This window comes from Streptomyces xylophagus (assembly GCF_000716435.1).
In the GTDB taxonomy this organism is placed as follows: Bacteria; Actinomycetota; Actinomycetes; order Streptomycetales; family Streptomycetaceae; genus Streptomyces; species Streptomyces xylophagus.
The window spans coordinates 630,696-688,366 of sequence record NZ_JNWO01000001.1 but is presented as its reverse complement, the minus strand read 5'-3'; the positions used below and the strand labels follow the sequence as shown (position 1 = coordinate 688,366).

The window sequence follows — 57,671 nt, the reverse complement described above, 5'->3', positions numbered from 1 at the left end:
GCACGGAGAAAGCGGAGTTGGCCAAGCGGCTCGGCGCCGACCACTACATCGACAGCTCCGCCGAGGACGCGGGCGCGCGGTTGCGGGAGTTGGGCGGTGCCGCCGCTGTCGTCGCGACCGCTGCCAGCGGTGCCTCGATGTCACCCCTCGTCTCCGGGCTGGCGCCACGCGGCCGCATGGTGGTCGTCGGTGCCACCGTCGACCCGATCCAGGTGCAGACCATCGACCTGATCTTCGGCACCCGCACCGTGGCCGGAAGCCTGACCGGCAGTTCCATCGACAACGAGGACAGCCTTCGGTTCGCCAAGGCCCGGGACGTCCGCCCGATGACCGAAGTCATGCCGCTCGCCCAGGCGCCCCACGCGTACGAGCGCATGATGTCCGGCGAGGCCCGCTTCCGTATCGTCCTGAATATGGCGGTCTGACAATGAATGAGAACAGCAGCCTCCAGGATCAGACCATCGCCGCGCACGGCGGCCTCGACCGGTGGAACGAGTTCACATCCCTCACCGCGCACCTCCGCAACGGTGGACCGCTGTGGGGGCTCAAGGGGCAGGAAGGTGTCCTCGCCGATACCCACGTCCGCGTCGATCTGCACCGCCAGTTCGCAAGCCACTTCCCGATCAAGGAGGAGGGCCGACGTACTGCCCTCACCTCCAAGCGCGTCGCGATCGAGACCGATACGGGTGAGGTGCTGGCCGAACGGGACAATCCGCGGGACTCCTTCGCCGGGCACGTCCTCGAAACCCCGTGGGACGAACTGCAGTTGGCGTACTTCGCCGGAACCGCCATGTGGACGTATCTGACCGCGCCCTTCTCCTTCACCATGCCCGGCTTCACAACCGAGGAGCTGACACCCTGGGAAGAAGACGGGCAGACGTGGCGGCGGCTGAAGGTGACGTTCCCCGACAGCATCGCGACCCACTCCAAGGAGCAGACCTTCTACATCGGCAGCGACGGGCTGTTCAAGCGGCACGACTACAACGCCGAGATCGTCGCGGGCGGACCGACCGCCCACTACCCCTCGGAATACCGGGAGTTCGACGGGATCAAGGTCCCGACCAAGCGGCGGGTCTACGCCCTCGACGAGGACGGAACGCCCAACCTGGATCTGCTGCTCGTCACCATCGACCTCGACAAGATCACGCTCGAATGACATGCGGTGCACCATGTGCCCCGTCGAGCCCCCTGCTGTCGGCGGCAGGGGGCTCGGTGGCAGCGCCCTCGGGCCGTGGAACTGTGGCGGCGCCCCTGCGCACTCAGGCGAGCAGTGTGCCGAACACGGTGTCGAAGAAGACCTCGTAGGAGGCTTCCGAATGCTCGGAGCGGGCGGAGATGAGCGTTCCCTCCCAGGCATTGAGGATGAACCGGGCCAGCGCCTCCGCGTTCATGGCAGCCGTAATCCGGCCCGACTCCTGCGCCTGGGCGATCGGAGCCGCGAGAGCCTGTGCCCAGCGCTCCAGGCTGACCCGTACCGCCTCACGGATCACATCGCTGTGGTCGGCCATTTCCGTGCCGAAGCCGCCGATGAGGCAGCCACGCGAGTAGTCCCGGCCGGTGTTCTCGTCACGGAGGAATTCGAAGTGCTGCCGCAGGCGCAACAGCGGATCGACCGACGCGTCGCCGAGCTCCGGGAGCCGGCGGCTCTCGCCATACCGTCCCAGGGCCACCACGGCCAGCGCCTCCTTGCTCACGAAGTGGTTGTAGAACGACCCCTTCGGGACACCTGCGCTGTCGGTGATGTCCTTGACCCCCGCCGCGTTGAACCCGCGCGCGTGGAACTGCTCGACCGCCGCGTCGACGATCTCTTCTCGCATACTCCTTCTGCTCACCAGGAGTACCCCTTCGCGGCAATATGACCAACCATCTTAAAACTTTACCATGTGCCCCGACATCGAGGAGATGGGCTCGTCGGGATGGATGTCGGCGATCACGCCGGTTGGGAAGGACTCCAGAGTGTCGATCATGATGTCGAACGGCTCAACGCCCGCGAGCCCCTTCCCCAGCCCATTCACGGGGGCCAACCGGTGTTACAGAGGAGTCCTTCAGCGTGTCGTGCGCGCGTGACGAGCGCGATCAGCTCACGGTCTTGCCTTCGAAGGACAGATGTAGACGACCTCGCCGCCGAGGCTACCCGCCTGTCCAACCGCTTGCGGGGCCTGTTCACGCAGATCCACCCGCACCTAGAACGAGTCTTCGGCCCGCGCATGCAGCACCCCGCCGTGCTCAGGCTGCTGGACCAGTTCAGCTCGCCGACCCGGCTCCGCAAGGCCGGACGCCGACGGCTCATCACCCTGATCCGTCCAAAGGCGCCCAGGATGGCAGCGAGGCTGATCGACGACATCTTCACCGCACCCGACGAACAGACCGTCGTCGTCCTGGGCACGGACGCCGCCGCACTGATCGTCCCCAGTCTTGCCAACTCCCTGCAGTCCGTCCCCGACCAGCGCGAACTGCTGGCCCACCGAATCGAGAAACTGCTGGAGGCCCACCCTTTTTCCAAGGTCCTGATGTCCATGCCCGGCATAGACATCAGCACCGGCGCCCACATCCTCATCGACGTCGGCGACGGCACCGTGTTCTCGCTCACCGCTGACGGAACCATGTCCAAGGTCGCGAGGAGAAGTTCACCGAGGTCCAGGGCACTGCGGCGCGGACGGACATGTGGGCCCCAATGCCGCCCGGCGATGGGGCCCACGCAGCGCGCTCGGTTGTCAGCAGCTGGATGCCGTCTGGATCTCGATGCCGGTCACCGTGAAAGAAGAGGAGAAGTAGACCCCTTCGTTCGGCGCCAGGCAGGTGTAGTACGTGTCGCCGCCGTACAGGTACCTCAGGTACGCCCGGTCGTCATTGCGGGTGTTCCACACGTAGTTGGCGCCCTTGCTCTTCGAGCCGAGGGTTTGGTAGTAGCTGGTCACGTCCTGATACGCGGCGGTGGGCGAGCCCGCGTCCCAGTCGCTGTCGGTGAGATAGAAGCAGACGCGGGGATACACGCATCCGTTGTAGGTACTGGCGCTGGCGGGTGTTGCGGAGAAGACGGCCGCACCGGCAGCCATGGCGAACGCCATGGCGAGAGTCCGTTTGAGGAACGGCATGCGCATGTCTGCCTCTTTCTGTCGAGGAGATGTCACGGTGGGCTGGGGCAAGCACTGGGCCGGAGGCCCGACTCGTCCCGCGTTGCGGACGCCGATCTCGCTGATGACTCCGTTCAGCGGCGTTCCGCGTTGCACACCAAAAGATGCGCCAGGGACCTTGTGAAAATCTTGCGCCCTAGTGCTCTCACTGGATCCGCGCATTTCTCCTGGTCAACGGATTGGCCGTAGGGAGTGCAGGGGGAGTTGGGCATGCGTGGGACGGCCTCGGACAGACAGTCCCGCCAGCGTGTGCCCACGCCTTATGCATGACAGCCCGGCGAGCAGTCCCGTCGTCGTAATTCACGATGTACCGACAAACACCTGGGAACTTGAACTCGAAGAACCCTTCCGGCGGACCGGAGTGCGTTCCGCCCAGGTGGAGACTCGGCAGCGGATGCGCGACTGCATCCGCGGACTGCCCGGACTGCCCGGACCGGTCAGCCGAAAGTACAACTGCCATCCGCCCAACACGCTGGCCACGCCGCCCCACACGACCTGTAGCACCTGCTCTCGCTCTCCCGCAGCCGCTGGGACGGCGACGGCCTCCGTGACGACCTCCAGGCATACGCGGCCGGACAACTCGGCGAGGCAGACGGTGTGTTGATCCTCGACGACATCGGCTTCGTGAAGAAGGGCACTGTCGGACGGACCGAGAACTGCCGGATCAGTGTCTTCGCCGCCTTCACCGCCGCCTGCGGCCACACCCGGATCGACCACGAGCTCTACCTGCCCAAGTACCGGACCGACGACCGGGAACGCTGCCAAGCGGCCCGCATCCCCGACGAGCAGACCTGCGCCGCCAAGGGCAACCCCGCCCGAGACATGATCCTGCGCGTCCTGGGCTTCCGGCTTCCCCCCATCCCATCGCGTGGGTTACCGCAGACTCCGCCTACGGACAGGACTCGCACTTCAGGCCCTTCACCGAAGAGCGCGGCCTCTCCTACGTGGCCGTAGTGCACAAGTAGCAGCACAGGTCCGCGGTCCGCGCACTGGCCATCCCCTCGCCCAGGCTCCGCCTGCGGCGCGGCAGCGTCTGTCGGCGGGGCCGGGAGCCAAGGGTGAACGGCTCTACGACTCGGCCGCCGCCCGCCTGCCTTCAGTGTGGGAATTCGACGGCAACGAGCCTATCCAGCAGGGGTGGATGGTGGTCCGCCGGTCGCCTCACGCTATCGACGTCATGGTCGAGAGGCCACCTCGGTGTCGGGCGGCGACACTCGATCCATGTCGCTGCCTCCGTGTCGGCCGCGGGACGGGTGGCGAGTGCCACAGAGCGGCGCTGGAGATGACCGGTCGGGAATCCAGCGAGCTGAACTCCCGTATGAATGCCCTCACTTCGCGCGGCCGTGCCAGTGCCCGGTGAGCGAAGGGCACCAGTCATCCAGTCATCGGCAAGGGCACACGCGATCAGAAGCGGCTCTTGACTGATGAGTACAGGGTTTCCACGCTGCGCCGGGTTCCGTCGCCCCCGCCGATGAAGTTCGTTCGGGGGTTCGGGGGTTCAAGGGGAGGGTACTGCCGTCCGCGCGAGGTACACGAACGTACGCGTTGCCGGTGTGCATGCCGACCATATGCAACTCATGAGCCCGCCGACCAGGGCTACTTGCCCAGGAGCACCCGGCGGTCGATCACAACCTCGCACAGGCCCCAGCCCCGGTAGCCGTGGCCGGGAGGGTGGCCACTCTCCCGGTACGGATCGTCATCGCTCCCACCGCCAGACACGAGCAGCGTCCCGCGCCCCTGCCCTCGTCGCTTCCCGTCGGCCCCGGCTGTCCCCCGTACAGCCGGGGCCTTCTCATCGCACCGACCCAGCACCCTGCCGCAAGCCGCGGAGCAGGCGCTCCCCCACCTGTTCCCCGTCGTCGGCGCGAGGGTCAACCCCGCCCTCAAGGCGGCCCTGTTCGCTACGTGCGGGAGGTCAGTAGGAGCCGGTGGAGCCCTGCCAGATCTGCGCGCCGCCGTCGTACATGCCCTTCGCGAACGACTTCACGTTGATGTCGTTGACCATCTTGGTGTAGCAGCCCGTGGCGCCCTGAGGCACGGAGCAGGTGTACTCCTTGCCGTCGCTGGTGCGGTGGACGGTGGCCCACGGTGTGGACTGGTCCTGCGGGACATAGGGAGCGTGCGATATGCGGGCCCAGGCCGCACGGCAGCTGGGGCTGTAGCGCAGTTCCACGTAGGCCGGGCCGAGCCACACGGCGCCGTTGGAGGGTGTGATGGCGTCGCTCTGACAGTAGGCGGCGGGATCCTTGCCCTCGCACGAGGATCCGTAACAGCCGGCGGCGCTCGCCGGAGTGGCGATCGCGGTTCCCGCCGCGGCGAGGACGAGGACCGTCACCGATGCGCCCCAGTTGCGAACTTTCATGACCTGTCTCCTCGTCAACGTCCCTTATGCGTACGGCAGTTGGGTTGGCCGTCCGCCTGACGACCACTCATGTGAGGATCTAGGATGCATCTTGCGAAAATCTTGCGATGGAGGGTTGTTGAAGCTCCTTCTGCTCGGCCAGATGCACTTGCTCGCCGCGCACAGCGAGTGGGATCTGGGGCAGCCACGCAGGCGGGCGGTCCTGGCCGCGCTGGCGGCGGACGCCGGACGGCCCGTGGCCGTGGAGACGCTCATCGATCGGCTCTGGGACGGCGATCCGCCCGACGGCGCGCGCTCGGTGGTCTACTCCCACGTCAGCCGCTTGCGACGGCTGTTGGACGAAGCTGCGGCCCAGGAGAGCGGCGCGGGGGCCGAAAGCCCCTCACTCCGTCTGGGGAAGGTGTCCGGCGGATACGTGGTGAAGGCGGACGACGATGCTGTCGATCTGACGCGGTTCCGTGTTCTCGTCGCGCGCGGTCGCAAGCCCACGTACTCCGACTCGGAGCGTGCCGAGTTCCTCGAACAGGCGCTGCGTCTATGGCGCGGCGCCGCGCTGGAGGGACTGCCCGGAGGCTGGGCCGAACGGATGCGGGCGGCCTGGGCTCAGGAACGGATCGAGGCGGCGTGTGCCTGGGCACAGGTCTGTCTGCGCCAGGCCGGCTCGGACAAGGTGCCCGAACTGCTGCGGCCCCTGCTGGCCGACCACCCTCTGTCCGAGCAGCTGGCCGCGGCCTTGATGCGCTCGCTCGCGGCCGCCGGCTCCAGCGCGGACGCGCTGCACGTCTACACCGGAATCCGCGAACAGCTGGCCGACGAGCTGGGTCTCGCGCCCGGGCCCGAACTGCGGTCGGTGTACGAGGAGTTGTCCAGCAGAACGCCGGTGCCGCAAAGGCCGGCCGTCACGCCTGCCGCACTGCCCGTTCCGGCCCAACTGCCCATGGACGTCCGTCCCTTCACCGGGCGTGACGAGCAACTCGCCGACCTGACCCGGGTCCTGCTCGGCGAGGGCGTCGTCGAGGGCGCCACCACGGCGATCGTCTCCGCGGTCCTGGGCACCGCGGGTGTCGGCAAGACCGCGCTCGCGGTGCACTGGGCACACCGGTCACGGGAGGCCTTCCCCGACGGACAGTTGTACGTCGACCTCAGGGGCTACGACCCGCACCAACCGGTCTCCGCGGCCCAGGCGTTGACCGGCTTCCTGGCCGCCCTCGGCGTGCCCCGGCCGGAGATCCCGCTGCGCCTGGAGGAGCGGGCGGCACGCTACCGCCCGGCCCTCGACGGACGCCGACTGCTGGTGGTCCTGGACAACGCCGCCTCCGCCGCCCAGGTCAGGCATCTGTTACCGGGCAGCCCCGACTGCCGGGTGCTGATCACCAGCCGGGACTCACTGAGTTCACTCGCGGCGGTACACGGGGCGCACCGCGTGGTGCTCGACGCGCTCTCCCGCGCCGAAGCCGTTCAGTTGCTGCGGGTGCTGATCGGTGAACAGGTCGACGCGGAGCGCATCGCCGCCACGGAGCTGGCGGAGCAGTGCGCGCGGCTGCCGCTGGCCCTCAGAGTGGCGGCGCAGTTGGTGCTGTCCAGGCCCACCGAGGCACTCCCCCGGCTGGTGGCCGAACTCCGGGACCATCAGCGGCGGTTGGACCTGCTGGACCTGGGCGACGATCCCCGGGTCGCCGTCCGTGCCGTCTTCTCATGGTCGTGCGCCCGCCTCGCCGACCTGCCCGCCCGCCTCTTCAGACTCGTCAGTCTGCACCCCGGACCCGACATCGACGCCCACTCGGCCGCCGCGCTGGCCGACGAGCCCGTGGACACGGTGCGGCAGGCCCTCGACGTGCTGGTCCGCGCGCACCTGCTCAACCGGACCCCGGCCGGCTGGTACGCCATGCACGATCTGCTGCGGGCCTACGCCGCGGAGCTGACCGCCCGGCACGAGACGCCGGCCGAGCACCATGCCGCGCTCACCCGGCTGCTCGACCACTGCCTTGCCACCTCCGCGGCGGCCATGGACGTCCTCTACCCCGCCGAACGCCACCTGCGCCCCGCCGTCGAGTACTCCGGCGCCGGACTGCCACCACTGCGCACGGCGGAGGAGGCGCGCGCCTGGCTCACCGCCGCGCAACCCACCCTGGTGGCGCTGTGCTCGCGCACCACCGAGCCCGGCCCGTCCGGACACACGGTGCGCATCGCCACCACGTTGCACCGCCACTACGAGCGCTCAGGGCACTACACGGACGCCCTGACCATCCACACGCACGCCCTGCTGGCCACCCGGTCGGCGGGCGACACGCGCGGCGAGGTGGACGTCCTCGCCTGCCTCGGCGCCGTCCACCGGCGGCTCGGCGACTACGACAGCGCGCGCCAGCTCCACGACACCGCTCTCGCTCTGTGCCGCGACACCGTCCATCCGGTCGGCGAGGCCCGGCACCTCACGAACCTGGGTGTCCTGTTCGAGTTGCGCGGGCGCTACCGGCAGGCCGCCGAACACCACGAGCGAGCGGTGGCGCTCTTTCGCTCGGCCGGCGACGCACCCGGCGAAGCGGATGTCCTCAACAACCTCGGCATCGTGTTGGAACTACTGGAGGACTTCACGGCATCGGCCGAACGCTACGAACGAGCCCTTGAGTTGTACCGTGCCGCACACCACCCCTTCGGGGAGGCCAGTGCCCTCGGCAACCTCGGCATCCTCACGGCACGGCAGGGCGACCACGCGGCGGCAGCAGGCTACTTCGAACGGGCACTGACACTGTTCCGGCGGCTCGACAACGCCGCCGGAACCGGACACGCGCTGTCCAACCTGGGCAACGCACTCAGCGCTCTGGGCCGCCACCAAGAAGCGGCCGAACACCAGCGCGAAGCCCTGAGACTGTTCCGCGACACCGGCGAGCGCTACGGCGAGACCGGCGCCCTCAACGGCCTCGGCGAAGCCCTGCACGGCCTCGGACAGGCCACCGAGGCGCTCCAAGCACACGCCGAGGCGCTCGACGTCGCCCGTGAGATCGAGGAACAGGAAGAACAGGCCCGCGCCCACCTCGGAACAGCCGCCGTCCTCCGGGACACCAACGAACCGGACAAGGCCGCCGACCAACTGGGCAAAGCCCTTGACCTCTACTCCGCGCTCAACTCCCCCCGCGCCCAGGACATCCGCAAGATGCTCGACACACAATGACCCGCCCACCGTGCCGGAACGGGCACGAACGGACAACGCCCACCCCGTCAACCGGCCGGGCCCGCACCGCCACTGCCACGAGCCTGTCCGCTGATCGTTCAGAGCTTGACGGCGGCGGAACAGTTCCCAATGCCCGTCCGGCAGATACGGACGGACCACAGCGAGCGGGCTCCCGTCACGTACTGGTCGGCGGATGTACAGACCATGTCGCCGTACCACCGCCAACTGGTGTCGTCCGTGTCCTTCACCTGGAAGCGGGCGCAGTGACCATCGGTGAGAGGGTCATGGGCGTGGAGCGACCAGTCACCGTTCCCGACATAGGTGGCCGACCCTGCGGCGCCGGTCGTACTCAGGTCGTACGACAACGCCTGCGCAGGAACAGCCGAGAAACCGATGACAGCGGCGGCGGCCGATACGGCGACCACGGCCGGCCTTTTCAGCACCGAAGTCCACGTCCTGACTTTCACAACGCATCCCCTTCGCTGGGTACTTCACTGTTGGGTGCCTCGCGTCCGCTCACGATCAACTCGACGGCCACGTCACGAGAAGGCTGCTGCACGTCGCGGGGTTCGATCGGATCCGGATGGCCGTCAATGTGACCGATGCGTCGTTGTGCACACATCCGTGCAAGGTCGTCTCAGCAGCCGCAGGTGGGGCACTCACCACCACCGCACTCGCGGCCGCGAACGCCGCCCACCCTGCCACTGTCTTCCTCATGCTCATGCTGGCTCTCCCCGTGACGTCGTACATCCCGACGCCAAGGTCTGCTGACGTAGGTCTCTTTGGAAGACAGGGGGGCTGGCCCCCGGAACACGACCGTGCGTGTTTGGCGACGCCAACGCTGAACCATCGGCCTTGCGAAAACCTTGTGCACCGGCCGGGGCGAACGCGCGGTCCACGACCCGGCGTTGGGTGCCCAGGCCGGAGTCGTGTTCCGTGCCGCGTCGGACGAACAGTGGATTTACGCCGAACCCCCGGACCAACGACGGAACTTGTCGTGGTCGTGGTCGTAGCCACGACCGGCAAGCCCCGCATCCGCGAGAGGGACGCCGATGGCGTCGATGATCAGGGGGTGTTCGCTGCCCGTCCTGCCCAGGTCGACAGGACCTCGTTCAGCCGGGGGTCAGGGGGCGATCCCCACGCCGTCGATCCGGCTCCATGCCCGCTCCTGTGCCGCGGTCATGGCGGGCCAGGCGAGCCCGCCCGGCCGGGGCCGGATCCGTGAGGCATACGGCGCCGGGTGGAAGGCCGGGTCGTAGAAGCATCCGCTGCCGTACTTTTGATCGAAGGCTTCGCAGGACGCCGCGACCGAGCGCGGGGTCGGCTTGCGTCCGTGGCGCACCCAAGTGTCCAGAGCTGCAATGGAGTTGGCGTACTCGGAGTCGCTCAGCGCGCTGTGCTCGGTCTCCTTCGTGAAGGTCTGGACGAGGTTGCCGCCCCTGCCTGCGCCCTGGAGTGTGGCACGGTAGGCCGCCTCGTGCTCGACGAAGGCCGTCGGATCGTCGATCGCGTGCAGGGTGAGGACAGGGATGGAGACCTTGCCGGTCAGGTCGCTGTCGTAGGAGAGGTCGCGGCGCGCGGTGGGGTCGGCCGAGAACCGTTCGACACCCGCGTTGAGCGCCTTGTCGTCGTGTGAACCCGAGTACCACACGCCCCGGTTGCTGAAGGGATTGCGGCCGCCGAGCCGGGTCGACACGATGTCGCGGAACGTGAAGGTCGCGAACCGCAGATGTGACTCGATCGCTCGCTCCGGGATGCGGGTGACGGCGAGGATGTCGTCGAGGTTGCGCTGCTGCAGCGCGGTCCGCTCCGCGGGGTCGGAGGCGAATCCCGTGCACTCCTGCAGGCGGGCGCGGAGCCCGGCGCTCGTCATGGTGGAGTCCGCGCGCAGTCCCTGCCACAGCGGGTACTGCGGTTCAGTCGGGCGGGGGTGGTTGTGGCAGTAGTACTGGTAGACCACCCGTAGGTCGACGCGGTAGTCGTAGCCGCGCGAACCGCCGCCGAGGACGCCGCTCGTCAGCAGCGCGCCGTCGTAGGCGCCGGACCGTCTGCCGTACGTCTCCGCGACCTTGGCGGCGACGTCGCCGCCCCAGGACTGGCCGTGCACGTAGGTCCGCTTCGGCTTGCCGAACTCCGAGACGAACAGTCTGCGCACGTTCTCGGTGTCGGCGGCGGCCATCCGGGTCCCGTAGCCACCGCGGCGGTAGGACGAGCCGGCCCAGGCGTACCCCTCCTCGACCATCACCGCCCAACGCTGCAGGTCGTCGGTGCTGCGTGACGGGTCCGAAGAATCGCCGAGATCGGGACCGCCGTGCGCGTGCACGACGAGCGATCCGTTCCAGCGGGTCGGAACGGCGATCGCGTAATACGCCCCGTTGGTGTCCTGGCCGGTGTAACAGGTCGCCTTCCCGACCAGGTTGGGCGGGCAGGCGGCCACCGCGGGCTGCGCGGTCCACGCCTGGGGCGCGGGGGCGTTGCCGAGCGTGCCGAGCAGTGCCGCGGCGAGGGCGGCGGCCAGTACTGCCCGCCGGTAACGAGGGGACGAGAGTCGTCGTCGTACCGGTACGGGCGGGTCAAGTGTCCTCACGGGAGCGGCTCCTATGAATTCGCTGTGCGAAGTTGCCCTGCGATCCGTGATGTTAGGAAGCGCCGCAGATGGGGACTACCCGTCGATCATTGCGTTCATAGTGTTCGCCCGCGCCGCCTGAGGTGCCCCGCCTGAGCCGCGTCGGATCCGCTGACCTCGCCAGCAGAAGGATCAGAGGGCCCGTCGGGGTTGCCGGCACAGAGGCGGGTGGGTCAGTGGTCGGTTGTGGTGGGCGCGATCTGCTGCATGAGGCTGATCAGGTCCGGGGCGACCCACTCCTCGGCGATCTTGTGTCCTTCGATGCGGTAGACCTCGACGCTGCGGTAGGCGACCTTCCGGCCGGTCGCCTCGAACTGCTGGAATGTTCCCAGGTGGGTTCCCTGGAAGGTGACCAGCACCGTGACCTTGTCGCCGGCGCCGAAGATGTCCTGGACGTCGATCTTCAGGTCCGGGAAGGCGTCCAGCATGGCCCGGGTGCTGGAGCGCCAGATCTCCCGGCCGTGCAGGGGGTCGGGGCTGCCGGGGACGTTGGCGATGAAGTCCTCGGCCATCAGTTCCGTCGCCGCGTCGAGGTCGCCGCGCTCCACGCACTGGTACGCCGTGCGCAGCAGGGCCACGTTCCGGTCGACGGTGGTGGTCATCTCGATGTCCTTTCGGAGGTGGAGGCCCCGGGATGGTGATCGCCCGGGAGCCGGTGCCCTTCAGTGAAGACCATGACGTCGCGGCAAGGTCAAAGGGATGGGTCGCGGCCTTCCGCCGGGGTCGGAGGCGCCGGTCACCGCGTGGCCGTGTGTGCTTGACCTTGCCGCAACGTCATGGTTTTCACTGGTCGCATGCGAATCGGCGAAGTCGCAGCGCTGGTCGGGGTCACCCCGCGGGCCGTGCGGCACTACCACCATCTAGGGCTGTTGCCCGAGCCCCAGCGGCGCGGCAACGGCTACCGCGACTACGGCCTCCGAGACGCCGTCCTGCTCGCCCGCATCCGGCGTCTGACCGAGCTCGGCGTCGGGCTCGACGAGGTACGGGACGTCCTCGCGGACGCCGAAGGCCATGACCTGAGGGAGGTCTTGGAAGAGCTGGACGCCGACCTCGCACGACAAGAGGCCGATATCCGGGAGCGGCGGACGCGACTGGCTTCGCTGCTGGTCCAGGCGCAGGACGGATCACTGCTCCCCGAGGGACCGGTGTCGCCCGAGCTCTCCGACCTGCTCGCCGCCCTCGGCGACCTCCGCGACCTCGGTGACTCGCCGATGGCCGTGAAGGACCGCGAGCACCTGGAGTTCCTCGACGCCGCGACCCCCAAGGAGAGGAGGGTTTCGCTGATGGCGGCGCTGCAGGAGATGCGCGAGCACGCCGGACAGGTCTACAGCCTCCTGGACGGCCTCGCCGGACAGGAGCCGGACGGCCCGCACGTGGCCCGAGCCGCCTCAGCGCTCGCGGCCCTTCTGCCCGACAGCCTGGCGACACACATTCCCGGCACAGACGCCCACGGCCTGGCCGAGGCCCTCTACGAGGACCTGGCCCCGGCCCAGGCGGCGGCCGTCCACCGCGCGCTCGAACTCGTCAAGCGCCGACAGGAAGGACCGGCATGACCACCGGCAAGACGACCTCGACTCCCCCGGCGGCCCGGCCGCAGCCCGCCGCGCCCGCGCCACAGGAGCACACACGATCCGTAACCTCGTCCGCGGCGCGGTTCCTCTCGCACGAGCGCCGGGTCATGGAAAGCCTGATCCGATGGGTCGCCCGCCGGCCACACGGCACCAAGGGAGCGGACGCGGTCTTCACTCACGGCCGGGACCAGGCCACCACCATGTACGGCCTCACCTTCGCCTGCGTGGTCGAGACCGTCGCCCTGTCCTACCTGCTCGCCGACTGGCCCCTCATCCACATCGCACTCCTGGTCGTGGACGTCTACACCGTGCTGTTCGTCCTCGGCCTGCACGCCGCGTCCCGCACCCGGCCGCACGTCCTCGCCGGCCGCATCCTGCGCATCCGCCAGGCCGCCGGCATCGACATCCGCCTCCCCCTCGACCAGATCGCCTCCCTCCGCCGCGACACTCGCTTCACCCACGAGAAGAAGCCCGGCGAACTGAACCTCCCCGTCGGATCACAGACCTCCCTCACCCTCCAACTCGCCGAACCGGTCAACGCACCCACGTTCCTCGGCGCGACCCGCCTCGTCACAGTGATCAGGTTCCACGCCGATGAACCGAAAGCCCTCTACGACGCCGTCACGCAGGCACGAACCACGCGCGAACCCACCCCGGAAACGGCCCCGCAGCCCTGACAGCGAACCGTGCCTAGCGCGGCCGGTCGTCTTCAGGATGGGGTGATGATCCTGTCCAGAACGGAAGTGCTCCGCAGAGGCCGTCAGCCGGACGTGCCCTCGCGTTCCGCCGTCAGCCGGCCGTCCGCGCCGAGGACACCGCCGTGCGGGCCGCGCTTTCGACCGCCGCGATGCCGCCCGCCATCGTCGCGTTGCCGTCGGAAAGGACCGCGACGAGGTAGTGGTGTGTTCCCGAGGTGACTTCTCCGACGCTGTTGATGTCCCACAGGTTGGTGGTACTGCGTTGCAGCCAGCCGTTCTTGAGCGCCCATCCTGAGTCGGAGGCCGCCGAGACGCCCCATGACTGGTCGGCGGCGATGCGGGTCATCAGCGTACGGATGTAGTTCCGGGACGTCGTGGTCAGTACGGACCCGCTCGCGGACGAGGTCGTGCCGTCGGCGAACACCGCGCGCAGCAGGCGGATCTGGTCGGTCACCGTGGTGCGCGTCAGTCCCCACATCCCGCCGGCCCCGCCCACGGTCGAGGACAGGCCGAGGCGCTTGTTCACCGCCTCCAGTCCGGGTGCCAGGCCTATCTCCCGCCAGAGCGCGGTCGCCGCGTCGTTGTCGCTGTGCTCGATCATCGCCTCGGCCTGGGTGCGTTCCTGCTGGGTGAGGCCACGTCCGGCGTCCTGTGCCTGGAGGAGCAGCGTGGCGAGGATGTCGACCTTGATGATGCTGGCCGTGTCGTAGGGGACGTCCTTCCCGCGCACTTGTGGATTCCGGGTGGGGTGGTCCAGGTCCAGCACGGCGGTCGTCACGCGCGCCTCGCTCGTCGCAGTCGCCTGTGCGGTGCCGGCCCCGGAACCCTCCGACGGCCCGGTGACGGCTGCCGCGGCCGGAGCGATCGAGCCGACCGCTAGGAGGGTGACCACGGAGCCGGTGAGAAGCGCCGCGCAGAGGCCGGCACGCCTGCCGTGTCGGCCGGGCGTGCTCGCGCTCTGCGTGGTCGCACGGGAATTCGGGCGGTACGGCATGGGGCCTCGGCAGTTCGGGGGGCAGGGACACGGAGCTGCGAACGTAGACGAGGCGACGGTTGCGTGAAGTGACCAGTGCCACGAAAAGGCACCAATCGCGCGATTTGTGAGGATAGCCACAGCACCTGGACCGCCTGGGATTGACCTGGGCATACGGCGGAGCCCCCGCGCACACGGAGACCTCCGTACGTCTGGGGCAGGGCGTCACGGCTTGCGGGCAAGACCGCCGTGTTCGCCGATCGGCTCCGGGGCCGGGGAGGCGGTGGCGTCCGGGCGCCAGAGGGGGACCGAGACGACTCCGGGGTCTATCAGGTCGAGGCCGTCGAAGAAGGCCGTGATCTGATCGACGGTGCGCAGGTTGTAGGGGACGGCGCCGCTTTCGTTGTAGGCGTCCTGGGCCTGTTCGAAGACCGGGTCGATGCCCTGCGAACCGTCGTTGATGGAGAGGTAACTGCCGGACGGCAGTGCGTCCATGAGGCGGGTGACGATGGAGCGTGCCTGGTCGGGGTCGGCGACGTGACCCAGGATGTTGCTGAGGATGAGGGCGGTGGGGCGGGTGAGGTCCAGCGTCTCGGCGGCGGCCGCCAGGATGCGATCCGGTTCCGTCACGTCGGCGGCGACATAGGCGGTCGCCCCCTGCGGGGTGGAGTCGAGCAGAGTACGGGCGTGCGCGAGGACCATCGGGTCGTTGTCGACGTAGACGATCCGGGTCTCGGGGGCGATCCGCTGGGCGACTTGATGGGTGTTGTCAGCGGTCGGCAGGCCAGTACCGACGTCCAGGAACTGGCGGATGCCCGCCTCGGAAACCAGGTAGGTGATGTTGCGGCGCAGGAAGGCGCGGCTGCTGCGGGCGATGGTGACGATGCCGGGGAATACGGCGGTGTATGCGTCGCCGGCCTCCTTGTCGACGGGGTAGTTGTCCTTGCCGCCCAGCCAGTAGTTCCAGATCCGGGCGGAGTGCGGCACCGATGTGTCGATCTTCTGATGTGCCGCCGGTCCGGGCGTACTTGCTTGGTCGGGCATGGGCAGCGTCCGTCCTTCAGCCGAGGCAGGGGATGTCCGCCGCTCAACTTACGTCCCAACGGCCCTGCTGTGTACGCCAGTTCATCGTTTCGGTGGGTTCGAGCACCGGTTCGCCTGCCTTACTCCGGCTGGCGGCCCCCTGCCCCTGGCGCCCCCGGCGGTGCCAGGGTGGACCGCATGGATACGGACGAACTCGACTGGAACCGGGCGCTGCGCGAGCAATGGGAGGTGCACTGTGAACATCAGCTCCGCGCCCGGCTCGACGGCGTGCTCGCCGCGCGCAACGCGGCGCATTTCGGCGCGCCGACGGCGTCGTACGAGAGCTGGGAGTACGCGAGCAGCGCGGCCACCGCGCTCGACCAGATCGAGACCCAGCTCGACATCTGGCTGACCGGGGTGCGCGGCCTCGGCGATGCTGGACGCCGGGTACCAGTCGGCGAGAAGGAGCCCTTCCCCGACGCGCCCACGACCGATCTCGTGCTGCGCATCCATCGCGAGCTGATCCACCACCTGTCCGAGGTCTGCCTGCTGCGCGACCTCTACCTGCAGACGAATCCCGCTGCGAAGGGAGCACCCCGGTGAGCCGCCACGTCCAGGTCACCTTCGACGCCCACGACCCGCGAGCACTGTCGTCCTTCTGGCGTGACGTACTGGGCTACGTCCACCCGGGCCCGCCCGGAGTCGACCTGCCCGAGGACGCCAACCCCCTGGCCGCATGGGACGACTTCCTCGCGCGGGCCGGCGTACCGCAGGAGCAGCGCAATACGAGATCGGCCATCGAGGACCCGGAGGGGCACGGCCCACGGCTGTTCTTCCAACAGGTGCCGGAGGACAAGGTCGCCAAGAACCGTGTCCACCTCGACGTCCGTGCGGCTCCCGGACTGCGGGGAGAGGAGCGGATGGCGGCGCTGGAGGCCGAGTGCGACCGGCTCGTGGCGCTGGGGGCAACGCGGGTACGTCGCGCCGAGCCCGCTCCCCCGATGAGCGCCGGCTTCATCGTGATGACCGACCCTGAGGGCAATGAGTTCTGTCTGGACTGAGGCGGCTCAGCTGTAGTTGCGGAAGCCGTCACAGCGCGCTGCGCCCCAGCGGCACAACAGCCGTCGGGAACCGTAAGGCATCGCGCGGTGGTGGACATTACTGTGCATGGACGCTGATGAACGGGGCGAACAGCTGGAGCGGCTGTTCCGACGGACCTACCGCCGGGTGATGGCGTACTGCCTGCGCCGGACCGGCGAGGCAGCGGCACCCGACGTGGTGGCCGAGGTGTACGGGGTCGCCTGGCGCCGACGACGGCAACTGCCCCCGGGCGACGAGGAAGCGGTGCTGTGGCTGCTCGGCATCGCTCGCCGGGTCCTGGCCAACCAGGCCCGCAGCCAACGCCGTTGGGCCCGGCTGCTGCTACGGGTGGCCGAACGCGCCGACCCGCCGCACACCGTCCACCACCAGCATGACGGGGGCGACGATCTCGCGGCGGCCCTGGCACAGGCGTCGGACGCCGATCGGGAGCTGCTGCGCCTCGCCTACTGGGACGACCTCTCCCGGCAGGACATCGCGACCGTCCTCGGTATCTCCGTCGGCGCCGTCGACACCCGCCTGCACCGCGCCAGACAACGCCTGCGCGAACGGCTCGGCGCGTCGAGCGGCCACCAGGATCCGACCAAGGAGACGAACCATGCTGAGCGATGACGAACTCGACCGGATGCTGCGGGACAGCGATCCGGCTCCCGACGAGTCGCCGACGGACCCCGACTCGCCGACCGCCGCAGGCATCCTCGCGCGGGTTCGCCGGAGCGCGCGGCAGCGGCGCAGGCGCATCATGATCATGGCTCCGGCGGTGGCGCTGACCGTCGCCGGCGTGACCGCGGGGACGTATGCGTGGGTGGCCGGTGACGGCAGGGGCCACACCCTCGACTCGACGGGGCTGACGTGCGACGGCCCCCAACAGGGCGACGCCGTGGTCGGCTTCGATCCCGGCACCGATGATCCGGTTCGCACGTGCCGGCAGCAATGGCAGGAGATGTTCGGCCAGCCGGCGCCCGGCACGCTGACCGCCTGCGTCGACAGCTCGCGGCAGGGTTCCATCGTCGTGTACGCCGGGGGCCGCGACCAGTGCGGACGCCACCGCGCGGACCCCTATCTCGGCCCGACGAGGGAGCAGTTGGGCCTTTCTCTCTTCCGCGCCGGCATCAAGGAACACTTCGCCGGGCGCACCTGTGTCCCGTACTCCGAATTCAGGAAGGTCGTCGGCCAACTCCTGGCCAAGCACGACCTCACCGGCTGGAAGAGCGGCCACCTCCAGAGCGCCGCCAAGGAACCGGAAGGAGCCTGCGCGGAGATCAGCTACTACGACGAACCCGAAAAGACGATCTGGCTCGGGGACCACACAGCCGGCGACCCCCTCCCCTGGCCGTAGACCGGCAGCGCTCACACCCCGCGAAGAGCGAGCGACGGTGGCTCGCATGTCCGTCGGACTCCCTCTCGTCCACCCCTTCCGCCTGGCCGGGAGCGTGAGGGGCGACTCCCGGCCAGGCACCTGCCGTCGACCCGCGCCGTCGGCCTGGGGGGACATCGGCTGCGGCGTGAATGTCGACCGCTGGTAGCCAGAGTGCGTTCCCGGTGGCTTCCTGTCGCGACCCGTTCCGATCAACGGACCGGCCGCCATGGATGCATCTCACCGCGCATGGCGTTCCGGCAGGAGGACGGGAACGGCCGCAGGTCGGGCCCGGTGACGCGGCTGTGACGGTGTGGTGACTGTGGGCCCTGCACAGTCGGCGGCATGCGAAAGCACGGATGCAGGCAATGACCGCCCGGATCATCGAACCCATGGGCGACGCGGCCCAGTGGGCGGCGGTGGGGCCGGACGGCTCCACGCCGTCCGCCGAGGTCGTCATCGCCGACGAGACGGTCGTGGTCGGCTACGGCCCCGACCGGCGCGGCTCGAAGGTCTCCGCGACGCCACTGGCCGACGGGCACCGCCTGCGGCGGGAACTCCCGCCGGTGGACCTGAGCGGGTTCACCGAGCTCCGGCTGTCCGTCCGGGCCGATCGCCCGGCAGGCTACGGCGGTCTCCCCTTCTTCCTCGAACTCCGGGTCGGGTCGGCGGCGACCCCGGTCGACGACCCGGCGAACACCTGGCACCGCCTGCTGCCCGTGAAGGCCGCCAACCGCTGGGAGACCGTCCGGCTGAGCCTCGACGACCTCACCGCGGCCGGTGCCCTGACCCAGATGCAGTTGCGCTGCCTCGGCGGCACCGGATTCACCGCCTACATCGACGACGTGATCGCGGTCGCGCCACAGCCGTTCGCCGATGCCGACCGTGCCTTCGCCGAGCGCCTGGCCGGCATCGAGGTCGGTGGCGCCGCCGTGCCCGTGACCGTACGCGCGGCCGGCGAGCCGCCGTCGGCGGCGCCGTCACTCGACGTCGTCCAGTTTGACGTGCGCTACGCGTACGACCGTGTGGTGGACGCGGTCGTCGCCCGTGATTTCACCAGCACCGGCTCTCGGCAGGCGATTCCCGGCGACCCCTACGACATCGACTACGCCGTCACACCGGTCGCCGCCACGCGTGCCGACCAGACGGCTCTGCTCGAAGCGGTGCTGGACCGACTGTCCCCCGTGGACGAGCTGACCGCGGACGGTGAGCGGCTGCCGACCCGTCTCGTGTGGATCCCCGGTCCGAACCGGATCGGCGGCTTCCTCACCGAAGTTCCCGCCCTCACCTACCGGGTGAGTGTCCGGCGCACCCCGCCGGCCGTCCCGCCGGTCCGTCCGGTCGACGACCTGCTCGTCACCTCAGACCTCTTGGAGATCGTATGACCACGACCCTCGCCAACACCCGCAGTCGGCCGGTCGAACTGCACCTGAGCTCCGGCGTGGTCGTCGTCGGACCGCTCGATCGCGTGCCCTGCGACACCGAGGATCTCGATCTCGGCCAGGTACGGGCACTGTGCCGCACCGGCGTCCTGGTCGTGCACACCGTGGCCGACAAGCCGGTCCGCCACCCCCGCAAGCGCGGCTGAGAGCAAGGAAGGAGAACCCTACGATGGCCTTCAACATCGGCGTCAACGTCATCGAGACCGACGGCACCGAGGCGCCCACGGTCACGGGTGCCGCCGTCTCGGTCGGCGCGTTCAACGTGCTGACCCAACGCGGCGTGCCCAACACACCGGTACGGGTGACCAGCTTCGTACAGTTCGTGGCTCAGTTCGGCAGCTACTTCACCGCTGGGCTGGGTGCCTACCTGGTGAAGGGGTTCTTCGACAACGGCGGTCAAACGGCGTACGTCAACCGGGTTGTCGACCCGACGCTCAGCGCCGCCGACGCGGTCGCGAGCCGGACGCTGCCCGACACCGGCGGCACCAACACCCTGCGCATAGAGGCCGGTTACCGCGGACAGGCCGACCCCGGTGTGTGGGGTCGCGGGCTGTTCGTGCGGACGGCGCTCAGCTCCTCGGCGTCGAGCCGGCTGCGTGAGTCGGCACCGGCCACGATCACCGGCTCCGCGCTCGCCGCCACCGTCAACATGTCCTCGCCGCCGACGCTGTCGGTCAAGGTGGACGGGGCGAGCACGCCGACCGCGCTCACGTTCACGAGCACCGACTTCGCCAACCCGGCCGCCGCCACCCGGCAGGAGATCCTCAACGCGATCAACCGGCAGACGCACCTGCTGGTCGCCTCGCTCAGCGGCGGCAACGCGCTGGTGCTCACCTCCACCGGTGAGCGGGCCGCGGTCGGCGGCGGCTGGACCGGGCTCCAGATCACCGCGGACGCCACGGCGCTCGGCTTCACCCTGATGGCCAACCCGGTGCAGGGCACGCCGGTCGCGCTGAGCGCGGGCGGTACAAAACTGGCCAGGCCGGACGGGTTCGACGTGGGTGACGCCCTGATCGTCGCCGACACCACCACCACCGTCCGGGTCCGGTTGCTCTCCGTCGATCCGGCGAGCGGCGCCGTCACCTGGGCGCCGGATCTGCCCAACCCCGGTGCGTTCACCGACCTGCGCGCGGTCACCGTGTCCAACGCCGAGTTCGACCTGACCATCGCGCACGGCACCGGTGACACCGACCACGCCGTCGAGACCTACACCGGGCTGTCGATGGAGCAGGGCGTCGCCAACTACGCGCCCACCGTGCTGAACAACCCGCTGTCCGGGTCGCGCTTCGTACGCCTGGTCGACGTCGGCACGCCGAGCCCGGGTGTGGACCGGCCGGCCGCGACGACCGGGTTCCTGGCGTTGCAGGGCGGCGCCGACGGCACTCCGACCGCCACGCACTTCATCGGTGATCCCGCGGCCCACACCGGGTTCTTCGCGTTCGACCCGTTCGACGTGCAGCTGGTGTGCTGCGAGCGCACCGACACGGCCATCGCGCAAGCGGCCCTCGCCTACTGCGCCGGCCGGGGCGACGCCACGTTCGTCGGCGCGGTCCCCGAGGGCTTCGTGGCCGCCGGACAGGCCGTCGCGTACGGGCAGGGGTTGCAGACGAGGAAGGCCTACGGAGCGCTGTACGGGCCGTGGATCGTCGTGCCCGACCCGATCGGCACCGGGACCAGTCCACAGATCACGCTCCCGCCGGTCGGGCACGTGCTGGGGGTCTACGCGCGGATCGAGGCGACCCGCGGGATCTGGAAGGCACCGGCCGGCGACGAGGCCAACCTGCTGGGCGTGCTGGACGTGGAGACCCGCCTCTCCGACGCCGACCACACCGACCTCGTGGTCAACGGCGCCGTCAACGGCATCCGGCCGGTGTCCCGGGCCGGGATCGTGGTGGACGCCTCACGGACGCTCAGCTCCGACCCGCGCTGGCGGTACGTCAACGTGCGGCTGCTGTTCAACTTCGTCGAGAGCAGCCTCCGTAGCGGACTGCGCTGGGCACGGCAGGAGCCCAACAGCGAGGCGCTGTGGAGCGCGGTCAAGTTCGGCACCGTCACCCCGTTCCTGATGGGGCTGTGGCGGCAGCGCGCGTTCGGAACCGGCACCCCCGACCAGACCTTCACGGTCACCGTCGACGCCACCAACAACCCACCCGACCAGGTGCAGCAGGGCCTCCTCCAGGTCCAGGTGCTGTTCTACCCGTCCCGGCCGGCCGAGACGATCGTGATCACTGTCGGCCAGCAGGCGAGCGGCGCCACGACCACCGAGGTCTGAACCCACCGGACGGTCCCACCGGACCGTCCCACCAGAGGGAGAGTGAGGAGCGGTCATGCCCAGGGTCAACGACTTCGACGAGGGTTATCGGGCCAACGAGTTCGTCCTCGTCATCGACGGCGTGGAGAGCCCCAGCGTGAGCAAGGTGTCCGGGCTCAGTGAGGGCGAACTGGACACCATCGAGCAACCGGACGGCGGCAGCGGTCACGTGTACAAACTGGCCGCCGCGAAGATGAAGTTCGAGCCGCTGACCATCGAGCGGCGGGTCGACGGCAGTGCCGACGACAAGCGTTTCCTGGACTGGTTCCACCAGACGTTCCGCCTCAACGCACCCCGGCAGGGCGGCTCGTCGGTACGCAAGAACGGAATGATCGTCAAGCGCCACTTCGGCGAGGTCGTCCTGCAGTTCGCCTTCTACGGCGCGTGGGTCAAGTCGTCCAAGTTCACCGACCTCGAAGCCGGGTCGACCAACCTCTTCCTGCAGACCCTCGTGCTGGAGCACGAAGGTCTGGAACGCGTCTCCTAGGAGCCTGCCGATGACCCTCACCGATATCGCGCCCGGCCGGGCCGGCGCCCGCGAACTGGACGTCACACTCCCGATCGGCTACGTCGACCACGACGGCCGGACGCACCGTCAGGTGACGCTGCGCAAGATGACCGGCCGCGAGGAGGCGCTCCTCGCCGACCCCGCCAACCAGCGCAACGGCGGCCGGCTGGTCACCGCGCTGCTGCACAGCTGCGTCGTGCGGCTCGGCGACCTGGAAAAGGTGGGTCGCGCGGACATCGACGCCATGTACTCCCTGGACCGCAACTTCCTGCTCATCCGGCTGCGCAGCTTCACGTTCGGGCCCGAGCTGCGGGCCGGCTACACCTGCCCGTCCTGCGGTGACCGTTTCGAGCAGACCGAGGATCTGGACGGGCTGCCGGTGCGCCCGCTCGCCGACGGGGAGCCGCCGCAGGACGTGGTGGTCGAACTCCTCGACGGGTACGTCGACCGCGACGGGTCGGTGCACACCGCGATGACCTTGCGGCTGGCCCGCGGCGACGACGAGGCCGCGGCGGCGCCGCAGCTGCGCAAGAACGCCTCGCTGGGCAAGAACGCGCTGCTCTCCCGCTGTCTGCGCTCCCTCGGCGACCTGCCGCAGCATCGGCTGGAGGCGCTCGGACCGAAGATCCTCGCCGATCTCACCCTGACCGACCGGCGGCTGATCGACCGGGCCTTCAACGACGGCGCACCGGGCATCGACCTGATCCGCGAGTTGGACTGCCCGTCCTGCGGTCACGAGATGCGGGCCACCTTGGACATGACGAATTTTTTAGTTCTGGAGTGAGTCTCGACCAACTGCGCCGGGAGGTCTTCTTTCTCGGCTACCACCTGCACTGGCCCTACGGCGAGCTGATGGACATGGCCACCGGGGACCGGCGCGAGTTCGTGGATCTGCTCGTCGAGCAGATCCAGCGGGAGAACGCCCAGGTCGCGGCGGCCCGCGACCGCGACTGACCAGCTGACGGAGGGGAGGGCCGACACGATGCCGGTGATCATGCTGCTGCGCGGGCTGACCGCCTCGCTGTGCGCGACGGTCCGCACTCTGACGCCGTGGCTGGAGATCGTCGACCACGAGTCGGTGGTCGTCGAACGGGCCCGGGCGGCGTTCCTGGTGCACTGGTGGGGGTTCGAGACCCCCCTCACCCGGCTGAACCTGAGCGGGTACATCGTCAACATCGCTCAGCTGGATGAGCAGTTCACGGCCGCCCAGCGTTCGGTGCCGGTGAGCCAGGGCGGCCCGAACGCCACGGGGTCCCTGCTCGGGTTCGCCGGGATGGTCGTCGGCATGGCGCTCGACCCGCTGTACGCCATGGCCGGGGTCCACCTGCTGATGAGGTTCACCGAGTTCAGCTGGAAGACGCTGGTCCTCTCGGTGCTCTGGCGACTGGCCCCGTTCGCGCTCGCCGTCGGCATGGTGGTCGCGCCGGTCGGGACCAGCGTCCTCGTCGGCGGCGGTCTGGCCGCCGCAGGCTTCGGCTACGGCCTGATCGTGGCGCTCGGTGACCTCCGTGACGTACGCGCCGCCTACGAACTGTTCGGGTCTCTGACCCGGCTGTTCCTCGCCGCTCAGGACGTGATCGGCCAGGTGCTCGGCGACCGGATGCGCAACCCGCTCACGAAGGCGCTGGTCGACGTCGGAACGCGGCTCGGGCGGCTGCTCGGACAGGTGCTCGGCGCCGTGGCCTTCCTGGTCGTCCGGGTGGGGCCGGCGCTCGCCCCCGTCGCCGCGCTGATGAACGGCCTCGCCCTGCTCGCCGGCACGGCGGCCACCGCGATCGGCGAGGTGGTCACCGGCGCGATGACCTCTGCGGACGACGCGCTCTCGGCAGAACGCCTCCTCATGCGGGTGACCGGCGTCCTGCGCACCCAGCTCACCGCGGCGAGCGCCGCGTTCGGGGACGGTCTCGGTGTCCTGGAGTCCGCGCTGTCGGCGGTCGGCGGCAAGCTGACCGCGGGCACGTTCCCCGCCGAACTCGCCACGTTCGTCGAGGCGTTGGTCACCGGGCACCCGACCGTGCGGGCCGTCACCGCGCTGCGTACCGAGGCGGACGTCTTCCAGGCCGCCCTGGACGCCGTGCCCCCCAAACCCCCGAAACCCGCGAAACCGTCGTCCGGGCCGGGACTGCTCGCGCCGCTGATCGCCGCGCTGCCGGAGCTGCCGTCCGTTTCCTTCCCGGCGCTGCCCGTGCTGCCCGTCGTCACGGTGCCGCCGGCCGTGCCCGTCGTCGAACCGCCGGTCGTGCTCCGGGTCCCCGCCGTCCGGGTGCCGGCCGTGACCGGGTTGGCGCTGCCGGAACTGCCGCGCTTCCTCGACGCGCCGGTCGACCTCAGGCCGCTGAACGCGATCGTCGACCACCTGCTGCCGGCCGCGTTGCGGGGCCCGATGCGGGAGAAGCTCGACAAGCTGCTGGCCGAATTCCCGGTCGCCGAACTGCCGAAGAGCGACGTGTTGCGGCCGGTGGTGCACACGCTGCGCCTGCGAGTGCCCGACGCCGACCCGGACGAGGTGCGCCGCTTCCAGGACGGACTCCTGGCGCGGCTGCGGAAACAGCCCTATCTGACCGGCGCGGGCGGGTGATGACGATGCCGATCGACTTCGCCGCGGCCGCCGCCCGGTTCACCGGGGCCTTCGCCGCCCAGGAGCACGCCATGCGCGTGGCCCGTCACGCCGTACGACCGGTACTGGAACGCCGACTGGTGGCCGGGCGGCTGGCCGACCGGGCCACCACGCGCTTCCCGGTGCTGCGGTTCGTCGACGAAGCGGTGACCCTGCGCGTCGTACCGTCGCAGCGCCGTGTCCTCACCCGGACCGCGCCCGTACCGAGCCTGGCGGACGCAGGACTCGCGTTCCTCACCGGTCTGACCCGGCCGCTGCGGCTCGACGAGACCGACGCGATCCCCGGCCTGTTGAAGCAGGTCGCCGCGATCGCCGCCGCGCTGGACGCGTCGGCGTCCGGCGCGGTGCTGCGGCCGGACATGTTCGACAGCTCGGACCTCGTCGCGGTCGCGGTACTGGCGTTCCGGGCCCTCTCGGAGGCCAGTGTCGAGGGCGGTGAGCTCAAACGGTTCCACGACCAGCTCGAGCCCTTCGCACCTGTCCGCCAGGCCGGGACGGCACCGCCGTCACCGCCGTTGACCGAGTCGTTCGACGGGATCGCGGCGGGCATTGCCACCGGGATCGCGGTCGTCGTGCTGCTGCCCGGCACGGCCGAGGCACTGCTGGGCATCCTCGGCGCGGTTGTCCGGAACAAGCTCGAGAAGCAGTTGCAGGCGGTACTGGATCTGCGGCGCGACGCGCTGGGCACCGCGTTCGCCCTGTTCGCCGGCCTGACCGGCACGGCGACGCGACTGGCCCGCGGGATCACCGGGCTGCTCGGCTCGCACCTGGACTTCACGGTGCGCTACTGGCAGGCGTTCGGCACCGCCTTCGCCACCGGGATCCGTGCCTTCGTCGGCGCGCTCGGCTACTCGCTGCGGGGTGTGGTCCGGCTCATGCGTACGGTGCTGTTCGTCATCACCACCGCGTTCGACTTCAACCTGGCCCGTCTGTTCCCCTGGGTCGGCGACACGTTCGTGGCCGACGTGGCCCACTTCTCGCTCGACGACCTCCTCGACAAGCCCGGGACCGGACTCAACCAAGCCCTGTACACGGTCCTGTCGGACAACCTGGAGAAGATCGACAAACGACTGCGCCGCAGCCCGCTGGTGCTGTGGCCGTACCTTCGTCGGCAGCGGCGCCGCGCCCGGCGGCTCCTGGACACCCTGTTCGACACGCACGGCTCGGGTCATGAGCCCCTGGGCGCGTTGCCCGAGGGTCCGCCCCTCGTCTTCCACTCGGAGTTCCCGCGCCTGGTCGACCCGGCGCTCGGTCCGGCCCTGGCCGGCGCGGTCGGTGCGCTGGGCGACGGGCTGCGCACCGCCGTCCGGGGAACGCTCACCAGCACCGCCACCGGCCTGGGAAAGTTCGCCGACGCGAGCGCCACCGCACAGCGCGACGCGAGCCGGCTCCCCGGTCTGGACCGGATCGGCGACCAGTCCGCCGCGCTCTCCGAGAGGGTGTTCGGCGACGAGATCCGACGGCAGAGCGCGGCCCCGCCACCGGACCAGCTGGCACGGAAATTCGAGTCGTGGCTGGCGGACAGCGGATTCGTGGTGGTCGGCGAGGTCATCGACGGATACGTCGGAGAGCTGGTCGACCGTGCGCGCGAGCCGCTTCCCACGTCGCCGTGGATCCTGCGCCGGGCCGCGCTCGGGCGAGTCGTCCTGCCCCGGCTGACCCTGCGGGTCCGCGCCGGCAGCGACCTCGACGACGACCTCGCCGACGCGGTGACCGCCGCGTTCGCCGGCGCCGTCCGTGACGCTTTCCGCACGGGCGAGCGACGGCTGCGCGTCCTCACCGAGGGGGTGCGGGTCTGACATGGACGAGACCGAGGAACTCATCACCCAGCTCGGACTGCTGCTCACCCAGACTCGGTTCGGGCGCCGCGCCCTGGAGGACATCGAGCGCGCCACATCGACCTACGGCACGTTCGCGTTCACGTCCGTCATCACCGCCGGGCCGAACTTCGGCGCACCGCCGATGTTCGAGGGTGCCCTCAAGGTGTACGTGGTCAACATCAACGACCTCGCGCCCGGCGGCGGGTTCGGCGACTTCCTCTCCGGACTCCTCGGTGGTCTCGGCGGGTTCGTCGGCAACCTGATCGGCGGAGTCGCCGGCGGCGCCGTCTCGCAATTCAAGCTGGTCTGGTCGTTCGGCGACATCGCGGCGCTCGCCGAGCACGTCGAACACATCCTCACCCTGATCGGCGTGTCCCCCGTCAAGCCGAAGACCGCGCCAGGGGCTGGGGCCACACCCGATGCCGTGGTACCCCCGAGCCCGGCAACCGGCCTGATCGCCCAGCTGGAAAGCATCAAAGGCGCGGTCGACTCGCTCACAAAGCTGTTCCAGAGCTCCGGCAACGCGCCCGTCGGCGCACAGCCGCTGGTAGCCCAACTGGGCAGTGCCACCGCGATGTTGAACGCCGTCGCGAAGGTCGTGGACGGCCTCGTCCTCGCGCTGCCCATCGCCGTCGGCTCGATCGCGGTGCTGATCAGCCGGCTCGGCGACATCCGGCTCGGGATCGCCGAGACACTCCGCTTCGGGCTGCGGGTCGCGCTGCTCCTGCGCGGCGCGCTGCTGGTGCTCGCGCTGGACACGGCGGTCGTCGTGGCCCGGGTCGGAGCCATCGTCGTGGGTGTCCTGGCGTCCACCGTGGACGGGATCATCGGCGGCGTCTTCGACGGCATCCAGCAGGCGCTTCTCGCGGTGCTGCGGATCGGCGCCGTGCTCGGCGACGCCGTCAAGGCCACCGTGGACGGTCTGCTCAACTGGCTGGTCCCGACGATCGACGCGGTCCTGCGCAACCTCGGCGACCTGCGGGCGTTCCGGCTCGTGACGTATCTGGTCCGGATCCTGCCCGCGGTGCTCCCGTTGGTCTTCGAGCTGATGACCGACACCCAGTTGTCCGACCAGCAGCAGGGCGCGCTCGCCGACGCGGCCAAGCTCGGGCTGCCGGCCTCGTCGTTCGACAACGCCGGTCCGGTGGCCGTCCGGCCCGCGGGGCCGAACTTCGGCGCCGCGCTCTCCGACCCGGCGATCGTCAAGGGCCTGACCGAGCCGCTCGACAAGCTGCGCAAAATCGGCACGGACGCGCTCGACCAAGGCAGTGGACAGCTCTCGGACGGGCTGCGCATGGTCGGGTCCACCCTGGAGGCCGCCGCGCTGGCCGAGACCAAGCTGTCCGACGCGCGGCTCGGCCGCGCCCTGGACGACGTCAGCACCCAGTCGGCGCGGCTGGCCGACAGGCTCGTGGTCGGCGAGAACGCGACACCGCAGACCGGCCTGACGGCGGTCGCCAACGCCTACGAGGCATGGCTGACCCACGGCGGACTCGACGGCCTGCTGTCCTCGATCACCGGCCATCTCGCGAGTCCGGCAGGCCAGGACGGGATCCCGCGCAAGGTGGCCGAGTCGGTGGACCGAACCCGGGCCACCATCCAGATCGACGAGGTGGTCGTCGACGTGGAGAGCACCGAGCCCGGAGCGGTCACGACCTCACCCGTCACCTGGACCACCGCCGAACCCGCTCTCTCCACCGCCCCGTCGGACGACATCGACCGGCACGCCCGGATGTGGTTCGACTACGACCAGCGCGGCGGCGGCAGCCGGCTGCCCACACCGATCTAGGAGTCGCCATGGCACGCACCGCCGGCTACCTCGCCAACCTCATCGCCGTCCCCCCGCTGATCTTCCGCTTCCAGTTCAACCCGGAACTGCTGTCGGAGAAGAAGAGCTTCGCCTACCGGGAGACCACGAGCCTCGGCAAGTGGGCCTTCGACCAGACCAAGGCAAAGGGCCTGGGTGGGGTCGCCACCGACCTGAAGGAGATCGGCAGTTCGCTGGTCGGGACGAAGGCACTGGAGGCCGACTCCGGCAAGCCGCGCTCGTTCGCGCTGGACTTCGCCCTCGACGCACGGTCCCTCCCGGACATTCCGGCGCAACAGACCGGCGAGGGCTCGGCATCGGACGACGCGCGGTTCGGCGGCCGGATCGAGCCCAGCCTCGCGGTTCTGCGCTCGTTCATGAATCCGGCCTGGGATCCGGTCAACGACGTACTCGCCTGGTTCAGCGGTGCCAAGACGTTCTGCCCGCCGGCGCAGCCACCGCTGTGCACGCTCAAGCTCGGCGGCATCGATCTGGACTGTGTGATGACCGACCTCAACATCAAGATCACCCAGTTCAAACCGGACCTCACGCCGGAGCGCGCCGAGGTGAGCCTGACCCTCAACGAACAGACCGCGTCGATCTCCACCGGCCTCGACGTGCTCGACCGACTGGTCGAGGTCGGCAAGTCCTACGGGCAACTGGACTTCCACGACTGGGTGCAGGCCCTGCCCGGCGCCGGCCTGGTGCAGAACATCTTCGAGCTCTGAGAGGAGCGCCCGACCATGTCCGTGTCGATCAGCTCGCGATACCAACAGGCCACGGTCTACCCGGCCGTGGACGCCACCGGCACCACGCGGGCCACCGTGGCGATCCGCCGGTACACGCCACCCGCCGCCGACGTCATCAACTACGAGCACCGGGTCACCGGCGTCGAGGACATCGAGTACCTCTCCTGGCGCTACTTCGGTGACAGCGAGGTGTGGTGGCGCATCGCCGACGCCAACCCGGTGGCGTTCCCGCTCGACCTGCGACCCGGCGCCGCCCTGTCGGTGCCGGCCTCCCAGGACATCGGCGTGGTCAGCCGGGACCGGGTGTTCTGAGATGACCGTAGCCACGCCTCCCACGACGGGCAGTGACAACCGGCCCGCGTTCGCCACCGTGCAGGTCGGCACAGGACCGGACGACCTGGGCGACGTCACGGTGCCGGTGCGCTCGGTCGCCGTGGAGGACCACGACCGGCTCACGGACGAGGCGAAGGTGGTCTTCGACGACCCCACGGGCGTGCTCGCGCACGCCTCGTTCGAGGGCCTGGTGGTGCGGCTCACCATGGGCCGGCGGATGCAGCACGCGGCGCTGTTCGAGGGGGTCGTGGTGAGCGCCCAGGTGCTGGCCGGCCCCGACGGGCAGCGGATCGAGCTGACCGCCCGGGACTACAGTCACCGGCTGGCGCAGATCCCGTTCGACCCGAAGACGTGGAACACCGGCGAGCCGCTCAGCGCGTTGCTCCGCAGGCTGGTCACCGAGCACGACACCGGGATCACGGTGGGGACGATCGAACCGGTCGACGACACCGCGCCGGACGCCCGGAGTGCCGGCCGCTACGTCGCCACCTCGATCTGGGACTTCATCCTGAAGCAAGCCCAGAGCCAGGGCTGCCTCGCGTTCGTCGAACTGACCGACAAGATGAAGTGCGAGTTCTCGTTCCGGTCGATCGCGTCGATCGCGGAGACCGAGCCGGTGGGCACGCTGCGGTACTGCAGAGTGGGCAGCGACCTGGTCTCGTTCACCTACGAACGCATCAGCTCCGGCGCGCTCCCGGTCCGCTCGGCGAGCACCGTCGATCCCGACACCGGCAAACTCGTCGACCAGGCGGCGGCGCCCACCCCTCCCCGGGCACCCCTGGCCGCACCGCAGACCGGCCGCGCTCCGACCATGCCGGACGGGATGCGCGCGGCGATCACCGCGCTGACCGGGAAGGCGGCCGTGGCGCAGGCCCAGCTCACCACGCCGGCCGAGCGGGTCGTCGGCAAGGCGGCGGGCACCGCCCAGGACGCGAAGAACCGCGTGAGCGTCGACCCGACCCGGATCGTCGGGATGAGCGGACGGGGCAAGGCCGTCGGCAACGTGCTGCTGCGGGCGAAGGCGATGCTGCGGATCACCGGGCTCGCGCCGTGGGCCGAGGGTTCCTGGTACCTGACGAAGGTCAACCACGTGTACACCCGCGACCTGGTCGGCGACCACCAGGACTCCAGCTACTTCACCCACATCACCGCGACCCGGTGACAGGAGGCCCGACATGCTGTCCGACGAGCTGACCCGGCACACCGGCAACTTCTACGGCAAGTACCGCGGGATCGTGAAGGACAACGCCGACGACGGCAAGCGCGGCCGGCTGCAGGTGCTCGTGCCGGACATCTTCGGACCGGAGGCGCTCGTCACCGCCGAACCGTGCTTCCCGCACGGGCACTTCTTCGTGCCGCCCAACGACGCCAACGTATGGGTGGAATTCGCGGCCGGCGACACCCGGGCCCCGATCTGGGTCGGGGTCTGGTACCCGGCGGACGCCGTCCCGCCCGAGGCCCAGGTGACGCCGCCCGAACACCAGGTCATCCGGACCACCGCCGGGCACACCGTCGACCTCACCGACACCGGCGGCGAGGAACGGATCCTGATCCGGCACAGCGGTGGCGCCTCCGTCTCGATCGAGTCCGACGGCAGCGTGCACGTGAGCGCCGACCACATCGTGCTGGACGGGTCGAGCGTCGAGGTGGGCAGCGGCGCGAGCGAGCCGACGCTCCTGGGCAACGGCTTCAACCAGTTGTGGAGCCAACTGCTCACGCATGTCCACGGGCCGCCCGGCTCCCCCTCACCCCAGCTCGCACCGCTCGTCCTGCAGCCCGGTGTGCACCTGAGCCAGTCCGCAGTCGTGAAGTGAAGCGAAGAAGGAGATTCCCATGGCCGACGCCCGCGGAGCGGCGTTCCCGTTCCGGATCGACCCGCACACCGGTGGCATCGCCTGGACCGACGGCACCCAGAAGATCCGCGACGACCTGCGGATCCTGCTCGGTACCCGGCTCGGCGAGCGGCCCATGCTGCGCGACTTCGGTACCCGGGTGCACGCACTGGTCCACGAGCCGGACGACGACGTGACCGCCGACCTGCTCCGCAAGCAGGCGCACGAGGCAGTCGTGCGGTGGGAGCGGCGCGTCATCGTCACCCGGGCCCGGCTGTCCCGGTCGGACGGCGAACTGCGGCTGCTGCTGAGCTACGTGCACAGCGACAAGCCCGTGTCCGCCGAGATGATCGTCCCCCTGGTGTAGACGATGACGACACCGGCACCCGCGATCGACTACACCGACAAGGACTTCGCGTCCCTGCGCACGGCGATGCTCCGGCTGGCCCAGCAGCGGCTGCCGGAGTGGACCGACCAGAGCCCGGCCGACCTCGGCATGCTGCTGGTCGACCTGTTCGCCTACGTCGGCGACATCATGCTCTATTACCAGGACCGCATCGCCAGCGAACTGTTCCCCGGCACCGCCACCGAGCGGGCCAGCATCGTGGACCTGCTGCGGCTGATCGGCTACGAACTGACCCCGGCCGCGCCCGCAATGGCCGACCTGCTGCTCACGTTCCCGCGGCCGGCCGAGGCGCGCACGGTGACCGTCCCCAGTGGAGCGCAGTTCGCCGCCCGGCCCCCGGGCGCGGCGGCGATCGAGTTCACCTACCTGGGTCCTGACCTGGACCTGGTACTGCTCTCCGACCAGCTGCGTCCGGGCGTGGGCGCGGACGGCAGGCCGGTGGTGCGCTACGAGGGACTTCCGGTCGAGCAGAGCCGCGCGGTCGGGCCGGTGCTGATCGGCTCCTCCACCGGCGAGGCCAGCCAGTCCTTCGCGCTGCCCGACGCGTCCGTGGTGGTCGCGTCCGTGGTCGTCGAGGTGAACGAGGGCGCCGGCTGGGTGACCTGGGACCGGCGGGACAGCCTGCTCTTCGACATCGCCGCGGACGGGCGGGCCGTGTTCTCCCACCCCGAGGCGCGCTACTACCAACTGCTCTTCGACGCCGACGGGATCGGGCACGCGGTGTTCGGCGCGGGCCGGGTACCGCCGGCCGGGCTGAACAACGTCCGCGCCTCCTACCGGGTCTGCCAGGGCACCGCCGGCAACCTCGCGGCCGGCACCGTCACCACCGCGCTCACTGCGCTCGACACCCTGCAGGCCGTGGTGAACGAGGCCGCGGCGGCGGGCGGCAGCGACGCCGAACGCTCCGACCACGCCGCGCGGTACGCGCCGTTCGCGTTCCGGTCGACCAACCGGGCGGTGACCGCGAGCGACTACGAGGCGCTGGCCCACAGCACGGGCACGGTGGCAAAGGTCCGGGCCCGCAGCGTCTCCTGGAACCAGATCGACCTGTTCGTCGCGCCCGCCGGGGACACCCTGGTCCCGGTCCCGGAAGCGCTGCGAAACCGGCTCGTCGGCTACTTCGAGGACAAGCGGATGGCCGGCTGCCTGGTCCGGGTGCTGGACGCGCAACCCGTCGCCGTGAACATCGGCGTCGAACTGCTGGTCGACGAGCGGTTCGTCACGGACGCGGTGGCCGGGCAGGTGGAGGCCGCGATCACCGCACTGCTGTCGTTCTCCCGCGCCGACTTCGGCCAGTCGCTGTTCCAGAGCGAGGTGTTCGCGGCCGCCGAGTCCGTCCAGGGAGTCCTCGCGGCGACCGTCACCGGGCTTCGCCGACAGGACCGGCCGGCACCGGACGTCGACGGGGAGCTGGCGCGGCACAACCTGCCCCCGCTCGCCGAACTGCCCGCCTTCCTGCGCGACGCGGTCTCGCTCGACGTGGCCGCGGACGGGCGGATCGACATCGGCGAGTTCGAGATCGCCGTCCTCGGCACGCTCGACGTGACCGTACGGACGACACTGCCATGAGAATCGACACGTTCACCGCGAGCGCCGACCTGATCGGCCGCCGGATCTGGGTCCGCTGGGCCTTCACGCCGGACACCGGCGAGACGGTGCTCGACGTGCCGCCGGTCACCGTACGGCGCAAGACACGCGACTTCGCGTTCCCGGGCACCGGCGCACCGTGGCTGCTCTACGACAGCGCCGCGTTCCCGCCCGCGCCGGTGCCCGGTGCGCTCACCGTGACCGACCTGCCGGACAGCGACACCTCCACCGGCGCGCGGCGCGTCCGGGAGCGGACCGTCACCGTGACCGAGACGGCCACCGCCGTGTCCCGGGAGGTGCTCCGGCTCGTCACCCGTACCGTCTTCGGCGCCGATCGCGCCGTGCTGCGCCTGGAACTCGACCTGCTCGACGTCGGAGGCGTCGGCGGCGTCGAACTGGACGCCGGTACGCCGTACTACTACGAGCTGGACAGCCCCGCCCTGGCCCGGCCGATGCAGGCCGTCGCCACCCCCGGCGACGTGCACGGCGCGCACCGCACGCTGTACGAGTTGATCCCCGAGGTGTACCGGCGGCACGACACCGTCACCCGGGTACCCGACGCAGGCACCGGCCTGCTTCCCGAAGCCGGCGCGGGCGGCGGACAGTTACGGCGCTTCGTCGACGTCTACGGCGCCGCCGTCGACACGATCCGCAGCTCCGCGGACAACCTGCGCGGGCTGCGCGCCGTATCGGACGTGGACAGCCGGTTCCTGCCGCTGTTGTCGCAGTGGGTCGGCTGGGACCTGACCGCCGACACGGACCTGGCACGCCAGCGCAACGAGATCCGCACCGCGCCGAGACTCTACGACGCCGTCGGCACCGTGCCCGGACTGCGCAGCCTGGTCGACTTCTACACCGGCTGGTCCACCCGCGTCGCCGAGTTCGCCCAGCACGTCACGCGAGCGGGGACGGCACCGCAGCGCAATGTCTTCGCCGCGGCGCGCCACGACGGAGCGTGGTGGGGTGCCGACGAGGCGTCCGCCGTGCTCGGCCTCACCGCGCCGCACGATGTCGCGACCGGCACCGCCACCACCAACGCGGTGCTGACCGGTGCGGCCACCGAGCCGTTCGCCCTGCGCACCGGGATGACCGTCACCATCGCGCCGGACGGCGGTCTGCCGATCACCATCACCTTCGGCCCGGCCGACTTCGCGGACCTCGGCGCCGCGACCGCCGCCGAGGTCGCGGCGATCGTGAACCGGGACATCGGCGAGATGCGCGCGGACACGGTCGGCGGCGCGGTGCGGCTCGTGTCGCGGCTCACCGGCGAGGCGTCCCGTATCGAGGTGCGGACCGCTCCCGCCGGCCTGGTCTCGCTGGACGGCGCGGCCCGCGGCCGGCTCGCCACGGTCACCGACGCGACCGGTCGGCTGTGGATGGCGCACGCCTCCACCGTCGGCGCCGGCGGTGTCGTCCCCCGGCTGCACCTCAAGGCGTACTTCCGGGGAGCCTGGGCGGACACCCGGGTGGTCGAGCCCCAGCCGGTCGCGCCGCAGGCCGACCCGGCGCCGGTCGCGCTGCCCGACGGCCGGCTCGGCCTGGCCTGGGTCGAGCACCCGGACACCGGTGCCGCGCGGCTGCGCTGGCGGCTGGGGACACCGTCCGCACCCACCCCGGCCCGGCTGCGCGGCGACGCGTCGGCGCCGTACGCGCTGACCGCCGGCACTGTCCTGACCCTCACCGGGTTCGGCGCCGCCGAGCAGTTCACGGTACGGGCAGCCGACTACGCCGATCTGTCCGCGGCGCGCGCGGACGAGGTCGTCGCCGCGTTCAACGCGCAGCTCACCGGCGTGAGGGCGGCCGTGGCCGGAGACGGTTCGCTGGTGCTGGCCACGACCGCGACCGGACCGGGGGTCGCCCTGCGCGCCGAACTCGGCGCGTCGACCGCGGCCCGGGCACTGGGGTTCGGCGACCGTGCGCTGACCGGGCGGGGCGACTGGCAGCCCGACGTCGCCTGGGCCGCGGCCACCGACATTCCCGCGGTACCGGCGGGCCGGCACGCCGACTGCACCGCCGTACTCGATCCGGAGGGGGCGGTACGGCTGTGCTGGGCGAGTCGGCTGGACGGATGGCGGCTGCACCGGTTGCGCTGGGACGGCCGGGTACGGATCGCCACCGCGACCGGGGCGCGGGTGCTGGCCGGGGACGGCGCGGTGACCACGCTCACCGGGCTGCCGTCGGCGGACGTGCGGGGTGTCGCCGTCGACGCCGACGGGTCGAGCTGGTTCGCCACCGCGGCCGGTGGTGCCGTGCGACGGCCGGACGGGACGACGACCGTGTTCACGCCGGGCAGTACCGGCGGAAGCCTCTCCACCACCGATGTGCGCACCGTGGCCGTGGACCCGTCCGGCACGGTGTGGTTCGGCCATGGCGCGGGCGCCGCCGCGCTCTCCGCGGGCGGCTCGTGGCAGGTGGTCACCTCGACGACGGACGGCCTCGCGAGCAATGACGTACGGCACATCGCCGCCGACATGACCGGAGCGGTGTGGTTCGCCACGGGCGCGGGCCTGTCCCGGTTCGACCCGGCGGGCACCTGGACCACGTTCCTGGCCGGAGTCGAGGTGCGGCACGCGGCGCCGGCCCAGGACGGTTCGCTGTGGACGGCGCTGGCCCACGGTGTCGCCCGCATCGGCGCCGACGCGTCGGTGAGCACCGTGGACCTCGGCGCCGCCGACGTCCGACAGGTCGCACCGGCGCCCCCGGCGGCGAACCCGCAGCCGCAGGCGGACGAAGCGGGGCCGGTATGGGTCGCGACGGCCTCGGGGTTGGCCGAGATCCGGTCGGTACGCGACATCCGCGTGCACACACCCGCCGAGGGTCTGCCCAGCGGTGACTGCCTGGCCGTCCTCGTCGACCAGGGCACCGTCTGGGCGGGTACCGCCGCCGGACTGTCCTTCCTGGACGGTTCCGGATCGTGGCGGACCGTGTCCGGGCTCGCCACCCCGGTCCGGGCACTGAGCGGTTCCTGGTCCGCGCCGGGCCGGTTCGCCCCCGGCGGCCCCGGCGAGCGCGACCCGCACCTGACCGTCGACGGCAACCGGCTGTGGCTGACATCGGCCGTACGGCAGGCCTACGCGGACCCGGACGACCGGTGGCGGATCGTCGTACGGCACCTCGACTTCCCGTCCGCCGGCTGGTCGGCGCCGGCCGCCGTCACCGGCGCCACCGCCACCGACCGGGAACCGGCGCTCGCCCCGCTGCCGGCCGGCGCGGCTCGCGTCTACTTCCGCTCCAACCGTGGTGGCGGCCCACGCCTGTGGTCCGCCGACCTGGACGCCACCGGCAGCCCGGCGCCGCCCACAGTCATCACCGGCGGACTGTCGTCGGACGCGAACCCGGCCCCGGTCGTGTTTCCCGACGGCGCGACATGGCTGCTGTTCCGCAGCGACCGCAACGTCGGTCTCGGCCGGCTCGGCGGGGGCGTGCCCGGCCCCGGCCTCGACCAGTCCAGTCGGCGCGCGCCGGAGGAGGCGTCCGTCCGCCGGTTCGCCGGCACCGTCACCGCGACCCTCACCGACCTCGACCGCAACCGCGGCACCCGGCAGTACGGCGACCTGCTCGACTACACGCCGCAGCGGCCGGACGGCACCGCGCTCGTCGCCGACGAGGTGTACACGCCGTCCACGATCGGGCTGTACGTCGAACGCGGCCCCACCGGCCGACCGCTCGTGCAGCGCGACGCCGACCGCCTGCGGCAGCTCCTCGAAAGGTTCCTGCCGGTCAACCTGCGGGCCGTCGTGATCCTCGGTTCGGGCCCGCTGGAGGAGCTTCTCTTCCCGGCGGGACACGAGCTCGCCGACGCGTTCGACGACGACTACCCGCTCGCCGAGGTGCTCCGCGTCGCCGAGGAGACCGGGGTCGCCCTGCCCGGCTGGCAGGTGTTCCTGTCCACCGACGGTACGAGCATCACCGTCGACCCCACCAAGCCCACCACCCTGCGCCGCCGCAGCTGGTGGCCACCGTTCCGGTAGGAGGAGCGCACATGTCCGCAAGCGAGTACCCGGCTGGAATGCTGCACGGTCAGTACCGCGACGTGCTGTTCGACGCGGCAGGCCGGGTGGTGTGGGACCACGGCTGGCGATCCAACACGATCGTCGGGGACTGCCGCCGGCTGCTGGCCACCATGCTGCGCGGCACACCCGGTTCGACCGGGCTGCTGGGCCTGCGGGTCGGCGCCGGGCTGAGCCAGTGGGACGGCACCGGTCCACCGCCGCCCGGCGCCGCGCAGACCGCACTGGTCGACCCGCACCCGCACACCGTGCCCGCGGCGAACCTGCGCATGGACTTCCTCGACACAGCCGCGGTGTCCGCCACGCCCACCAACCGGCTGCAGATCCAGGCGACCCTCGGGCCCAACGTGCCGAACTGGCCGGACGCCAACCACATCAGCGGCAATCTGCGCGAGTTCGGCCTGATCGCGAGCCTGGACGGGACCACCGTGCTGGTCAACTACGTCACCCACCCCGTCATCGCCAAGGACCCCGCGAGCACGTTGCAGCGGACCGTCTGGCTGACGTTCTGAGCAGGAGAACCCATGGCCACGATGACCTCCAGCACATTCCACCCGCTGCTGCGGTATGTGAACGTGCGGCTGCAACAGGGCGTACCGATCGTCGACTCGGACGTCAACGAACTGGACGACGTCCGCAAGTTCGAGCTCCGGGCGTTCCTCAAGTGGTACGTCGGCGACGGCGTGCCCGAGGGCACCAACGGCTTCCAGATCACCGGCGGTCTGAACAACGACTTCACCATCGGCGCCGGCGCGCCGACGGGCAGCGGCAGCACCGAACTGGACACCGCGCTCGCCCACACCGGCCGGATCATCGTCGACGGCCTGGATGTCATGATCACGACCGATCTGGCGTTCTCGGCCCAGCCGCTGCACGCCTCGCAGACCGGCTCCGCGGCACTCGCGACGAAGCTCGGCGTACCCGTCGTACCCGCCCTGACCGCACCGAGCACAGCCACGACCCTGGTTGCCTACCTGGACGTGTGGGAGCACCTGGTCACGCCCGACGACGATCCGAACCTGATCCTGCCCGGCCTCGGGGTCGAGTCGTGCGCCCGGACCAAGCGCGAGTGGGTGGTACGGGTGGGCGCCGCCGTACCCGTGTCCGGGTCCCCCGACTTCCTGGCCGGGCACTCCTACGCCGCGCTCGCCGTGCTCAACCGCCCGGCCGCCGCCCTCATCGCGCCGTCGAACATCGTGGACAAGCGCCAGCGGCGGCTGCTGCTTCCGCCGGCACACCTGATCGAGGACACCGTGGGCGTCGGTCCGGTCGACTACCGCGGCGGTGTCAACCGTCCGCTGATCAGCCTGCGCACCGCGATCAACGCGCTGCTGGCCGGCCAGTTGCCCACCACGGGGGAGGTCGCCGTCGCCAACGGGGTGGGTACCGACCTGCTCGGCAAGGCGGTGTTCCTGGACAACGCGAACGGCCTTGTCATCGTCTGGCAGTCCAGCCAGTCGGGCACCAGCCAGGCGGTCCTGGCCCGGATCGACCTGACCAACCCGAGCCTCACGAGTGTCCCCATGACGCCGTTGACCAGCAGCGGCGTGCACGCGGCACCGTCGGCGCTGATGCTGCCCAACGGGGACTACCTGGTCGCCTACCAGACTGCGGCGAGCGAGGACCCGAACTCCGACCTGAAGCTGAAGCGGGGGCCGCTGGCATCCCTCGCGGGCGCGGGCGAGGTGACGATCGCCGCCAACCCCAACTTCGCCGAGCAGCGGATGCAGGCGGTTCTGGCGGGCGACTTTGTGGTCTTCGTCTTCGACCAGTCGGGCAGCACCGACAAATGGGTCTACCTCCGCTACAAGCACACCGACAACTCCTTCCCGGACACCACGCCGGTGCAGCTGTCGGCTGTCACCAACGGCAGCCGGGCGATGCACGCGGCCTCGGCGGGCGGCCTGGTGTTCCTCGCGTACCACGACGGCACCAAGCTCACCGCGGCGCTGCTGAACCCGGTCACCAATACCGTCAGCAGCAGCCCGCAGCCGAACGGCCAGGCGACCGAGATCCACGTCCTTGCGCTCAGCGCCACGTCGGCGATGGTGTTCTACAACAGCGGCAGCGGGCTGTCCTTGCTCACCTTCAGCGGCTCCACCTGGACCGGCCCGGTCGCCATCTCCGGCACCGACGCCAACGACAGCCAGCCGACCGCGGTCCAGGACACCGACGGCACCATCTGGCTGCTGTCCACCCGAAGGTTCCCCGACAGCATCACCCACGTCGTCGTACGCCGCCGCAACGCCGCCAGCGGCGACTGGACCGCGCCACAGCGGCTGGCCCAGACCCAGGGCAACGACGTGTTCCCGGCCGCGGTCACCGTCCCCGGCCAGGGCATCTGGGCCGTCTGGGGCAACGACCGCAACGGTTCAACCAACTCCGACCTGTTCGCACGACGGGTCATCACCGCCATTTGAGAAGGGCGCACCATGCCACAGCCACGCATCACCAAGTCCACTGCCCCCCTCGTCTACACGGTCAACGACGCGAAGGCGTTCGTGCTGCAGTTCCATCAGGCACTCGGCGCCGCAGGCGTCCAGGCCATCGACATCCACTACCCCGAGCCCGGCGCCGCCCCTGACCTTGAGCTCACGCTCACAGGCAACCCTCCGGTCAACCTGATGGCCATCGAGCAGGGCGGCGAGGGGGTGCCGGTCGGCGACTACAAGGTGGCGGTCACACGCAGTCAGCCGGGTATCGACCCCGCCCGGGTCAACTGCCGGATCACAAACCAGCGTTCCGGCACCACCAGCGACGAATGGACGCTGCGCGGCAGCCGGAACACGCCCACCCAGTGGGACATCCGGTTCACCGACACCTCGACGAACCTGGCCTTCGACTACCTGATCTGCGATCCGCGCGCGGTCGTCGAGGAGCCGGGGACGGCGCTGGAACAGAATCACATCACACTGTTGGCGGACGACGCGACGGGCCCGGTCAGCGAACCGACCGTGCTCGGGCTCGACCCCGCCGACCTGCCCGCGGCGTTCAAGCCGAGCTACGCCTGGCACCACGACGCCGGGCTCGCGATTCTCCCGATGGACGAGACCACTTCCGAGCCGTCGCTCGACTTCGAGCTTCCCGGCGTGTACCGAACGACTGACGTCCCAGTCACGGTCACCACAAGGTTCGGCAGCGACGACTTCCTCACCAACGTGAGCGAGACCAAGCATCTGACGATCAGTCACCGTCCGCAGGACATCGTGCTGGTGCTGGACCGCTCGGGCAGCATGGGCTCCGAGGACAAGTGGACCAACGCGGTCAAAGCCACCCGGGCCCTCGTCCACCTCATCGCCGACGCCCGCGCGGGGGTCAACGACAAGGACCGGATCGGCATCGTCACGTTCACCGACAACGGCGCTTGGCACGCCCTGCCGATCTCCGACCAGGTCGAGATCCCGATGCCGCTGACGGGACTGGAGCAAGCGCGCACCGCCATCAACACCCTCGACCTCGGACAGCCGGCCAACAGCACCAACATCGGCGACGGCCTGGTCGCCGCCCTCGACCTGCTCGACGCGGCCGGCGAGATCGGCGACCGGCGTTTCACCCTGGTCTGTATGACCGACGGGCTCCAGAACGCGGGCCACTACTACGTGGGCAGCAAGCTGCCGGACAACGCGCCGCCCGACGTCGTGGAGCCGTTCGCCGGCATCACCGGCAATCGGAAGACGATCCTGTCCGCCGCGCGCGTGTACGTCATCGGCCTCGGTTCGACGATCGACATCGACCTGCTCAAAGGACTCGCCAGCCCCAAGGGATTCAATCAGGTCCTCATCCCGGGCCAACTGCCCGCGGTGTTCACCGACATGCTGGAGTTCTCCCAGGAGGTCAATCGGCCCATCCCGGACTCGTCCGCGAAGGACCCCAACATCGACGACGGGACCGACCGGGTCTACGTCAGGACCACGCACGCCGACCGGGTCGTTCTCTCGGTGCTCGCCGCGCCGACGGACGGCACCGTCGCGCTCGATCTGTGGAACGGCACCGAGTTCGTCGCCCCCGACTCGGTGCCCGCCGCCAACGTCTCGCCGACCGACCAGGCACTTTCGGTCGGTGACCCGAACAAGCTCCCCGAGGGGGAGGTCATATGGCGGGTGAGCCTGCTGCACGACACCACCAAGGAACCGCAGCCGCTGACGCCGGACCAGGTACTGCTCTATGAGGACCTGCACCTCAAGGCCGAGCTGACGCTGGACCAGGAGACCTACCTGACCGGCGACGACATGGTCCTGACGGTCCGCATCCGCCGCGACTCGGCACCGGTCCTCGGTGCCGTCGTCCGTGCCGAACTCGACGCCCCCGCCGTGGGCCTGGGCGAGGCGCTGTCGGCGGCCGCACTGTCCGCGACCCCGCCCTCGGCGACCACGGCACCGGTGGACCTGGACGCCAAGGACGTCCCGCCGCCGGCCGAGCAGCGCATCATCGACGTGATGCGTCACAACGGCTGGTCCCGGTGGCCCCGTCACCAGGCGCCGGGGCTGTTCGCGGACGGCACCGCCATCCTGCACGACAAGGACGGCACCGGCGACTACACCAACACCTTCAGCCGGGTGTTCAAGGCCGGCACGTACAGCTGGAAGGTCTTCGCCGACGGCCAGGACCCGGAGGGCAACGCGTTCGACCGCCAGCTCACCGTCTCCACGGTGGCCGGCGTGAAGGTCGACGCCCGCACGACGAAGGTCAGGACCGAACGCATACCCAACCACCCGAGCGGGCTGCGGGCGACGAGGATCACCATCACCCCTCAGGACGTACGGCACGAGCGGCTGGGCCCCGGACACGACGACGTGGTCATCTTCGCCCTGAAGGACGGCACGTTCGAGGAGATCTTCAACCACCAGCCCGCTCCGGTGTTCACCGACGGGACCTACCAGCGGGTCATTCTGTTCAAGGCCAACCAGCGTCCGGTCGTCCAGATCCTCGCCGCAGGCACCTTGCTCAAGCCGATCGACGCCAAGGGGTGATGAGCCGGCGGCCACACGGTCCGGGTTTCGTCACCGGGCCGCGTGGCCGCCGGGCACAGACCGGGACGCGCATGTCGGTCCCGGCCTGGCGGAACATTTTTCCTGCACGCCCCTTGCCGTCGTTCGCGGCCCCTCCCTACAGTCTCGTCCCAGTCAGTCGATACGTATCGACACCTCGTATCGACTTCAAGGGAACCGAGGGAGGTGCTCGCATGGTGACAAGCCGGGATGTCGCCCGGTTGGCGGGCGTCTCCCAGAGCACCGTCTCCTACGTCATGAGCGGGCGCCGCTCGATATCCCCCGAGACCCGGCGTCGGGTCGAGGAGGCGATCGAGACGTTGGGGTTCCAACCCAACGCCGGCGCACGGGCGTTGGCGAGTCAGCGCAGCCAAGTCATCGGCCTGGTCGTGCCGTTCGCGCCGGGGGCCGACATGACGGGGGTGCTGCCCTTCATCGAGACGATCACCAAGTGCGCCCGGGAAGAGGACCACAACGTCATCCTGGCCACCGAGGACGAGGGCGCCGAGGGCCTCACCCGCCTCAGCGACCAGTCCCTGTGCGACGCGATCGTACTGATGGAGGTCGGGTCCAAGGACCCGCGCATCCCCGTGGCGGCCGGCCTGAGCGTGCCGGTCATCCTGATCGGCGTGCCGGACGACCCCGCGGGCCTGTACTGCGTCGACCTGGACTACACCCTGGCCGGACGCATGGCGGTGGACGAGCTGGCCGCCTCCGCGCACGACCGCGTCGTCCTGCTCGGCTACCCGCGTGACGTGCTGGCCCGCGACGTCAACTTCGTCCGCCGCTTCCTGCGGGGAGCCGAGGAGTCGGCCGCCGCGCACGACATCGCCTACGCCGAGGTGAGCCCACCGGACACCAGCCGCGCCGGCGCCGAGGTGGCCCTGGATGAAGCGCTTGCCGGACGAGGGCCCGGCGGCTGCAGGTTGGGGCTCGTCGTCCCCGATCCCCAGTTGATCCAGCCGACCTTGCAGAGCCTGCTGGACCGCGGTCTCGTCCCCGGACGCGACCTGTCCGTCATCGGACTGTGCACGGACCGCACGGCCGAGACCTCCACACCCCCCGTCACCAACCTCTCGCTGGAACCCAGGGACGTCTCACGCCGCGCGATGAGAATCCTGTTCCGGCTGCTCAACCGCGAGAGCGTGCCCACCCCTTCGACCGTTGAACTGGTGACCCCACGTCTGACCCTGCGTCAGACCAGCCTGCCCGCCCACTGATCCCCACTGTTCAGCTTCAACGGGGATCACGCGCCATTGCTGTCGATACGCATCGACACCCCGCGCGGTCCGCCCGAGACAGCGCCGACCGAGGAGAGAAAGAACATGGCTCAACGACGAGCAATCCTCAGCAGAACGACACTGCCGGTGGCCCTCGCGCTCCTGGCGCCGCTCTCCCTGAGCGCCTGTGGTTCGAGTACCGGATCGTCCGGCGGCGCCGACACACTGCGGGTGATGGACTACTACGCCGATCAGCCCGACAAGGGGATCTACGCGAAGGTCCTGGACGCGTGCGGACAGCAGAACGGCGTGACGATCAAGCGGGAGGCCGTGGCCGGCCCGTCCCTGATACCCAAGGTGCTGCAACAGGCCTCGTCGCGCACCCTGCCCGACGTCCTGATGCTCGACAACCCCGACCTGCAACAGATCGCCGCCACCGGCGCCCTCGCCCCGCTCAGCGACTTCGGCCTCAAGGCGGACGGCTACGCCAAGGGCGTGGTGGACGCCTCGACCTACCAGGGCAAGCTCTACGGCCTGCAACCGGTGACCAACACGCTCGGCCTCTTCTACAACAAGGACATGCTCGACAAGGCGGGAGTCAAGCCGCCCACCACCTGGGCCGAGCTCAAGTCGGCCGCCAAAAAGCTCACTTCGGGCAAGAGGTACGGCATCGCCTTCGCCGCACCGGCCACCTACGAGGGGACCTGGCAGTTCCTGCCGTTCATGTGGTCCAACGGCGGCGACGAGAAGGACATAGCAACTCCCCAGGTCGCGCAGGCACTTCAGCTCTGGGTGGACCTGGTCAAGGACGGATCGGCCTCGAAGTCGGTGGTCAGCTGGGCCCAGGCCGACGCCAACGACCAGTTCGCGGCGGGCAACGCGGCCATGATGGTCAACGGCCCCTGGCAGTTCCCGGTCCTGGACAAGAAGACGAGCCTGCACTACGGCGTCGTGCAGATCCCCGTGCCCAAGGCGGGCGGAACTCCCGTCGTCCCGCTGGGCGGTGAGACTTGGACCGTCCCGCAGACCGGCAATGCGCAGCGCCAGAAGAAGGCGGCCGAGGTCGTCGCGTGCCTCAACTCCGACAAGAACCAGTTGTCGCTGGCGCAGCAACGCCAGACCGTGCCGACGAAGACCGCGCTGATGGACAAGTTCGCCGCCGAGCAACCCCGGATGAAGGCGTTCACCGAGCAGGTGCGCAACGCCCGTGCCCGGACAGGCGAGTTGGGCAAGGACTGGCCGAAGGCCGCCACCAAGATCTACACCGCGATACAGACGGCGCTCACCCAGGGGGCGACTCCGGCGAAGGCACTGAAGCAGGCCCAGGATGGCTGACGTACTGCGCCGCGCGGTGCGGGCCAAGGAGCGTGCGGTACCGGCCACGGACAGTGCCCCGGTGGGCCGGAAGCTCGGCAAGCGCGGTCGGCGGGGTCAGTCCCACCTGCTGTTCCTGCTGCCCGCCGTGGCCTACATGGTGGCTTTCTTCGGCTACCCGGTCGTGAAGAACGTCGTCATGGGCTTCCAGCACTACACGACGACCACCTTCTACACCGGCCAGGCCCCCTGGGTCGGCTTCGCCAACTACCGGGCCGTCATCTCGTCCTCCGTCTTCGACAAGGCACTGCTCAACACGGTGCTGTTCACGGTGGGTTCGATCGCGGGGCAGTTTCTCACCGGTCTGGCGATCGCCCTGTTCTTCCGCCGCAGGTTCCCGCTCAACGGCGTACTGCGCTCCCTGCTGCTGTTGCCGTGGCTGGTGCCACTGATCGTCTCCAGCGCGGTGTGGCGCTGGATCCTCGACCAGGACAACGGCGTCCTCAACCGCTTCCTCGGCGCCCTGCACCTCGTACAGGACCGCCCCGGCTGGCTGACCAGCACCTCGCTGGCGCTGTTCGCGGTGATCGTGGTCAACATCTGGATCGGCATCCCGTTCAACGTCGCGATCCTCTACGGCGGACTGCAGGACATCCCCGAGGAGTTGTACGAGGCGGCGGCCCTGGACGGCGCCACGGGCTGGCGGGCGTTCCGGCACGTGACCTGGCCGCTGCTGCGGCCCGTGGTCAGCGTGGTACTCGTCCTCGGCGTCGTCTACACGGTCAAGGTGCTGGACGTCATCCTCGGGCTCACCAACGGCGGACCGGCGAACGCGACGCAGACCATCGCCAGCCAGTCCTACCAACTCTCCTTCCAGCAGTTCGACTTCGGACAGGGTGCCGCGCTCGGCAACATCCTCATCGTCACCTCGCTCGTCTTCGCCGTCCTCTACCTGCGCGCGAACCGACGCGCCGTCGAGCAGTGAGGCCGTCATGTCATCGATCACGCAGGCATCTGTCCGACCGGGCACGCGCACACCCGTCCAACAGCGGCGCTCCCGGCGGCCATGGGGATACACCGCGATCGGCGCGCTGATCCTGGCCGTGATGCTGTTCCCGGTCTACTGGATGGTCAACGTCTCCCTCCAGCCGGCCAACACCGCGGTGAGCACGCCCTGGTTCCCGACCCACCTCAACTTCGACGGCTACGCCACCGCGCTCAGCCAGCAGGGGCCAAATCTCCTGACCAGCCTCGTCGTTGCGGTGGGGAGCGTGGTGTTCAGCCTGATCATCGCGAGCCCGGCCGCATACGCACTCGCGCACGTCAACGCGCGCTGGGTCGGCCCGGTGCTGTTCGGGATCCTGATCAGCCAGATGGTCCCCGGCATCGTCGTGGCCAACGCGCTCTACAGCGCGTACAACGATGTCGGGCTGCTCAACTCGATCCCCGGCCTGATCCTGGCCGACTCCACCGCGGGTATCCCGTTCGCGATCCTGATCCTGCGGGCCTTCATGGGCAACATCCCCGCGTCGGTGATCGAGGCGGCCCGGGTGGACGGGGCGGGCAGGGTCCGGGCATTCGTTTCGATCGTCCTGCCGATGAGCAGGAATGCCCTCATCACCGCCGGGCTGTTCACGTTCCTGTTCACCTGGAGCGACTTCCTCTTCGCGCTGACCCTGACCACGACCGAGGACGTGCGCCCCGTCACCCTCGGCCTCTACCAGTACCTCGGCGCCCACGTCAGCGACTGGAACGCGGTGATGGCCACCGCGACCCTCGCCTCCGTCCCGGCCCTCGTCCTGCTCCTGGTGGCACAGCGCTACATCGCCACCGGCGTGACCGGCGGAGCCGTCAAATGACCCGCCCCCAGGGCGACTTCGGAGAAAGGCAGAACATCCCTGTGACCACGTCTTCCGCACCGCCCCCGGCCCCGATCCGCGTGACCGTGTGGGGGGAGAACCGCCACGAGAAGATCGAGGAGCACGTGGCCAAGATCTACCCGCAGGGCATGCACACCACGATCGCCGAGGGCATCAAGGAGAACCTCGGTGACGCCTGCGCCGTACGCACCGCCACGCTGGACGACCCCGAACACGGCCTGACCGAGGAGGTGTTGGCCTCGACCGACGTCCTCACCTGGTGGGGACACGCCGCCCACGCCGAGGTGTCCGACGAGGTCGTGGAACGGGTACACCGGCACGTGCTGTCGGGCATGGGTCTGGTGGTCCTGCACTCCGGCCACTGGTCGAAGATCTTCGTCAAGCTCATGGGCACCAGCTGCACGCTGCGCTGGCGCAACGAGCACGACCGCGAGCTGGTGTGGACGGTGAACCCGACTCATCCCATCGCCAAGGGAGTTCCGCATCCGCTCGTCGTCGACGAGGACGAGATGTACGGGGAGTTCTTCGACATCCCCGTCCCGGACGAGCTGGTGTTCGTCAGCTCGTTCACGGGCGGCGAGGTGATCCGCAGCGGCTGCACGTTCCGCCGCGGCCACGGCAGGATCTTCTACTTCAGCCCCGGAGACCAGGACTACCCCGTCTACCACAACAAGGACATCCGCCGGGTGATCGCCAACGGCGTCCACTGGGCGCACACGGACCGGCCCGAGCGCAGCCACCCGGTGCTGCTGCGCTACGACACCGACGACTTCTTCAACGGCACCGACTACTCGGGGCCGCTTCGATGACCCACCGGACCATTCCCTGCGGGCCCGACAACCCCCTGCGCGTGGTGGTGGTCGGTGCCGGCTCCATGGGACAGCAGTGGCTGACCACCGTCACGGCCGCGCCCGAGACCGAGCTCGTCGGCATCGTCGACCTCGACCTGGACGCGGCCCGGCGGTCCGCCGCCGGTCTGGGCCGACCGGACCTCCCGGTCGGCTCCGACGCGGTCGCGCTCGCCGCCGACACCGGCGCCCAGGCCCTCGTCAACGTGACGGTTCCGGTGGCGCACCATCCCGTCACCACCGCCGCGCTGTTCGCCGGGCTGCCCGTCCTCGGCGAGAAGCCGATCGCCGACACCCTGGCCCACGCCCTGTCCCTCGCCGCCGCGGCCGAGCTGAGCGGCGAGCTCTTCATGGTGAGCCAGTCCCGGCGCTGGAACCCCCAACTCTTCGCCTTGCGCGGGATGTTGGAGGAACTCGGCGCGATCGGCACCCTGACGACCGAGTTCTTCAAGGCTCCGCACATGGGCGGTTTCCGCGAGGAGATGGCGTACCCGCTGCTGATCGACATGGCGATCCACGCCTTCGACTCGGCCCGCTTCCTGCTCGGCACGGACCCGGTCTCCGCCTACTGCCAGGCATACAACCCGCCGTGGAGCTGGTACGACGGCGACGCCGCCGCGAGTGCCGTCTTCGAGATGGAGGGCGGTGCGCGCTATGCGTACAACGGCAGTTGGTGCAGTCCGGGTGCCGAGACCTCGTGGAACGGAGTGTGGCGGGCGAGCGGCGAGAAGGGCTCGGCCCTGTGGGACGGCGACAACGAACCCGTGCTCGCCGCCGACGTACAACCCGCCGAGCGGCCCCGCTCCCCGTACTCCGACATCGCCGGAGCACTGCGGGTCTTCGTCGAGTCGCTGCGGACCGGCAGCGTGCCCATGGGCGAGGTGCACGAGAACACCATGAGCCTGACGATGGTCGAGGCCGCGGTGGAGTCGGCCAGGACCGGACAGCGCGTGCTCGTGGACGACGTACTCGACCAGGCGTACGCGGAGGCCCTGCGCGAGGAGAGCCGCCCCGACGTCCGCGCCGCTCTTGCCAGTTGGCCGTCGGTCCGCGGCGCCCTCGCCCCGCATCAAGCGCCGCCTGACGCCTGACGCCCTACCGATACGGAGACCCGGTGCCCCGCCCTTCGCCCGACCCCGTGCCCGGCCGCCCCCACCTCGGGGTGGCGATGATCGGCCACTCGTTCATGGGAGCCGTGCACTCCCAGGCCTGGCGCACCGCGCCCCGCGTGTTCGACCTGCCCTTCGACGTCGACATGACCGTCGTCTGCGGCCGTGACCCGAAGGGCGCGGCGCGGGCCGCCGAGCGGCTGGGGTGGGGCGACTGGGCGGCCGACTGGCAGGAGGTGGTACGCCGAGACGACGTGGACGTCGTCGACATCTGCACACCCGGCGACTCCCACGCCGACATCGCGATCGCCGCCCTGGCCGCCGGCAAACACGTGCTCTGCGAGAAGCCCCTCGCGAACACGGTCGAGGAGGCCGAGCGGATGGCCGCCGCCGCGCAGGTAGCCGCGGCGGCCGGCGTCCGGTCGATGGTCGGCTTCAACTACCGGCGTGTGCCCGCCCTGGCACACGCCGCCCGTCTGATCGCCGAGGGCCGGATCGGCGAGGTGCGGCACGTCAGGGCCCAGTACCTCCAGGACTGGATCGTCGACCCCGAGTTCCCGCTGGTGTGGCGGCTGCGCAAGGAACGGGCCGGCTCCGGCGCACTGGGGGACCTCGGATCGCACGTCATCGACCTGCTCCAGCACCTGACCGGCGAGCTGCTCACCGGGGTGTCGGCGACCCAGGCCACGTTCGTCACCGAGCGCCCCCTGCCGACGGAATCCGGCGGGCTCTCGGCGCGCGCCGGGGAACAGCGCGGACAGGTGACCGTCGACGACGCGACCGCGTTCACCGGCCGACTGGAAAGGGGTGCACTCGTCGTGGTCGAGGCGACGCGCTTCGCCACGGGACGCAAGAACGCGATGCGGATCGAGGTCAACGGCTCACGCGGATCGGTCGCCTTCGACTTCGAGGCGATGAACGAGCTTCTGCTGTACGACGCCGCCGACCCGGAGACGGAGGCGGGGTTCCGCCGGATCCTGGTCACCGAGCCCGCCCACCCCTACCTGAGTGCCTGGTGGCCGCCCGGTCACGGCCTGGGCTACGAGCACGCGTTCGTCCACCAGGTCCACGACTTCCTGACGGCGGTGGCGGAGGACGGGAGTGAGCCGAGCCCGTCCTTCGCCGACGGCCTCCAGGTCCAGCACGTGATGCGGGCCGTCGAGCGCAGCGCCGCGGACTCCTCCCGCTGGACGAGTATCGACTGACCACATGTCCGATCGAACTGATACCAGGCCCGATCACTTGTGACCGTTTCCCGTAAGAGGGTTTAGCCGCGCCTGCGAGCCGTGCAGGATGGGGCCGTGGTAGGCAACCTCCCCGTCATGACAACCAGCTTTGTCGGCCGCGAGAGCGAAGTCGGCGCAGTCCAAGCCGCGTTGGCCCGGTACCGGTTGGTCACCCTCACCGGCGGCGGCGGTGTCGGCAAGAGCCGCCTGGCGCTGCGCGTCGCGGAGCAGATCCGGGACCGCTACGCCGACGGGGTCTGGTGGGCCGACCTGTCCAACCTCTACGACGAGCGGTTGTTCACCGCCACGGTCTGCGACGCGGTCGATCTCCTGGACCACAATCCGCGGGCTCCCATCGAGGCGCTCTGCGAGTGGCTGACCGGCCGGCAGGTCCTGCTCGTCCTCGACTGCTGCGAGCGGGTGCTGCCTTCCTGTCTCCTCCTGGTCAGTGAACTCCTCGTCGCCGCACCGGGGTTGACGGTCCTGGCCACCAGCAGACAGCCCATCGGCGTGCGGGGTGAGCACCGCATCGAGGTGACCCCGCTCTCCATGGACGACGACAGCGGCGGCGGCGACGCGGTACGCCTGTTCCACGAGCGCTGTGCCGCGGCCGCACCCGCGCTGGCCCTCGACTCCCCCGGCGCCGCCGAAGCCGTGTCGGCCATCTGCCGCCGTCTGGAGGGAATCCCGCTCGCCGTCGAACTCGCCTGCGCGCGCCTGCGGGAGAACACCCTCGCCCAGATCGCCGAGCGCCTCGGCTCACGGCTCGACACTCTCGTGGACGAGACGGCGTGGCCCAGGCGGCACCGGGCCCTTCGCACCGCGATCGGCTGGAGCCACGAACTGTGTTCCCCGCTCGAGCGGCTGCTGTGGGCCAGGCTCTCCGTCTTCCGCAGCCCCTTCGACACCGCCGACGCACAGTCCGTCTGCGCGGGCGGCCCGCTCGGCGCCGACGCCATCCCCCGCCTTCTTGAGCGGCTGGCCGACCAGTCCGTCCTCCAGCAGGCGGGCGTCCGCTACCGCATGCTCGACACCCTGTGCGAGTACGGAGCCATGTGGCTCGCGGAACTAGGTGAGGAACACACCCTCACCCGCCTCCATGCCGCGCACTTCGCCGACATGCTGGGCGAGGCCGAGGCCGGCTGGCTCAGCGACCAGCAGGTCGCCTGGTACGCGCGGATCTCCGCGAGCCACACCGACGTACGCGCCGCACTCGACCACCTCATCGAGGCGGATCCCGACGCCGCCGTCGAAATGGCCGGCCGCACCGGCCTGTTCTGGCCCTGCTGCGGGCACCTCCACGAATCCCGCGACTACCTCGAACGCGCCCTGGCCCTCGACACACCCCCGGGCCCCTCACGCACCCGCGCCCTGTGGGCCCTGGGCATCACGCTCACCCTCCAGGGCGACCACCAGACCGCCCTGCGCATCGGGGAGGAGTGCGCCGACGAGGCGCGACAGGACGGCACCCCGCACTCCGCGCTCTTCGCCGCCCACACCCTCGGCCTCACCCACCTCATGGCAGGCCGGCCGCAGGCCGCCTACGACATCTGCGACCAGGCCCTGATCAGCCACAGCACGTCGCCCCCGTCGGGCGCGCCGCAGCTGTGCTGCATGGTGATCCGCACCTTCGCCCACTCCGCGCTGGGCAGGCTGGCCGAGGCCTACGAGGCGGCCATCGCCCTGCGCCGTCTCAGCGAACGGTACGGCGAGCACTGGGCACGGTCGTACGCGTTCCACCAGCTCGCCTTCATAGACCTCCACCAGGGCCGCGCGCGCGACGCCGAACGCCATGCCCGAGCCATGCTCACCAGCAAGCACAACCTCAACGACAACCTCGGAATCGCCCTCGCACTCGATCTCCTCACCGGTGCGAACGCGGTCCAGGGCAACGGCATCGCGGCGGCCCGCACCTCCGGCACCGGCAACACCTTCTGGCGCATGCTCGGCCACCCGAACCACGGCACGCCCGAGCTCTCCGCGGTCCGCGACCAATGGGAACTCCAAGCCCGCAAGGCAGTCGGGGACGACGTCTACGACACGGCCTTCCACAACGCGCTGAACGACGACGCCGAGCAGGGCCTCGCCCTCGTCATGCAAGGACCGCCCGCCACCTGAACATCGACTTCACGATCAGGGGCAGAGGAGGGGAAGGAAGAGATACGGAAGATCGCTGGACTGCGGATAGTGTGCAGTAAGGCAACGGTCCGGCGTTCGGCACACGGCCACATTGGGCAGTGTGCAACACACTGAGAGTGAAAGAACTAATCATGAGTAGCGTCTACTTCGACATCACCATCGACGGTGCCCCCGCGGGCCGCATCATCTTCAACCTCTTCGACGAGGTCGTCCCGAAGACCGCCCGGAACTTCCGCGAGTTGGCCACCGGGCAGAATGGCTTCGGCTACGCCGGTTCCGGCTTCCACCGCGTCATCCCGCAGTTCATGCTGCAGGGCGGCGACTTCACCAACCACAACGGCACCGGCGGCAAGAGCATCTACGGCGAGAAGTTCGCGGACGAGAATTTCGACCTGAAGCACGACCGCCCCTACCTGCTGTCGATGGCGAACGCCGGCCGCAACACCAACGGCTCGCAGTTCTTCATCACCACCGTCGTCACCTCGTGGCTGGACGGCAAGCACGTCGTCTTCGGCGAGGCAGTCGAGGGCCAGGAAATCATCGACAAGATCGAGTCCCTGGGCTCGCAGTCGGGCGCCACCAAGGCCAAGATCGAGATCGTCGCATCCGGCGTCGTCGAAGGCTGAACCAGACCCGGACCCGACCGTGACGGCACGGGGGCCACGTAACGCAAGGTAGGCAGGCGCCGCCGGAATCGGCGGTTGTCGCCATGTCCGGGTTCAGTCCGCTGACGCCGAAACAGTGCGACTCCATACGCCGGGCCCCGGAGATGATCTCTGATCTCCGGGGCCCGTCATGTGTTCGTGCCGGGTCACATCTCCGTCGACCCCAGCACTTGGAGTAGATGCTCGCGGCTGCCCGTACCGACTGCGAGTCCACGATCGCGACCGCCGGATCCTCCAAGCGGCCGGCCTTCTCCCTGGCCCTGTCGCACGGTCCGTCTGAAACTCGACGAGCAGCCCCGTGAGCTGTCACCGACGCCGCCGAGTCGACAGATCGTGTGTAGCGCTCCACCTCTCGAGGTAGTCCTGAACGCGTCCGATCCCCCAGACCTCACCGATCTTGTGGCCGATGTCGAAGAGGTTCGCCGCATGGATGTCCGGGTCCCGGTCGCCCACGGCCTCCTCGACCACGATCGGAACGAAGCCGTGCTGCATGGCGTCCATCGCGGTGGCACGGACGCAGCCGCTCGTCGACAGTCCGCCGATGAGCAGGGTGTCGATTCCGGCGGCCGTGAGGTGCGCGGCCAGCCCGGTGCCGAAGAAGGCGCTCGGGCACTGCTTCGTTACGGTCAGTTCGTCCGGGGCCGGGGCCAGCCCGTCGATGAACTCGCCGAAGGGGCTGCCCTCGACGAACGCCCGCAGGCTGGGCACCTTGCGGAAGAAGACGCCGCCGTCGCTCCCGTCCGCCCGCAGCCGCACCCGCGTGACGATCACCGGAATCCCGGCCCGGCGCGCGTAGGCCAGGAGGACCCTCATCGCCTCGACCGCCGGTTCGACGCCGGCGTAGAGCGGGCAGTCAGGGTCGACGTAGGCACGGGCGGGATCCACCAGGACGAGGGCCGGTGACGTGCCGGGAGTGAGCTGCCCACCCAACCCGGCGCGCTCGTAGTCCTCCTGTTGCTGTTCGGAACCGGTCATCGGCACGGCTTTCGTGGGGAGGCGGGATCGGCGGGGCGGGCGCCCCGCCGACGGTGGGTCAACCGCTGTCCGGCTCCACGGCGCTGGTCACCCGGACACCGAGCGGGACTTCATCAGTGGCTGGATGCGGGTGCCGAAGTTCTCCAGGCCTTCGAGGAAGTCGTCGAAGACGAGCATGATGCCCTTGGTGCCCTGGACCTCGGCGACCTCGTCGAGCAGCTTCGCCACGGTCTCGTACGACCCGACGAGCGTGCCCATGTTGAAGTTCACCGCGCCCTCGGGCAGCACGATGGTGCGGGCGGTGGAGGTGTCGTCGGCGGTGGTGTCCGTGGCCGATTCGCCGGCCATGTACGCCAGCGCCGCATGGTCGGCGTTGTCGTGGTAGTCCTGCCACTTCGCCCGGGCGGCCTCGTCGGTCTCGTCGGCGATGATCATGAAGAGGGAGAGCGCGCCGACGTCACGGCCGGTCTCCGCCGCCGCGTCCACGAGCGAGGCCGTGGTGTCCGACAGCGCGAGCGGGGTGTTGACGCCGCTGCCGAGGATGAAGTTGTACTCGGCGTGCTCGGCGGCGAACCGGATGCCCGTGGGGCTCTGCCCGGCCGCGACGATGTCGATGTGCCCGTCCGCCGGGCGCGGTGAGAGCACGCAGTCGTCCATCTCGTAGAACTCGCCCTTGAAGTTGCTGACGCCCTCGCTCCACAGCTCCTTCATCACGGTGACGTACTCGGCGGCGCGGGCGTAGCGGTTGCCGAAGTGTGCGTCGCCGGGCCACACGCCCATCTGGGAGTACTCGCCGGGTGCCCAGCCGGTGACGATGTTGATGCCGAAGCGGCCGGGGGCGATCGAGTCGATCGTCGTGGCCATGCGGGCGACGATCGCCGGGGGCAGGACGAGGATCGGGGTGGAGGCGTAGAGCTTGATCCGTTCTGTCACGGCGGCCAGGCCGGCCATCAGGGTGAACGACTCCAGGTTGTGGTCCCAGAACTCGGTCTCGCCGCCGAACCCCTTGAGTTTGATCATCGACAGCGCGAAGTCGAGGCCGTGTTCCTCCGCCTTCTGCACGATGGCCTTGTTCAGGTCGAAGCTCGGCAGGTACTGGGGCGAACTCTTCGAAATGAGCCAGCCGTTGTTGCCGATGGGGATGAATACGCCGATGTCCATGCCGCTCCTCGTTGGCGGTTGGGGTGAGCCTGACGGGGTCACAACGTGCGTGCGTGATCAAGGAGTTCCAGGATGGCTCCGAATGTAGCCGTCGATCGTTACCGCTCCCCTCCCGATCTGTGAACGGCACCCCGTCGGTCGGCCGGAATCCCGAACGAACGGCGGTCCGTCCCGGCCGCGACCGACCCGGGCACCCGCGCCCCGCGCACGCATCCGGTTTCCGGCGTTCCGTTCCCCCGGATGCCGAGTATTGTCACCCGAGGGAACACAGGCGGAAGTCTGTTGCAACTCGGGCTGGAGTGCTGGCTGTTGAGTGCCTGATGGGATGGCTGGAGTCACGGTGAGAGTCCTGCGAAGCACCGCGTTACGTGAGGCGGGAACGGTAAAATTTACGGTATGAACGCACGTCTGGCTCTGCTCGGCACTGTGGACCCCGGCGTCACCGAGAGCGAAGTCTTCCGGCTGGCACTCCAGCACGCGGTGGCGGAGCTGAGCGCCCTCGGTGGAGCGATTCACCTGCGCGGCCCGATGTCCGCGCTGCGGCTGGTGTCGTCGACCGGTCTGCCGCCCGCGCTGACCCGCCCGTGGGAGATCATCGACCAGGAGGGCCCGACGGCCCCGGCGAGGGCCGTGCACCTGGGCAGCGGTGTGTGGGTGCCGGTGCGGCACACGTCCTCGGGCCAGGAGCTCGCCTGGCCCGGCAGTGGTCTGGCCTCCGTACCGGTGTCCGGTGGGGACCGCAGCATCGGCGCGCTCACGGTGCTGATGGGCGACCAGGGCGAGCCCACCCCGCCGCAGTGGCACTTCCTCAGGGACCTGGTCGCCTGGACAGAGGAGCGCATGCGCCAGGCGCCACCGCCCTCCGGCCCCTCCCAGGGAGAGCTGAGCGGTGACCGCGACCGGCTTCGCCAGGCCCTCAAAGAGGTCAGCGTCGGCTCGTGGGACTGGGACATCCAGGGCGGCGAACTGATCTGGGACGAGGCGGCCCTGGAGCTCTACGGCACCAGACCCGAGGACTACACCGCCCGGGTCGAGAACTGGATGGCGTGCGTCCACCCCGACGATCTGGCGCCGACGCTGGACGCGGTGGACCGGGCGATCCGCGAGCACGGCGTGTTCGAGGCGGAGTACCGGGTACGGCGCCTCGACGGCACGTACGGCTGGACGCAGGCCCGTGGCCGGGCGACCTACGACGAGCACGGCGAACCGCTCCGGATGATCGGCGTGGGCTGGGAGAGCAACGAGTCCCGGACCGCCCGGGACTCGCTCAGCCGTGCCCTGCGCCACATGAGCGACGGCTTCCTCGCGGTGGACGACGAGTGGCGGATCACCTTCGCCAACCTGCAGGCGGAGCGCACGCTGGGCCTCTCCGAGGAGGAGTTGTTCGGGCGCCTGCTGTGGGAGCTGCCCACGGCGCGGGAGGTCCCCGGCCTGGAGGACCGCTGCCGGAAGGCCGCCGCCGAGGAGACGCCCGTCGGCTTCGACGCCATGCTGGGGGACGCCGGCCGCCGCTACCACCTGCGGCTGGTCCCGGGTCCCGACGGAGTCACCCTCTACCTCACCGACGTCACCGAGAAGCGGCAGCACGAGGAGGAACGCCGGGCCTCCGAGCTGGCGGCGGCCCGACGCGCGGTCCGGATGGGCGAGTTGACGGCCGCGCTCGCCAAGGCGACGACCTCGCAGGACGTGGTGGCCGCGGTCGCGCGCCGGGTGCTGCCGCCATTCGCCGCAGCCGGACTCCTGGTGCAGGCCGTCGAGGGCGACCGGCTGCACACCGTGGGAGCGGACGGCTACCCGGACGACTTCCTCGCCACCGTCGACGGCCGCCCCCGGACCCCCGGCGAGCCGTCCTGGGACGTGATCGCGTCCGGTCTGCCGCTGTTCCTCTCCTCGGTCGAGGAGTACGAGGCCCACTACCCCGAGCTGGCCGGCAGACCGGCCCGGGCAGAGAAAGAGGCGTGGGCGTTCCTGCCGCTGACGGCGTCCGGGAAGACCTTCGGCGTCTGCGTGGTCGCCTTCGACCGCTCCCGCCGGCTCACCGACGAGGAACGCACCCTGCTGACCACGATCAGCGCCCTCGTCGCCCAGGCCCTGGAGCGGGCCCGGCTCTACGACGCCGAGCACACCCGGTCCCGCGAACTGCAGCGCAGCCTGCTCCCCCGCGCCCTGCCCGCCCTGCCGGCGTGCACCGCGGCCGCCCGCTACCTGCCCGCGGGCCAGGGCATGGACGTCGGCGGCGACTGGTACGACATCATCCCGCTCTCCGGCGGGCAGGTCGCCCTGGTGGTGGGCGACGTCATGGGCCACGGCCTGCCGGAAGCGGCGACGATGGGGCGGCTGCGCACCGCGCTGCACACCCTCGCCGACCTGGAGCTGCCGCCCGACGAGATCATGAGCCACCTCAACGACCTCGTCGCCGGGATGGGCGAGGAGTCGTACGTGACGTGTCTGTACGCGCTCTACGACTCGACGACCCAGATCTGTTCCATCGCCGGGGCCGGTCATCCGCCACCGGCCGTGGTCTACCCGGACGGCACGGTGCACTTCCCGGAGCTGTCGGCCGACCCGCCCCTCGGCGCGGCTGAACCGCCGTTCGGGACGGTCGAGTTGAAGGTGCCGGAGGGAAGTCTGCTGGTGCTGTACACCGACGGCCTGGTGGAGTCGTCGAAGCGTGAGATGGACGAGGGCATGGCGGACCTGGCGCGTCTGCTGA

Annotated in this window: 49 protein-coding genes and 1 pseudogene (2 of these 50 cut by a window edge); 40 read left to right on the top strand and 10 right to left on the bottom strand. The window is 70.1% G+C overall.

Annotated features, from left to right (window positions below):
- Both OO70_RS03060 and OO70_RS03055 read left to right on the top strand, forming a co-directional pair.
- Window positions 1–425, top strand: partial view of an alcohol dehydrogenase catalytic domain-containing protein gene (locus OO70_RS03060; RefSeq protein ID WP_043663219.1) — the 3' end only. The gene continues 592 nt to the left of window position 1, outside the view; the window shows 425 of its 1,017 coding nt (coding positions 593–1,017); the start codon falls outside the window, past its left edge; it ends in the stop codon at window positions 423–425.
- Window positions 426–427: 2 nt separating this feature from the next.
- The gene (locus OO70_RS03055) at window positions 428–1,156 is read left to right on the top strand and encodes a hypothetical protein (RefSeq protein ID WP_043663216.1); all 729 of its coding nucleotides are present in this window, start codon (window positions 428–430) and stop codon (window positions 1,154–1,156) included.
- Window positions 1,157–1,259: 103 nt separating this feature from the next.
- On the opposite strand, the gene OO70_RS03050 is transcribed toward OO70_RS03055, so the two are convergent.
- Entirely contained in the window at window positions 1,260–1,832 is a 573-nt protein-coding gene (locus OO70_RS03050) for a TetR/AcrR family transcriptional regulator (RefSeq protein WP_043663214.1), read from the bottom strand.
- 282 nt (window positions 1,833–2,114) lie between these two features.
- On the opposite strand from OO70_RS03050, the pseudogene OO70_RS55730 reads away from it, so the two are divergent.
- Window positions 2,115–2,594, top strand: a pseudogene (locus tag OO70_RS55730) (IS110 family transposase); the annotation flags it as partial.
- Window positions 2,595–2,714: 120 nt separating this feature from the next.
- On the opposite strand, the gene OO70_RS55255 reads toward OO70_RS55730, so the two are convergent.
- Window positions 2,715–3,101 carry a hypothetical protein gene (locus OO70_RS55255; protein WP_043663208.1) on the bottom strand — a complete coding sequence of 129 codons (387 nt, stop codon included), beginning with the start codon at window positions 3,099–3,101 and terminating at the stop codon, window positions 2,715–2,717.
- A 537-nt stretch (window positions 3,102–3,638) separates the two neighbouring features.
- Between OO70_RS55255 and OO70_RS51070 the strand changes: the two genes are divergently transcribed.
- Window positions 3,639–4,088: a transposase gene (locus OO70_RS51070; protein WP_078651208.1), complete on the top strand. Its 450-nt coding sequence runs from the start codon at window positions 3,639–3,641 to the stop codon at window positions 4,086–4,088.
- Window positions 4,089–5,049: 961 nt separating this feature from the next.
- On the opposite strand, the gene OO70_RS03030 is transcribed toward OO70_RS51070, so the two are convergent.
- Window positions 5,050–5,496 (bottom strand): DUF2690 domain-containing protein, encoded by a 447-nt coding sequence (locus tag OO70_RS03030; protein ID WP_043663205.1) that lies wholly within the window; start codon window positions 5,494–5,496, stop codon window positions 5,050–5,052.
- A gap of 118 nt (window positions 5,497–5,614) precedes the next feature.
- Here OO70_RS03030 and OO70_RS56585 point away from each other — a divergent pair, with 118 nt between their 5' ends.
- A complete protein-coding gene (locus OO70_RS56585; RefSeq protein WP_051740528.1) occupies window positions 5,615–8,665 on the top strand; it encodes a tetratricopeptide repeat protein in 3,051 nt (1,016 codons plus the stop codon).
- A 98-nt stretch (window positions 8,666–8,763) separates the two neighbouring features.
- Here the strand turns inward: OO70_RS56585 and OO70_RS03020 are convergent, their stop codons facing one another.
- The 3 genes from OO70_RS03020 to OO70_RS03010 all read right to left on the bottom strand — a co-directional run bounded on the left by OO70_RS03020 (window position 8,764) and on the right by OO70_RS03010 (window position 11,893).
- Window positions 8,764–9,108, bottom strand: coding sequence for a hypothetical protein (locus OO70_RS03020; RefSeq protein WP_199827230.1), 345 nt, complete (start codon window positions 9,106–9,108; stop codon window positions 8,764–8,766).
- 680 nt (window positions 9,109–9,788) lie between these two features.
- Window positions 9,789–11,252, bottom strand: coding sequence for an alpha/beta hydrolase (locus tag OO70_RS03015; protein ID WP_051740526.1), 1,464 nt, complete (start codon window positions 11,250–11,252; stop codon window positions 9,789–9,791).
- Between the two features lie 212 nt (window positions 11,253–11,464).
- The gene (locus OO70_RS03010; protein ID WP_043663200.1) at window positions 11,465–11,893 is read right to left on the bottom strand and encodes an ester cyclase; all 429 of its coding nucleotides are present in this window, start codon (window positions 11,891–11,893) and stop codon (window positions 11,465–11,467) included.
- A 192-nt stretch (window positions 11,894–12,085) separates the two neighbouring features.
- Between OO70_RS03010 and OO70_RS03005 the strand changes: the two genes are divergently transcribed.
- Both OO70_RS03005 and OO70_RS03000 read left to right on the top strand, forming a co-directional pair.
- Entirely contained in the window at window positions 12,086–12,844 is a 759-nt protein-coding gene (locus tag OO70_RS03005; RefSeq protein WP_043663197.1) for a MerR family transcriptional regulator, read from the top strand.
- Window positions 12,841–13,539, top strand: coding sequence for a hypothetical protein (locus tag OO70_RS03000; protein ID WP_106971602.1), 699 nt, complete (start codon window positions 12,841–12,843; stop codon window positions 13,537–13,539). The genes OO70_RS03005 and OO70_RS03000 overlap by 4 nt, the downstream gene beginning before the upstream one ends.
- A gap of 112 nt (window positions 13,540–13,651) precedes the next feature.
- Here the strand turns inward: OO70_RS03000 and OO70_RS02995 are convergent, their stop codons facing one another.
- Window positions 13,652–14,554 carry a serine hydrolase gene (locus OO70_RS02995; RefSeq protein ID WP_043663194.1) on the bottom strand — a complete coding sequence of 301 codons (903 nt, stop codon included), beginning with the start codon at window positions 14,552–14,554 and terminating at the stop codon, window positions 13,652–13,654.
- 204 nt (window positions 14,555–14,758) lie between these two features.
- The gene (locus OO70_RS02990; RefSeq protein WP_043663191.1) at window positions 14,759–15,577 is read right to left on the bottom strand and encodes an SAM-dependent methyltransferase; all 819 of its coding nucleotides are present in this window, start codon (window positions 15,575–15,577) and stop codon (window positions 14,759–14,761) included.
- Between the two features lie 177 nt (window positions 15,578–15,754).
- On the opposite strand from OO70_RS02990, the gene OO70_RS02985 reads away from it, so the two are divergent.
- From OO70_RS02985 to OO70_RS02835, 32 genes are all read left to right on the top strand, one after another.
- Entirely contained in the window at window positions 15,755–16,159 is a 405-nt protein-coding gene (locus OO70_RS02985; RefSeq protein WP_043663188.1) for a hypothetical protein, read from the top strand.
- Window positions 16,156–16,617, top strand: coding sequence for a VOC family protein (locus tag OO70_RS02980; protein ID WP_043663187.1), 462 nt, complete (start codon window positions 16,156–16,158; stop codon window positions 16,615–16,617). The genes OO70_RS02985 and OO70_RS02980 overlap by 4 nt, the downstream gene beginning before the upstream one ends.
- 106 nt (window positions 16,618–16,723) lie before the next feature.
- Entirely contained in the window at window positions 16,724–17,266 is a 543-nt protein-coding gene (locus OO70_RS02975; RefSeq protein ID WP_051740524.1) for an RNA polymerase sigma factor, read from the top strand.
- Entirely contained in the window at window positions 17,253–17,993 is a 741-nt protein-coding gene (locus OO70_RS02970; RefSeq protein ID WP_043663184.1) for a hypothetical protein, read from the top strand. The genes OO70_RS02975 and OO70_RS02970 overlap by 14 nt, the downstream gene beginning before the upstream one ends.
- 386 nt (window positions 17,994–18,379) lie before the next feature.
- Window positions 18,380–19,396: a CIA30 family protein gene (locus OO70_RS02965; RefSeq protein WP_043663182.1), complete on the top strand. Its 1,017-nt coding sequence runs from the start codon at window positions 18,380–18,382 to the stop codon at window positions 19,394–19,396.
- Entirely contained in the window at window positions 19,393–19,599 is a 207-nt protein-coding gene (locus tag OO70_RS02960) for a hypothetical protein (RefSeq protein WP_043663179.1), read from the top strand. The genes OO70_RS02965 and OO70_RS02960 overlap by 4 nt, the downstream gene beginning before the upstream one ends.
- Window positions 19,600–19,622: 23 nt before the next feature.
- Window positions 19,623–21,725, top strand: coding sequence for a phage tail sheath C-terminal domain-containing protein (locus OO70_RS51065; protein WP_051740522.1), 2,103 nt, complete (start codon window positions 19,623–19,625; stop codon window positions 21,723–21,725).
- 55 nt (window positions 21,726–21,780) lie between these two features.
- Window positions 21,781–22,251, top strand: a complete 471-nt coding sequence (locus OO70_RS02950) for a phage tail protein (protein ID WP_043663177.1) — start codon at window positions 21,781–21,783, stop codon at window positions 22,249–22,251.
- Window positions 22,252–22,261: 10 nt separating this feature from the next.
- Window positions 22,262–23,056 (top strand): T4 family baseplate hub assembly chaperone, encoded by a 795-nt coding sequence (locus OO70_RS51060; protein ID WP_051740520.1) that lies wholly within the window; start codon window positions 22,262–22,264, stop codon window positions 23,054–23,056.
- Window positions 23,053–23,226, top strand: a complete 174-nt coding sequence (locus OO70_RS54400; protein ID WP_158711403.1) for a hypothetical protein — start codon at window positions 23,053–23,055, stop codon at window positions 23,224–23,226. The genes OO70_RS51060 and OO70_RS54400 overlap by 4 nt, the downstream gene beginning before the upstream one ends.
- Window positions 23,227–23,254: 28 nt before the next feature.
- The gene (locus tag OO70_RS02940) at window positions 23,255–24,850 is read left to right on the top strand and encodes a hypothetical protein (RefSeq protein WP_043663174.1); all 1,596 of its coding nucleotides are present in this window, start codon (window positions 23,255–23,257) and stop codon (window positions 24,848–24,850) included.
- A 5-nt stretch (window positions 24,851–24,855) separates the two neighbouring features.
- Complete coding sequence (locus OO70_RS02935; protein WP_158711402.1) at window positions 24,856–26,688, top strand: hypothetical protein; 1,833 nt, start codon at window positions 24,856–24,858, stop codon at window positions 26,686–26,688.
- Between the two features lies 1 nt (window position 26,689).
- Window positions 26,690–28,498 carry a hypothetical protein gene (locus OO70_RS02930; RefSeq protein WP_043663168.1) on the top strand — a complete coding sequence of 603 codons (1,809 nt, stop codon included), beginning with the start codon at window positions 26,690–26,692 and terminating at the stop codon, window positions 28,496–28,498.
- Window positions 28,499–28,506: 8 nt separating this feature from the next.
- Window positions 28,507–29,244 (top strand): hypothetical protein, encoded by a 738-nt coding sequence (locus OO70_RS02925; RefSeq protein ID WP_043663165.1) that lies wholly within the window; start codon window positions 28,507–28,509, stop codon window positions 29,242–29,244.
- Between the two features lie 15 nt (window positions 29,245–29,259).
- On the top strand, window positions 29,260–29,577 hold the full coding sequence (locus OO70_RS02920) for a hypothetical protein (protein ID WP_043663164.1): 318 nt from the start codon (window positions 29,260–29,262) through the stop codon (window positions 29,575–29,577).
- Between the two features lies 1 nt (window position 29,578).
- Complete coding sequence (locus OO70_RS02915; protein WP_043663162.1) at window positions 29,579–30,760, top strand: hypothetical protein; 1,182 nt, start codon at window positions 29,579–29,581, stop codon at window positions 30,758–30,760.
- 13 nt (window positions 30,761–30,773) lie between these two features.
- The gene (locus OO70_RS02910; protein ID WP_051740518.1) at window positions 30,774–31,412 is read left to right on the top strand and encodes a phage baseplate assembly protein V; all 639 of its coding nucleotides are present in this window, start codon (window positions 30,774–30,776) and stop codon (window positions 31,410–31,412) included.
- A gap of 19 nt (window positions 31,413–31,431) precedes the next feature.
- Window positions 31,432–31,797, top strand: coding sequence for a GPW/gp25 family protein (locus OO70_RS02905; protein ID WP_051740517.1), 366 nt, complete (start codon window positions 31,432–31,434; stop codon window positions 31,795–31,797).
- Between the two features lie 3 nt (window positions 31,798–31,800).
- Entirely contained in the window at window positions 31,801–33,405 is a 1,605-nt protein-coding gene (locus tag OO70_RS02900) for a baseplate J/gp47 family protein (protein ID WP_043663159.1), read from the top strand.
- The gene (locus tag OO70_RS02895; RefSeq protein ID WP_043663158.1) at window positions 33,402–37,394 is read left to right on the top strand and encodes a phage tail protein; all 3,993 of its coding nucleotides are present in this window, start codon (window positions 33,402–33,404) and stop codon (window positions 37,392–37,394) included. Before OO70_RS02900 ends, OO70_RS02895 begins: the two co-directional genes overlap by 4 nt.
- Window positions 37,395–37,405: 11 nt before the next feature.
- The gene (locus OO70_RS02890; protein WP_158711401.1) at window positions 37,406–37,945 is read left to right on the top strand and encodes a hypothetical protein; all 540 of its coding nucleotides are present in this window, start codon (window positions 37,406–37,408) and stop codon (window positions 37,943–37,945) included.
- Window positions 37,946–37,957: 12 nt separating this feature from the next.
- Window positions 37,958–39,853 (top strand): DUF6519 domain-containing protein, encoded by a 1,896-nt coding sequence (locus OO70_RS02885; protein ID WP_043663151.1) that lies wholly within the window; start codon window positions 37,958–37,960, stop codon window positions 39,851–39,853.
- A gap of 12 nt (window positions 39,854–39,865) precedes the next feature.
- Window positions 39,866–42,403 (top strand): vWA domain-containing protein, encoded by a 2,538-nt coding sequence (locus OO70_RS02880; RefSeq protein ID WP_043663148.1) that lies wholly within the window; start codon window positions 39,866–39,868, stop codon window positions 42,401–42,403.
- A gap of 212 nt (window positions 42,404–42,615) precedes the next feature.
- On the top strand, window positions 42,616–43,641 hold the full coding sequence (locus OO70_RS02875; protein ID WP_043663146.1) for a LacI family DNA-binding transcriptional regulator: 1,026 nt from the start codon (window positions 42,616–42,618) through the stop codon (window positions 43,639–43,641).
- Between the two features lie 105 nt (window positions 43,642–43,746).
- Window positions 43,747–44,976: a sugar ABC transporter substrate-binding protein gene (locus OO70_RS02870; protein WP_043663143.1), complete on the top strand. Its 1,230-nt coding sequence runs from the start codon at window positions 43,747–43,749 to the stop codon at window positions 44,974–44,976.
- Complete coding sequence (locus tag OO70_RS02865) at window positions 44,969–45,940, top strand: carbohydrate ABC transporter permease (RefSeq protein WP_106971601.1); 972 nt, start codon at window positions 44,969–44,971, stop codon at window positions 45,938–45,940. Before OO70_RS02870 ends, OO70_RS02865 begins: the two co-directional genes overlap by 8 nt.
- Before the next feature lie 7 nt (window positions 45,941–45,947).
- Window positions 45,948–46,814, top strand: coding sequence for a carbohydrate ABC transporter permease (locus OO70_RS02860; RefSeq protein ID WP_043663140.1), 867 nt, complete (start codon window positions 45,948–45,950; stop codon window positions 46,812–46,814).
- Complete coding sequence (locus tag OO70_RS02855) at window positions 46,811–47,644, top strand: ThuA domain-containing protein (RefSeq protein WP_199827229.1); 834 nt, start codon at window positions 46,811–46,813, stop codon at window positions 47,642–47,644. Before OO70_RS02860 ends, OO70_RS02855 begins: the two co-directional genes overlap by 4 nt.
- Window positions 47,641–48,774: a Gfo/Idh/MocA family protein gene (locus OO70_RS02850; protein WP_043663137.1), complete on the top strand. Its 1,134-nt coding sequence runs from the start codon at window positions 47,641–47,643 to the stop codon at window positions 48,772–48,774. The genes OO70_RS02855 and OO70_RS02850 overlap by 4 nt, the downstream gene beginning before the upstream one ends.
- A gap of 77 nt (window positions 48,775–48,851) precedes the next feature.
- Window positions 48,852–49,997: a Gfo/Idh/MocA family protein gene (locus OO70_RS02845; protein ID WP_043663661.1), complete on the top strand. Its 1,146-nt coding sequence runs from the start codon at window positions 48,852–48,854 to the stop codon at window positions 49,995–49,997.
- A 117-nt stretch (window positions 49,998–50,114) separates the two neighbouring features.
- On the top strand, window positions 50,115–52,136 hold the full coding sequence (locus OO70_RS02840) for an ATP-binding protein (protein ID WP_078651227.1): 2,022 nt from the start codon (window positions 50,115–50,117) through the stop codon (window positions 52,134–52,136).
- Window positions 52,137–52,288: 152 nt separating this feature from the next.
- Complete coding sequence (locus OO70_RS02835; protein ID WP_043663132.1) at window positions 52,289–52,783, top strand: peptidylprolyl isomerase; 495 nt, start codon at window positions 52,289–52,291, stop codon at window positions 52,781–52,783.
- A 345-nt stretch (window positions 52,784–53,128) separates the two neighbouring features.
- On the opposite strand, the gene OO70_RS02830 is transcribed toward OO70_RS02835, so the two are convergent.
- Both OO70_RS02830 and rutA read right to left on the bottom strand, forming a co-directional pair.
- Window positions 53,129–53,797, bottom strand: a complete 669-nt coding sequence (locus OO70_RS02830) for an isochorismatase family protein (RefSeq protein ID WP_043663129.1) — start codon at window positions 53,795–53,797, stop codon at window positions 53,129–53,131.
- 87 nt (window positions 53,798–53,884) lie between these two features.
- A complete protein-coding gene (rutA, locus tag OO70_RS02825) occupies window positions 53,885–54,958 on the bottom strand; it encodes a pyrimidine utilization protein A (protein WP_043663126.1) in 1,074 nt (357 codons plus the stop codon).
- A 396-nt stretch (window positions 54,959–55,354) separates the two neighbouring features.
- On the opposite strand from rutA, the gene OO70_RS02820 reads away from it, so the two are divergent.
- Window positions 55,355–57,671, top strand: partial view of a SpoIIE family protein phosphatase gene (locus tag OO70_RS02820; RefSeq protein ID WP_043663123.1) — the 5' portion only. Its footprint extends 620 nt past the window's final position; 2,317 of the gene's 2,937 nt are visible here — the first part of the coding sequence; the start codon lies at window positions 55,355–55,357; its stop codon lies off the right edge, out of view.

Excerpts from the sequence above, each read along its gene's own strand:
- OO70_RS03055 (WP_043663216.1), top strand. The coding sequence starts at position 428 with ATGAATGAGAACAGCAGCCTCCAGGATCAGACCATCGCCGCGCACGGC.
- OO70_RS55255 (WP_043663208.1), bottom strand. The coding sequence starts at position 3,101 with ATGCGCATGCCGTTCCTCAAACGGACTCTCGCCATGGCGTTCGCCATG.
- OO70_RS03030 (WP_043663205.1), bottom strand. The coding sequence starts at position 5,496 with ATGAAAGTTCGCAACTGGGGCGCATCGGTGACGGTCCTCGTCCTCGCC.
- OO70_RS03010 (WP_043663200.1), bottom strand. The coding sequence starts at position 11,893 with ATGACCACCACCGTCGACCGGAACGTGGCCCTGCTGCGCACGGCGTAC.
- OO70_RS03005 (WP_043663197.1), top strand. The coding sequence starts at position 12,086 with ATGCGAATCGGCGAAGTCGCAGCGCTGGTCGGGGTCACCCCGCGGGCC.
- OO70_RS03000 (WP_106971602.1), top strand. The coding sequence starts at position 12,841 with ATGACCACCGGCAAGACGACCTCGACTCCCCCGGCGGCCCGGCCGCAG.
- OO70_RS02995 (WP_043663194.1), bottom strand. The coding sequence starts at position 14,554 with ATGCCGTACCGCCCGAATTCCCGTGCGACCACGCAGAGCGCGAGCACG.
- OO70_RS02990 (WP_043663191.1), bottom strand. The coding sequence starts at position 15,577 with ATGCCCGACCAAGCAAGTACGCCCGGACCGGCGGCACATCAGAAGATC.
- OO70_RS02985 (WP_043663188.1), top strand. The coding sequence starts at position 15,755 with ATGGATACGGACGAACTCGACTGGAACCGGGCGCTGCGCGAGCAATGG.
- OO70_RS02975 (WP_051740524.1), top strand. The coding sequence starts at position 16,724 with ATGGACGCTGATGAACGGGGCGAACAGCTGGAGCGGCTGTTCCGACGG.
- OO70_RS02970 (WP_043663184.1), top strand. The coding sequence starts at position 17,253 with ATGCTGAGCGATGACGAACTCGACCGGATGCTGCGGGACAGCGATCCG.
- OO70_RS02965 (WP_043663182.1), top strand. The coding sequence starts at position 18,380 with ATGACCGCCCGGATCATCGAACCCATGGGCGACGCGGCCCAGTGGGCG.
- OO70_RS02960 (WP_043663179.1), top strand. The coding sequence starts at position 19,393 with ATGACCACGACCCTCGCCAACACCCGCAGTCGGCCGGTCGAACTGCAC.
- OO70_RS51065 (WP_051740522.1), top strand. The coding sequence starts at position 19,623 with ATGGCCTTCAACATCGGCGTCAACGTCATCGAGACCGACGGCACCGAG.
- OO70_RS02950 (WP_043663177.1), top strand. The coding sequence starts at position 21,781 with ATGCCCAGGGTCAACGACTTCGACGAGGGTTATCGGGCCAACGAGTTC.
- OO70_RS51060 (WP_051740520.1), top strand. The coding sequence starts at position 22,262 with ATGACCCTCACCGATATCGCGCCCGGCCGGGCCGGCGCCCGCGAACTG.
- OO70_RS02940 (WP_043663174.1), top strand. The coding sequence starts at position 23,255 with ATGCCGGTGATCATGCTGCTGCGCGGGCTGACCGCCTCGCTGTGCGCG.
- OO70_RS02935 (WP_158711402.1), top strand. The coding sequence starts at position 24,856 with ATGCCGATCGACTTCGCCGCGGCCGCCGCCCGGTTCACCGGGGCCTTC.
- OO70_RS02930 (WP_043663168.1), top strand. The coding sequence starts at position 26,690 with ATGGACGAGACCGAGGAACTCATCACCCAGCTCGGACTGCTGCTCACC.
- OO70_RS02925 (WP_043663165.1), top strand. The coding sequence starts at position 28,507 with ATGGCACGCACCGCCGGCTACCTCGCCAACCTCATCGCCGTCCCCCCG.
- OO70_RS02920 (WP_043663164.1), top strand. The coding sequence starts at position 29,260 with ATGTCCGTGTCGATCAGCTCGCGATACCAACAGGCCACGGTCTACCCG.
- OO70_RS02915 (WP_043663162.1), top strand. The coding sequence starts at position 29,579 with ATGACCGTAGCCACGCCTCCCACGACGGGCAGTGACAACCGGCCCGCG.
- OO70_RS02910 (WP_051740518.1), top strand. The coding sequence starts at position 30,774 with ATGCTGTCCGACGAGCTGACCCGGCACACCGGCAACTTCTACGGCAAG.
- OO70_RS02905 (WP_051740517.1), top strand. The coding sequence starts at position 31,432 with ATGGCCGACGCCCGCGGAGCGGCGTTCCCGTTCCGGATCGACCCGCAC.
- OO70_RS02900 (WP_043663159.1), top strand. The coding sequence starts at position 31,801 with ATGACGACACCGGCACCCGCGATCGACTACACCGACAAGGACTTCGCG.
- OO70_RS02895 (WP_043663158.1), top strand. The coding sequence starts at position 33,402 with ATGAGAATCGACACGTTCACCGCGAGCGCCGACCTGATCGGCCGCCGG.
- OO70_RS02890 (WP_158711401.1), top strand. The coding sequence starts at position 37,406 with ATGTCCGCAAGCGAGTACCCGGCTGGAATGCTGCACGGTCAGTACCGC.
- OO70_RS02885 (WP_043663151.1), top strand. The coding sequence starts at position 37,958 with ATGGCCACGATGACCTCCAGCACATTCCACCCGCTGCTGCGGTATGTG.
- OO70_RS02880 (WP_043663148.1), top strand. The coding sequence starts at position 39,866 with ATGCCACAGCCACGCATCACCAAGTCCACTGCCCCCCTCGTCTACACG.
- OO70_RS02875 (WP_043663146.1), top strand. The coding sequence starts at position 42,616 with ATGGTGACAAGCCGGGATGTCGCCCGGTTGGCGGGCGTCTCCCAGAGC.
- OO70_RS02870 (WP_043663143.1), top strand. The coding sequence starts at position 43,747 with ATGGCTCAACGACGAGCAATCCTCAGCAGAACGACACTGCCGGTGGCC.
- OO70_RS02865 (WP_106971601.1), top strand. The coding sequence starts at position 44,969 with ATGGCTGACGTACTGCGCCGCGCGGTGCGGGCCAAGGAGCGTGCGGTA.
- OO70_RS02860 (WP_043663140.1), top strand. The coding sequence starts at position 45,948 with ATGTCATCGATCACGCAGGCATCTGTCCGACCGGGCACGCGCACACCC.
- OO70_RS02855 (WP_199827229.1), top strand. The coding sequence starts at position 46,811 with ATGACCCGCCCCCAGGGCGACTTCGGAGAAAGGCAGAACATCCCTGTG.
- OO70_RS02850 (WP_043663137.1), top strand. The coding sequence starts at position 47,641 with ATGACCCACCGGACCATTCCCTGCGGGCCCGACAACCCCCTGCGCGTG.
- OO70_RS02845 (WP_043663661.1), top strand. The coding sequence starts at position 48,852 with ATGATCGGCCACTCGTTCATGGGAGCCGTGCACTCCCAGGCCTGGCGC.
- OO70_RS02840 (WP_078651227.1), top strand. The coding sequence starts at position 50,115 with ATGACAACCAGCTTTGTCGGCCGCGAGAGCGAAGTCGGCGCAGTCCAA.
- OO70_RS02835 (WP_043663132.1), top strand. The coding sequence starts at position 52,289 with ATGAGTAGCGTCTACTTCGACATCACCATCGACGGTGCCCCCGCGGGC.
- OO70_RS02830 (WP_043663129.1), bottom strand. The coding sequence starts at position 53,797 with ATGACCGGTTCCGAACAGCAACAGGAGGACTACGAGCGCGCCGGGTTG.
- rutA (WP_043663126.1), bottom strand. The coding sequence starts at position 54,958 with ATGGACATCGGCGTATTCATCCCCATCGGCAACAACGGCTGGCTCATT.